This is a genomic window from Ruthenibacterium sp. (assembly GCF_017421385.1).
GTDB lineage: Bacteria > Bacillota > Clostridia > Oscillospirales > Ruminococcaceae > Ruthenibacterium > Ruthenibacterium lactatiformans.
Genome location: NZ_JAFOIN010000081.1, coordinates 55,589 through 113,259, shown reverse-complemented (window position 1 = coordinate 113,259; position 57,671 = coordinate 55,589). Strand labels below are relative to the sequence as shown.

Annotated in this window: 48 protein-coding genes, 2 pseudogenes and 1 other annotated feature (2 of these 51 running past the window's edge); of the genes and pseudogenes, 16 read left to right on the top strand and 34 right to left on the bottom strand. The window is 60.8% G+C overall.

Going from position 1 to position 57,671, the window contains the following annotated elements; all coding sequences use genetic code 11:
* Positions 1–207, top strand: partial view of a histidine--tRNA ligase gene (gene hisS / locus IIY41_RS09615; RefSeq protein ID WP_287400507.1) — the final stretch only. It extends 1,041 nt beyond the left edge of the window; the window shows 207 of its 1,248 coding nt (coding positions 1,042–1,248); its start codon lies beyond the left edge, outside the window; it ends in the stop codon at positions 205–207.
* Complete coding sequence (locus IIY41_RS09610; protein ID WP_173022138.1) at positions 204–1,592, top strand: MATE family efflux transporter; 1,389 nt, start codon at positions 204–206, stop codon at positions 1,590–1,592. The genes hisS and IIY41_RS09610 overlap by 4 nt, the downstream gene beginning before the upstream one ends.
* A gap of 191 nt (positions 1,593–1,783) precedes the next feature.
* On the opposite strand, the pseudogene IIY41_RS09605 reads toward IIY41_RS09610, so the two are convergent.
* The 3 genes and pseudogenes from IIY41_RS09605 to IIY41_RS09595 all read right to left on the bottom strand — a co-directional run.
* A pseudogene (locus tag IIY41_RS09605) lies at positions 1,784–2,116 on the bottom strand (helix-turn-helix domain-containing protein); the annotation flags it as partial.
* A gap of 205 nt (positions 2,117–2,321) precedes the next feature.
* Complete coding sequence (locus tag IIY41_RS09600; protein ID WP_242853468.1) at positions 2,322–3,263, bottom strand: C39 family peptidase; 942 nt, start codon at positions 3,261–3,263, stop codon at positions 2,322–2,324.
* A gap of 344 nt (positions 3,264–3,607) precedes the next feature.
* Positions 3,608–4,438 carry a DMT family transporter gene (locus tag IIY41_RS09595; protein ID WP_009324046.1) on the bottom strand — a complete coding sequence of 277 codons (831 nt, stop codon included), beginning with the start codon at positions 4,436–4,438 and terminating at the stop codon, positions 3,608–3,610.
* Positions 4,439–4,584: 146 nt separating this feature from the next.
* On the opposite strand from IIY41_RS09595, the gene IIY41_RS09590 reads away from it, so the two are divergent.
* A complete protein-coding gene (locus IIY41_RS09590; RefSeq protein WP_287400505.1) occupies positions 4,585–5,892 on the top strand; it encodes a DUF1015 domain-containing protein in 1,308 nt (435 codons plus the stop codon).
* A gap of 160 nt (positions 5,893–6,052) precedes the next feature.
* Positions 6,053–7,843 carry an aspartate--tRNA ligase gene (aspS, locus tag IIY41_RS09585; RefSeq protein ID WP_055080500.1) on the top strand — a complete coding sequence of 597 codons (1,791 nt, stop codon included), beginning with the start codon at positions 6,053–6,055 and terminating at the stop codon, positions 7,841–7,843.
* 67 nt (positions 7,844–7,910) lie between these two features.
* Here aspS and IIY41_RS09580 read toward each other — a convergent pair whose 3' ends face one another.
* From IIY41_RS09580 to rpe, 11 genes are all read right to left on the bottom strand, one after another.
* Positions 7,911–8,378, bottom strand: a complete 468-nt coding sequence (locus IIY41_RS09580; RefSeq protein ID WP_009323977.1) for a DUF5684 domain-containing protein — start codon at positions 8,376–8,378, stop codon at positions 7,911–7,913.
* Between the two features lie 797 nt (positions 8,379–9,175).
* Positions 9,176–10,765 carry a peptide chain release factor 3 gene (locus IIY41_RS09570; protein ID WP_050005177.1) on the bottom strand — a complete coding sequence of 530 codons (1,590 nt, stop codon included), beginning with the start codon at positions 10,763–10,765 and terminating at the stop codon, positions 9,176–9,178.
* A 120-nt stretch (positions 10,766–10,885) separates the two neighbouring features.
* Positions 10,886–11,902, bottom strand: a complete 1,017-nt coding sequence (locus tag IIY41_RS09565; RefSeq protein WP_055080234.1) for a nucleoid-associated protein — start codon at positions 11,900–11,902, stop codon at positions 10,886–10,888.
* Between the two features lie 360 nt (positions 11,903–12,262).
* Positions 12,263–13,474 carry an AfsR/SARP family transcriptional regulator gene (locus tag IIY41_RS09560; RefSeq protein WP_119980538.1) on the bottom strand — a complete coding sequence of 404 codons (1,212 nt, stop codon included), beginning with the start codon at positions 13,472–13,474 and terminating at the stop codon, positions 12,263–12,265.
* A gap of 193 nt (positions 13,475–13,667) precedes the next feature.
* The gene (locus IIY41_RS09555; protein WP_154522235.1) at positions 13,668–14,996 is read right to left on the bottom strand and encodes a S1C family serine protease; all 1,329 of its coding nucleotides are present in this window, start codon (positions 14,994–14,996) and stop codon (positions 13,668–13,670) included.
* Between the two features lie 145 nt (positions 14,997–15,141).
* Positions 15,142–16,119: a tRNA 5-(aminomethyl)-2-thiouridylate-methyltransferase MnmM gene (mnmM, locus tag IIY41_RS09550; protein WP_082052173.1), complete on the bottom strand. Its 978-nt coding sequence runs from the start codon at positions 16,117–16,119 to the stop codon at positions 15,142–15,144.
* A gap of 64 nt (positions 16,120–16,183) precedes the next feature.
* Positions 16,184–16,615 carry a GNAT family N-acetyltransferase gene (locus IIY41_RS09545; protein ID WP_009323963.1) on the bottom strand — a complete coding sequence of 144 codons (432 nt, stop codon included), beginning with the start codon at positions 16,613–16,615 and terminating at the stop codon, positions 16,184–16,186.
* Positions 16,616–16,788: 173 nt separating this feature from the next.
* The gene (locus tag IIY41_RS09540; RefSeq protein WP_009323962.1) at positions 16,789–17,400 is read right to left on the bottom strand and encodes an Rnf-Nqr domain containing protein; all 612 of its coding nucleotides are present in this window, start codon (positions 17,398–17,400) and stop codon (positions 16,789–16,791) included.
* Positions 17,397–18,056, bottom strand: coding sequence for an Rnf-Nqr domain containing protein (locus IIY41_RS09535; RefSeq protein WP_009323960.1), 660 nt, complete (start codon positions 18,054–18,056; stop codon positions 17,397–17,399). Before IIY41_RS09535 ends, IIY41_RS09540 begins: the two co-directional genes overlap by 4 nt.
* The gene (locus tag IIY41_RS09530; RefSeq protein WP_154522232.1) at positions 18,053–19,042 is read right to left on the bottom strand and encodes an RnfABCDGE type electron transport complex subunit D; all 990 of its coding nucleotides are present in this window, start codon (positions 19,040–19,042) and stop codon (positions 18,053–18,055) included. Before IIY41_RS09530 ends, IIY41_RS09535 begins: the two co-directional genes overlap by 4 nt.
* Before the next feature lie 110 nt (positions 19,043–19,152).
* Positions 19,153–19,806 carry a ribulose-phosphate 3-epimerase gene (gene rpe / locus IIY41_RS09525; RefSeq protein WP_050005174.1) on the bottom strand — a complete coding sequence of 218 codons (654 nt, stop codon included), beginning with the start codon at positions 19,804–19,806 and terminating at the stop codon, positions 19,153–19,155.
* Between the two features lie 253 nt (positions 19,807–20,059).
* Between rpe and IIY41_RS09520 the strand changes: the two genes are divergently transcribed.
* The 5 genes from IIY41_RS09520 (at position 20,060) to IIY41_RS09500 (ending at position 27,299) form a co-directional block, all read left to right on the top strand.
* Positions 20,060–21,289 carry a carboxylate--amine ligase gene (locus IIY41_RS09520; RefSeq protein ID WP_205457071.1) on the top strand — a complete coding sequence of 410 codons (1,230 nt, stop codon included), beginning with the start codon at positions 20,060–20,062 and terminating at the stop codon, positions 21,287–21,289.
* A gap of 42 nt (positions 21,290–21,331) precedes the next feature.
* A complete protein-coding gene (gene cuyB / locus IIY41_RS09515; protein ID WP_050005172.1) occupies positions 21,332–22,048 on the top strand; it encodes a cysteate racemase in 717 nt (238 codons plus the stop codon).
* A gap of 68 nt (positions 22,049–22,116) precedes the next feature.
* Positions 22,117–23,955 carry an asparagine synthase (glutamine-hydrolyzing) gene (gene asnB / locus IIY41_RS09510; RefSeq protein WP_256290982.1) on the top strand — a complete coding sequence of 613 codons (1,839 nt, stop codon included), beginning with the start codon at positions 22,117–22,119 and terminating at the stop codon, positions 23,953–23,955.
* Between the two features lie 482 nt (positions 23,956–24,437).
* Entirely contained in the window at positions 24,438–26,414 is a 1,977-nt protein-coding gene (gene metG, locus IIY41_RS09505) for a methionine--tRNA ligase (RefSeq protein WP_009323948.1), read from the top strand.
* A 99-nt stretch (positions 26,415–26,513) separates the two neighbouring features.
* On the top strand, positions 26,514–27,299 hold the full coding sequence (locus IIY41_RS09500; protein WP_287400499.1) for a TatD family hydrolase: 786 nt from the start codon (positions 26,514–26,516) through the stop codon (positions 27,297–27,299).
* Positions 27,300–27,405: 106 nt separating this feature from the next.
* Here IIY41_RS09500 and IIY41_RS09495 read toward each other — a convergent pair whose 3' ends face one another.
* The 8 genes and pseudogenes from IIY41_RS09495 to IIY41_RS09460 form a co-directional block, all read right to left on the bottom strand.
* Complete coding sequence (locus tag IIY41_RS09495) at positions 27,406–28,767, bottom strand: MATE family efflux transporter (RefSeq protein ID WP_050005214.1); 1,362 nt, start codon at positions 28,765–28,767, stop codon at positions 27,406–27,408.
* Positions 28,768–29,063: 296 nt separating this feature from the next.
* Positions 29,064–29,894, bottom strand: coding sequence for a MetQ/NlpA family ABC transporter substrate-binding protein (locus tag IIY41_RS09490; RefSeq protein WP_055080242.1), 831 nt, complete (start codon positions 29,892–29,894; stop codon positions 29,064–29,066).
* A gap of 85 nt (positions 29,895–29,979) precedes the next feature.
* Positions 29,980–30,648 carry a methionine ABC transporter permease gene (locus IIY41_RS09485; RefSeq protein ID WP_009323940.1) on the bottom strand — a complete coding sequence of 223 codons (669 nt, stop codon included), beginning with the start codon at positions 30,646–30,648 and terminating at the stop codon, positions 29,980–29,982.
* Between the two features lie 5 nt (positions 30,649–30,653).
* Positions 30,654–31,394, bottom strand: a complete 741-nt coding sequence (locus IIY41_RS09480; protein ID WP_009323938.1) for a methionine ABC transporter ATP-binding protein — start codon at positions 31,392–31,394, stop codon at positions 30,654–30,656.
* Between the two features lie 78 nt (positions 31,395–31,472).
* Positions 31,473–31,728, bottom strand: a binding site (T-box leader).
* Positions 31,729–31,787: 59 nt separating this feature from the next.
* The gene (locus IIY41_RS09475; RefSeq protein WP_058723490.1) at positions 31,788–33,134 is read right to left on the bottom strand and encodes an MATE family efflux transporter; all 1,347 of its coding nucleotides are present in this window, start codon (positions 33,132–33,134) and stop codon (positions 31,788–31,790) included.
* Between the two features lie 40 nt (positions 33,135–33,174).
* Entirely contained in the window at positions 33,175–33,795 is a 621-nt protein-coding gene (locus IIY41_RS09470; protein WP_349190060.1) for a sugar O-acetyltransferase, read from the bottom strand.
* 66 nt (positions 33,796–33,861) lie between these two features.
* A pseudogene (locus tag IIY41_RS09465) lies at positions 33,862–34,050 on the bottom strand (GIY-YIG nuclease family protein); the annotation flags it as partial.
* A gap of 14 nt (positions 34,051–34,064) precedes the next feature.
* Positions 34,065–34,889 carry an MYG1 family protein gene (locus IIY41_RS09460; RefSeq protein ID WP_009323926.1) on the bottom strand — a complete coding sequence of 275 codons (825 nt, stop codon included), beginning with the start codon at positions 34,887–34,889 and terminating at the stop codon, positions 34,065–34,067.
* Between the two features lie 224 nt (positions 34,890–35,113).
* Between IIY41_RS09460 and IIY41_RS09455 the strand changes: the two genes are divergently transcribed.
* Positions 35,114–37,279, top strand: a complete 2,166-nt coding sequence (locus tag IIY41_RS09455) for an N-acetylmuramoyl-L-alanine amidase (protein WP_287400495.1) — start codon at positions 35,114–35,116, stop codon at positions 37,277–37,279.
* Between the two features lie 350 nt (positions 37,280–37,629).
* Here IIY41_RS09455 and IIY41_RS09450 read toward each other — a convergent pair whose 3' ends face one another.
* From IIY41_RS09450 to IIY41_RS09435, 4 genes are all read right to left on the bottom strand, one after another.
* Entirely contained in the window at positions 37,630–38,910 is a 1,281-nt protein-coding gene (locus IIY41_RS09450) for a hemolysin family protein (RefSeq protein WP_055080247.1), read from the bottom strand.
* Between the two features lie 149 nt (positions 38,911–39,059).
* Positions 39,060–40,517 carry a TrkH family potassium uptake protein gene (locus tag IIY41_RS09445; RefSeq protein ID WP_009323919.1) on the bottom strand — a complete coding sequence of 486 codons (1,458 nt, stop codon included), beginning with the start codon at positions 40,515–40,517 and terminating at the stop codon, positions 39,060–39,062.
* A gap of 24 nt (positions 40,518–40,541) precedes the next feature.
* On the bottom strand, positions 40,542–41,903 hold the full coding sequence (gene trkA / locus IIY41_RS09440) for a Trk system potassium transporter TrkA (protein WP_050005165.1): 1,362 nt from the start codon (positions 41,901–41,903) through the stop codon (positions 40,542–40,544).
* Between the two features lie 218 nt (positions 41,904–42,121).
* On the bottom strand, positions 42,122–43,192 hold the full coding sequence (locus IIY41_RS09435; protein WP_287400493.1) for a branched-chain amino acid aminotransferase: 1,071 nt from the start codon (positions 43,190–43,192) through the stop codon (positions 42,122–42,124).
* A gap of 295 nt (positions 43,193–43,487) precedes the next feature.
* Between IIY41_RS09435 and IIY41_RS09430 the strand changes: the two genes are divergently transcribed.
* Complete coding sequence (locus IIY41_RS09430) at positions 43,488–44,159, top strand: HAD family hydrolase (RefSeq protein WP_050005164.1); 672 nt, start codon at positions 43,488–43,490, stop codon at positions 44,157–44,159.
* Positions 44,160–44,360: 201 nt separating this feature from the next.
* On the opposite strand, the gene IIY41_RS09425 is transcribed toward IIY41_RS09430, so the two are convergent.
* The 6 genes from IIY41_RS09425 to IIY41_RS09395 form a co-directional block, all read right to left on the bottom strand.
* Positions 44,361–44,705 (bottom strand): helix-turn-helix domain-containing protein, encoded by a 345-nt coding sequence (locus tag IIY41_RS09425; RefSeq protein WP_050005163.1) that lies wholly within the window; start codon positions 44,703–44,705, stop codon positions 44,361–44,363.
* A gap of 222 nt (positions 44,706–44,927) precedes the next feature.
* Positions 44,928–46,718: a peptide ABC transporter substrate-binding protein gene (locus tag IIY41_RS14095; RefSeq protein ID WP_050005162.1), complete on the bottom strand. Its 1,791-nt coding sequence runs from the start codon at positions 46,716–46,718 to the stop codon at positions 44,928–44,930.
* Positions 46,719–46,918: 200 nt separating this feature from the next.
* Positions 46,919–47,974, bottom strand: a complete 1,056-nt coding sequence (locus IIY41_RS09410) for an ABC transporter ATP-binding protein (protein WP_009323907.1) — start codon at positions 47,972–47,974, stop codon at positions 46,919–46,921.
* Positions 47,971–48,978: an ABC transporter ATP-binding protein gene (locus IIY41_RS09405; RefSeq protein ID WP_009323905.1), complete on the bottom strand. Its 1,008-nt coding sequence runs from the start codon at positions 48,976–48,978 to the stop codon at positions 47,971–47,973. The genes IIY41_RS09410 and IIY41_RS09405 overlap by 4 nt, the downstream gene beginning before the upstream one ends.
* A 21-nt stretch (positions 48,979–48,999) precedes the next feature.
* Positions 49,000–50,046 carry an ABC transporter permease gene (locus IIY41_RS09400; RefSeq protein ID WP_009323903.1) on the bottom strand — a complete coding sequence of 349 codons (1,047 nt, stop codon included), beginning with the start codon at positions 50,044–50,046 and terminating at the stop codon, positions 49,000–49,002.
* Between the two features lie 19 nt (positions 50,047–50,065).
* Positions 50,066–50,983 carry an ABC transporter permease gene (locus IIY41_RS09395; protein WP_009323902.1) on the bottom strand — a complete coding sequence of 306 codons (918 nt, stop codon included), beginning with the start codon at positions 50,981–50,983 and terminating at the stop codon, positions 50,066–50,068.
* Between the two features lie 380 nt (positions 50,984–51,363).
* Between IIY41_RS09395 and IIY41_RS09390 the strand changes: the two genes are divergently transcribed.
* The 4 genes from IIY41_RS09390 to IIY41_RS09375 all read left to right on the top strand — a co-directional run bounded on the left by IIY41_RS09390 (position 51,364) and on the right by IIY41_RS09375 (position 55,116).
* Positions 51,364–51,732 (top strand): hypothetical protein, encoded by a 369-nt coding sequence (locus IIY41_RS09390; protein WP_058723241.1) that lies wholly within the window; start codon positions 51,364–51,366, stop codon positions 51,730–51,732.
* 433 nt (positions 51,733–52,165) lie between these two features.
* Positions 52,166–52,795 carry a hypothetical protein gene (locus tag IIY41_RS09385; protein ID WP_009323898.1) on the top strand — a complete coding sequence of 210 codons (630 nt, stop codon included), beginning with the start codon at positions 52,166–52,168 and terminating at the stop codon, positions 52,793–52,795.
* Positions 52,796–53,202: 407 nt separating this feature from the next.
* Complete coding sequence (locus IIY41_RS09380) at positions 53,203–54,519, top strand: HD-GYP domain-containing protein (RefSeq protein WP_009323896.1); 1,317 nt, start codon at positions 53,203–53,205, stop codon at positions 54,517–54,519.
* Between the two features lie 36 nt (positions 54,520–54,555).
* Entirely contained in the window at positions 54,556–55,116 is a 561-nt protein-coding gene (locus tag IIY41_RS09375; protein ID WP_242853469.1) for a DUF5317 domain-containing protein, read from the top strand.
* A 282-nt stretch (positions 55,117–55,398) separates the two neighbouring features.
* Here IIY41_RS09375 and IIY41_RS09370 read toward each other — a convergent pair whose 3' ends face one another.
* Positions 55,399–55,566 (bottom strand): hypothetical protein, encoded by a 168-nt coding sequence (locus tag IIY41_RS09370; RefSeq protein WP_009323891.1) that lies wholly within the window; start codon positions 55,564–55,566, stop codon positions 55,399–55,401.
* 130 nt (positions 55,567–55,696) lie between these two features.
* Here IIY41_RS09370 and IIY41_RS09365 point away from each other — a divergent pair, with 130 nt between their 5' ends.
* Positions 55,697–56,998, top strand: coding sequence for a sensor domain-containing diguanylate cyclase (locus IIY41_RS09365; RefSeq protein ID WP_009323890.1), 1,302 nt, complete (start codon positions 55,697–55,699; stop codon positions 56,996–56,998).
* 101 nt (positions 56,999–57,099) lie between these two features.
* Here the strand turns inward: IIY41_RS09365 and IIY41_RS09360 are convergent, their stop codons facing one another.
* Positions 57,100–57,671, bottom strand: partial view of a glycosyltransferase-like membrane protein gene (locus tag IIY41_RS09360; RefSeq protein WP_058723240.1) — the final stretch only. The gene runs 955 nt beyond the window's last position; 572 of the gene's 1,527 nt are visible here — the last part of the coding sequence; the start codon falls outside the window, past its right edge — the gene reads right to left on this strand; the stop codon is at positions 57,100–57,102.

Below are 57,671 nucleotides of genomic sequence, written 5' to 3'. Positions count from 1 at the left end.
CGCCTTGCGCTGCTGTACGGTGCGGACGCGGATTTCGCGGACGTGCTGCAAAAGGCAGAGGCGCTGCGCGGAGAATACGCGGTGACGGTGCTGGCCGCGGCCAAAAAAGTGGGTAAACAGCTGGACCGTTTGCAGCAGAGCGGCTGCGCGGCTGCGTGCTTTTATGAAAAATATCCCGAGATAAAGCCGCTCGGGGAAAACGCGTGAGCGCTGCGGCCGGGGCGGGCGACGCCCAATACCGGAAAATGACGCAGACGCCCATCCCAAGGCTCGTTGCTACGCTGGCCGTGCCCACCATCATCAGCATGCTGGTAACGGCGGTGTACAATATGGCCGACACGTTTTTTGTGGCGCAGCTGGGCACCAGCGCGGCGGGCGCCGTGGGCATCGTGTTTTCGCTGATGGCCGTCATCCAGGCCATCGGCTTCATGCTGGGCATGGGCGCGGGCAATCTTGTTTCCCGCTATCTGGGTGCGAAAGAGCAGCGGCAGGCGGACTGTGCGGCGTCCACCGCATTTTTTACGGCGTTGGCCTTCGGCCTTGGCATCACGGTGCTGGGCACGCTGTTTCTGGACCCGCTCATGCGTGTGCTGGGTGCGACGCCCACCATTCTGCCCTATGCGCGGGATTACGCGCGCTACATCCTGTTCGGCGCGCCGGTCATGTGCGCGTCCTTCGTGCTCAACAACATCCTGCGGGGCGAGGGCAAGGCCATGCTGGCCATGGTGGGCATCGGCCTGGGCGGCGTGCTGAACATAGGGCTGGATCCGCTGTTCATCTATGCGTTCGGGCTTGGCATCGCGGGCGCGGCCATTGCCACGCTGCTCAGCCAGTGCGTCAGCTTCGCCATTCTTCTAGCGTGCTTTCTGCGCCGCAAAAGCGCGGTGCGCCTGCACATCGGGCAGGTGTCTCGCAAGGCGGAGGTGTACGCGCGCATCATCAAAACGGGCATGCCGTCCTTCTGCCGCCAGTCTCTGGCCAGTGTGGCCACGGTGCTGCTGAACGTGAACGCCGCCGTTTACGGCGACGCGGCCGTCGCGGCCATGAGCGTGGTGGGACGCATTTTCATGTTCGTGTTCTCGTTCATGCTGGGATTCGGGCAGGGCTTCCAGCCCGTTGCGGGCTACAATTTCGGTGCAAAGCGGTACGACCGGGTGCGCGGGGCCACTTATTTCACAATACTGGTGGGCACGGTGCTGATGAGCGTGCTGGCGGCGGCCGGTTTTCTGGCCGCGCCGGGCGCGTTGGCGCTGTTCCGCCGGGACGACGCGGAGGTCATCGCCATCGGCGCGCTGGCGCTGCGGGCGCAGTGCGTGGTTCTGCCGCTGTTCGGCGTTTCTACGGTGACGAACATGCTGCTGCAGGTGACGGGGCAGTCCGGGCAGGCGACGTTCCTGTCGCTGTGCCGCCAGGGCATTTTCTTTGTGCCGTTCATTCTGCTGCTGCCGCAGCTCATAGGGCTTTTGGGCGTGCAGCTCGCCCAGCCCGCGGCCGACCTGTGTACTTTCGCGGTGACGCTTCCGTTTTTGCTTTCATTCCTGCGGCGGCTGAAGCTGTGGGAACAGGCGGAACGTGCTGTGGCGGAAAAATAAGGATATGGAAAAGCCGCGGGGATAGCCCGCGGCTTTGTTCTTTCCTATTGCTTCAGTTTCCGCGATTCTTTCGCCAAACGCATTTTGACGGTTTCCATTTTTGAAATATACCGGCTGGCGTATAAAAACGTGCCGGCCACAAATCCCCGTGCAATGCCCACAATGGTTCCATACGGCTCCGTTTCCGCAAGTTACGCTACGTCCATCGCCGCAAAAAAAGCCATGCTGGCAAGTGCCATAACAAACATGGCACACATTCTTCTCGAAAAAACTTTCCGCTCGATATTGCTATAGTCTGCAATTTTCAACATCAATTCCTCTGCGCTGCCGTCTGTGCGCCCGCCTTTTCTTTCTCCATCCAATATCTCGCTGACTTCGACCTTATAGTATTTTGCAAGCTCGATCAACAGGTCGAAATCCGGCATGGTCGTGCCGTTTTCCCAACGGGAAATACTCCGGTTGGAGACGCCCCGCGTCTCAGCAAGCTCCGCCTGCGTGATAGCTTTTTCATTTCGCAGCGTTTTTAAAAAATGACCTGTTTTTGTTGATTCATAGTCCCTGTCTCCTTTCGCTCCCTAAGAATATCGTTTTCACCCGAAAAAGTACAGGTCACAGGCCGAGAGTTGTGGGACGGCAAATGCAAAACGGTGGATCTGTCCGCCTACAGATTCGCCGTTTTCACATCATTGTTTAAAAAACTCATGCGGTAAATTTTATGGCGGCCCTGCTTCATGCGGTATAAGCCCACAGATTTTTGATCTGCGGCTCCAAACGGCTGTACTCCCACAGGGATGCGCTGCGGGCGGGACTGTTGGGGTCTACGACGCACAGCAGCCCGTCCTGCGTGCCGGTCAGCACGATAAAATGTCCCGCCGTGGTAAAATCGCCGGGGCGCATGCTGCAAATGATGGGCTGCCCTGCTTCCAGCGCGCCGAACACGGCGGCTTCCGTGAGTGAAAGCTCCTGCGCGTACAGGCCAAAGTGCTCGCATCCGCTGCGCATCAGCTCCCAGCTGGTGCCGTCCGCGCCGGCATACCCCTGGCGCTGCGCCCATGCGGCGATGGCTGCGGGTGTGAGAGAAGCGTCCCCCGTCAGGCCGCAGGCCACCACCGAGAGCGCTGTCGGCCCGCAGCCCGTGATGGCGAGGATACTGCCTCCGTAAGGCGTGCAGCCCCAGCGCGCGTCCCATTGCAGCAGCGTGGGGAAGCTGCCGCGCACGGCCTCCTCCACCCTGGCGGGCGGCGCGGCGTCTATAAGGCTGGGATACGCCAGCACAAAGCCAAGCGCTTCCTCATTGCGGGCCAGCAGTGCGGCCACGTCGGCGGGCCAGCGGGAGGGCTCGTCCAGCATGGGCTGCACCTCGGGGTGCGCCGCGGCCAGCGTCTCGATGGCCAAGCGCGTCTGGGCGTCCCATTCGCCGCCCAGGCTCACAGATGCGGACGCGCCGCCCGTTCCCGCGCCGCTGTAAGGTGTGGCGGAAACCAGCGCGGGCCAGACCCGAGCCAGCAGCACCACCCCGGCGCACAGGCAGAGCACACCGCAGCAGCGCGCAAAAAAGCGCCGCGCGCAGTGCTTTCGCGCCCGTTTGCGGCGGCGTGCCCGGGCAGGGCGGCGGGGCGCGTCGTCATAGTGCAGATAACATGCAAGATCATTTTCAAAACGTTCGTTCACGGGAAACCATCCTCTCTGTGAGCCTATTATAGAGGACAAATCTTAAAATAGGCTCGAGCAGAGCTTACAAGTTTCTTAAGGCAACACCGCACAATTCACGGCTGAAGCCTTAAGCGTCGCCTCGCTTGCAGATTTTCCGGCAACTGTCACAAAAATGCTCGCGAATACACAAAGTATTCGCTGCGCTTTTTGTTTAACCTGCCAAAAAACCGGCCGGCGCGCTTCGACTCTTAGAATTGTGCGGTGTTGCCTTAATCCTGCCGCTGCCGGCTCGGAATGAGAAAAGCCCCGTGAACGCGGGTTTTCCGCTGTTCTTCCCGGCGTCTCGAAGGTCGGCCGCCGGGTCATAACGCTTTTCTGCCGCGCGTGTTGAACCATACCACGCTGCAAAGCACCAGCACCGCCCCGGCAAGCGAAAAGCCGGAAAGCCGTTCGCCATAGGCAAGCGCCACCCATACAGGCGTGAGGATGGGCTCGATGGCCGTCACCAGGCTGGCCGTCATGGGCGGCGTGGTGGCGATGCCCCTGGCGATGAGGACATAGGAAAGCCCAAGCTGGAACACACCCAGCGCAAAGATACATACCATGGGGACAAAGCTGAAATCCGTCTCGCCCGAAAGGAACGGAAGGCCGATCAGCGCGCCCGCCACCTGTCCCAGAAAATAAGACGACATCGCGTCGCCTTCCGGCTCGGTGTTTACCAGGAATACTCCGGCATAAGCCACGCCGCTGCCCAGTCCCAGCGCGTTTCCCAGCAGCGTGCCCGCCGCAAGGCCGTCCGCCACAAAGCAGCCGATGCCTGCAAATACCAGCACGCACGCGGCCACGGCGGCGCGCGGCGGCTTCTGCCCCTTGGCCAGCCACAGGTACAAAAGCACAAAAATAGGCGCGGTGTACATCAGCAAAATAGCGTTGGCCGCGCCCGCCAGCTTGGTGGCGAATACATACAGGTTCGTTGTCAGCGCAAGGCTCAGCGCGCCGCAGGCCACGGCTCCGTTCCAGCGCAGGCGCCGCCCGGCCCGCCACAAAAACGCGCCCGTGATGCACGCCGCAATGGCGTTGCGCGCGCCGTTGATGGCCAGCGGCGTCCACGGCACACCCTTGATGCACACGCCGCCAATGCTGCACAGCATCGCCGCCAGCGCCAGCAGCCACGCGCCGTTTTTCTGTTTCATGCCGCTTCCCCCTTTGCAAAAATGCGCCGCTTCACTCTTGCAAAGCGGGCGTTTGTGCCGTATCATAAAAAGATAACAGGCGCCGCGCGCGGCGGCCCATTCAAGGGTATGAAGCAGGGGTTGTCTGATATACGGAGGGGACGAAAATGAAACCATTTATCGCAGCGGATATTTTGCTGCCCGCACCGCAAACGGATATGGGCCTGTGGCCCGCGCTGGCGTGCGACCAGTTCACAAGCCAGCCCGAATACTGGCAGAAGGCCGAGGCGCTCACTCAAAACGCGCCCAGCACATTGCACATTACCTTGCCGGAGGCATATCTGGAAAGCCCGGATGTGGACGGTCGCATTGCGGCCATCCACACCGCCATGGCCGATTACCGCGCCCGGGTGCTCACACGCGGTGTCCACGGTTTTGTATATGTGGAACGCGCGACGCAAAGCGGTGTGCGGCAGGGCCTTGTGGGCGCTGTGGACCTGGAGGCTTACAGCTATGAAAAAGGCTCCGCACCGCTGGTGCGTCCCAGCGAAAATACCATTGTGGAGCGTATTCCGCCGCGCCTTGCCGTGCGCCGGGGCGCGCCGCTGGAAACGCCTCATATCATGATGCTGCTGGATGACGCTGCCTGCGGCGTGGTGGAGCCGTTCGCGAAAAAAAAGGCGGCGCTGGAAAAACTGTACGACACGGAGCTGATGCTGGGCGGCGGGCACATTGCAGGCTGGGCGGTAACGGACGCTGCGGACATTGCGGTTGTGGAAAACGCCGTAACGGCGCTGGGCACACAGGCGGCGTTCGACGCAAAATACCCGGACGCGGCCGGCCGGCCGCCACTGGCCGTCGCCGTGGGCGACGGGAACCATTCCCTTGCCACGGCCAAGGCGCACTGGGAGGAAATAAAGGCGGCCCTGCCGCCTGCCGCGCGGCAAAGCCATCCCGCCCGCTGGTGTCTGGTGGAGCTGGTGAATGTCCACAGCCCGGCGCTGGACATCGAGCCCATCCACCGCGCGGTATTCGGCGTTTCCATGACGGAGCTGGCAGGCGCGTTTTTGTCGTTCGCGGCGCGGCACGGCGCGCATGCCTGCGGCATGGCCGGGGCGCAGCAGACCTTTTGCTTTGTGGACGAAACGTGTGCAGGGCCGGGTACGGCGGAGCGTGTGGAGTGCCTGAAAAATGCGCCCTGGCCCCTGGCCGTGGGTACGCTGGACGCATTTTTGACAGAATTTCTGGCGCAGCGCCCGGGCGCGAAGGTGGATTACATCCACGGCGCGGACAATGTGCGCGCACTGGCGCGGGCAGGCGCGGTGGGCGTCATCCTTCCGGATTTCGCCAAGAGCGACCTGTTCCGGGGCGTCGTGCTGGGCGGCGTGCTGCCCAAGAAGACGTTTTCCATGGGCCATGCCGAGGAAAAGCGATACTACCTGGAATGCCGCCAAATCGCGCCGCAGACATTGTAAATTGCGGCCGGACGCGCTATACTGTTATAGATAAAGGCCGCCGCGCCGTTGTATCGCGTGGCCTTTGCCGAATGCCCCGCCAGTTTTGCTTCGCGTGGCGGGGCGCCGGGGTCTGCTCTTGAATTTGTGCCGACGCGAAGCGGCGGAATGGATGATTTTTATGGAAACAATGGGAAACCTGCGCCGTACCCACTATTGCGGGACGCTGCGCGCCAGGGACGCGGGCACACAGATGACGGTGGCCGGCTCCATCGCAAAATGCCGCGACAAGGGCGGCGTTATTTTTGCGGACCTGCGGGACACCACAGGCATCCTGCAGCTTATTTTTGACGATTCCACGGACCGGGCCGTGTTTGAAAAGGCCTCCGGCCTGAAAAGCGAGTATGTCGTTATTGCCGCGGGCACGCTGCGTGAGCGCGAGGCGAAAACGGACAAGATCCCTACGGGCGAGGTGGAACTGTTCGTCACCGAGCTGCGCGTGCTCAGCGGCGCGCAGACAACTCCCTTTGAGGTGCGCGACGGCATCAATGTCAACGACCAGCTGCGCCTGAAATACCGCTATCTGGATCTGCGCCGCCCCTCCATGCACGAGCCCATCGTGGTGCGCTCCAAAATTGCCAAGGTGGTGCGGGATTATTACGACGAGCAGCATTTTGTGGAGATCGAGACTCCTATGCTCATCAAATCCACGCCCGAGGGCGCGCGGGATTATCTGGTGCCCAGCCGTGTGCAGCCGGGGCATTTCTACGCGCTGCCCCAGTCGCCCCAGCTTTACAAGCAGATTTTGATGCTCTCCGGCTTTGACCGGTATTACCAGATCGTCCGCTGCTTCCGCGACGAAGACCTGCGCGCCGACCGCCAGCCCGAATTCACGCAGATCGACATGGAAATGTCGTTTGTTACAGAAGACGACGTGATGGCCATGAACGAAGGCCTTGTAAAGCGCGTGTTCCGGGAAGTGCTGGGCGTGGACGTGGAAACGCCTTTTCGGCGCATGCCGTACAGCGAGGCAATGGCCCGCTACGGCTCCGACAAGCCGGACACCCGCTTCGGGTTGGAGCTGCAGGATGTGACGGATGTGCTGCGGGAAAGCGGGTTTGCAGTGTTTAAATCCGCCGTTGAGGCGGGCGGCAGCGTGCGCCTCATCAACGCAAAGGGCCTTGCCGGCGCGCTCACCCGCAAGGAGATCGACAAGCTGGTGGACGTGGCCAAAACCTATGGTGCCAAAGGCCTTGCCTACACGCGCCTGACGGCGGACGGCGTGACCTCCAGCTTTGAAAAGTTCCTCTCCGAGGAGGAAAAGGCCGCGCTGCACAAGGCGGCGGGCGCAGAGACCGGCGACGTGCTGCTGGTGGTGGCCGATGCGAAAAACAGCACCGTGTTTGCAGCGCTGGGCGCGCTGCGCCTTGCCGTGGCAAATAAGTGCGGCCTCATCGACCCGGACAAATTCAACTTCCTGTGGGTGACGGATTTCCCGTTCTTTGAATATTCTGAAGAAGAGGGCCGCTGGATGGCCATGCACCATCCGTTCACAATGCCCCGGGCCGAGGACCTGGACAAAGTAGAGAGCGACCCGGGCAGCGTGCGCGCGCTGGCCTACGACATGGTGCTCAACGGCTGTGAGCTGGGCGGCGGTTCCATCCGCATCAATGATCCGGCCGTTCAGGACCGCATGCTCAAGGCGCTGGGCTTCAGCGAGGAGCGCGCGCGGGAGAGCTTCGGATTTTTGATGGACGCCTACCAGTACGGCGCGCCGCCCCATGGCGGTATGGCCTTCGGCTTCGACCGCATGGTGATGCTGATGCTGAAGCGGGATTCCATCCGCGACGTTATCGCCTTCCCAAAGGTGCAGAACGCGGGCGAGCCTATGAGCGGCTGCCCCGAGACCGTGGAGGAAAAGCAGCTGCGTGAGCTTTCCATCGCTTATGCGCCCATCGAAACGGAAGAATAAAACCAAAAGGCCGCTGCGGGAGTTCCCGCGGCGGCCTTTTGCCGTTTGTATGTAATTTGAAAAGGCATCAATCCTGCGGGCCGAGATAAGCCGAGCTGCCGAAGCCGAGGATGAGCGTAAAAATCGGCTCAAAGAAAAGCATGCCGATGGCAAAGCCCACGCCATGGCCAAATGCACGGCACTTGCGCACGACAAGCAGGATGTTGACAACGAACGCAAACAACAGCAGCAGCATCGCGATGAAAAACATGGCATAATTGATCGAGCCGTCCGCCTGAATGGAGAAGGGAGACAGCACGAAAGCCAGAACGGTAGCCGCCAGAGTGGCCCAGAAAAGATTCTTTTTCTTCCAGGAAATTTTATAGGTGATGTAGGTGCTGTAAATGGGGATGATGGATTTCCAGCCGGCTTCCCCGGCTTTGGTAAAGATCCGCCATGCGGCAACCACATGGAGCAGCCACCACACAAACCCCACGATCGAGTATGTGGCCAGCATGCTCAGGAAAAACACCATCATACTGTTATCCATAGACATACATGATTCCTCCACTTTTTATATTGGAAACGGTAACCGTCCGTTTCTAAGGGGATTATAATAAAAAAGACAAAAAATGCAATTCTCTGTATTTTTCACAGAGCCGAAACAACGCGGCAAAAACTTTTGATAAGGACACGGAAATGCATTACCTTGCAGAAAATACGAAAGCGGCAGTGCCGCTGGAGGAACAGCCGAATGCGCATGGGAGATAACCGCCCGCGCCGGGACAGACGCTGGTACTGTACGACGGCGGAACAGCGGTGGGCGGGACGTCCTTTTTTCACTGTCTGAAACAAAAAACGCACAGCGTACCGCCACCGGCACGCCGCACATTTTTTGTTGTACTGGTAAACAACGTCAGGGCACAGCGGCGTTCTGCGCGGGAAGGACAAAACAGTCTGCCCTCAAGCGGGCTTGCTTCAGCATCGTCAGCTGCTCTCCTGCTCTGTCTTCCTCCAGCTACACAATGTCCGCAGCATTTCTTCTATCTCCCGCCCTTTCTCTCCGAAAATGACTTTTCTGCGCTATTTTGGCGCAAACACATTGTGATATTTGCAATTCCAAATCGTATGCAATAAACCATTTACGTCATTCACCTGAATGGCCTTCCCTGTGTTTTTTAGTTCGTGCCGTCGGCGGGCCTCACTCCCTATCCTGTTACAGAGATTTTTCATTATCGGCATCAGCATTTTTGGACCGCTCGCCCAGCGAATGATTTTTTATAAAAAAACAGCCGCAGGAACGCCTGCAGCTGTGGACGGGAGCCTATTCTATTTGCAAAGCGGGCCCGGCGCTCAGCGTCCCACCTCGGAAAGACGAAGCTCCTTGTTGTGCTCCTCGGCCCAGGTGATGCTCCAGGCATTGGTAAACAGCAGCAGCTTGCGGCCCTTGAAATCCTCTACGCGGCGGGTATCACTGGTAAGATTCAGCGCCTTGGGGTCGCAGTCCTCGTTCTCGATCCACCGGATAAAGCTGTACGGCAGATTCTGCATGCGGATATCCACATTGTATTCGTTCTTAAGGCGGTACTCCAGCACCTCGAACTGCAGTACGCCCACCACGCCGACGATGACCTCTTCCATGCCGCCGCCCAGCTCCTTGAAGATCTGGATGGCGCCCTCCTGGGCAATTTGTTCCATACCCTTCACAAACTGCTTGCGCTTCATGGTGTCCACTTGGGAGACGCGGGAAAAATGCTCCGGCGCAAAGGTGGGAATACCTGCGAAAGCAAACGGCGTTTTGGCTGTGGTGAGCGTATCACCGATGGAAAAGATACCCGGGTCGAACACACCGATGATGTCGCCCGCATAAGCCTCCTCCACGATCTCGCGCTCGGAGGCCATAAGCTGCGTGCCCTGGGCCAGCTTTACCTTTTTGCCCCCCTGCACATGGAACACATCCATGCCGCGTTCAAACTTTCCGCTGCAGATGCGGATGAAGGCGATGCGGTCCCGGTGGGCCTTATTCATATTGGCCTGGATCTTGAACACGAATGCCGAAAAATCCTCCCGTCTGGGGTCGATGGGGCCGGCGGAGGAATCCCGCGGCAGGGGCGGGGGCGAAAGGCGCAGAAAATCCGCCAGGAACGGCTCCACCCCAAAGTTCGTGAGCGCCGAGCCAAAGAACACCGGCGTCAGCATGCCGTGGCGCACCTTGTCCAGATTGAATTCATAGGCCGCGCCGTCCAACAGCTCGATGTCCTCGCTGAGAGTGTCGTGCAGCGACTTCGTCAGCAGTTCGTCCAGGCCGGGGTCGCCCAGCTGCGCCTCGATCTTTTCGGCTTGCTGCTGGCCCACCTTGCCCGAATGCTGGAAAGCGAGGATCTCCTTTTTGTTGCGGTCATACACGCCCTTGAATTCCTTGCCTGAGCCGATGGGCCAGTTCATGGGATATGTTTCGATCCCCAGCACCTGTTCAATCTCCTCCAGAAGGTCGAAGGGATTCTGCGCGTCCCTGTCCATCTTGTTGATGAAAGTGAAAATGGGGATGCCGCGCATGGTACACACCTTGAACAGCTTTTTGGTCTGGTTCTCCACGCCCTTGGCCGCGTCGATGACCATGACCGCGCTGTCCGCCGCCATCAGCGTGCGGTAGGTATCCTCGGAAAAGTCCTGATGTCCCGGAGTGTCCAGGATGTTGACGCAATAACCGTTGTAGCGGAACTGCAGAACAGAGCTGGTCACCGAGATGCCGCGCTGCTTTTCGATCTCCATCCAATCCGACACAGCGGCGCGCGCGCCCTTTTTGCCTTTCACGATGCCCGCCTGCTGGATGGCGCCGCCGTACAAAAGCAGCTTTTCCGTCAGCGTCGTCTTGCCCGCGTCTGGGTGCGAAATGATCGCGAACGTGCGGCGCTTATCGATCTGTTCGATAAAGTTTTCCACAAAAATCCTCCAAACCCGATATCCATGTTGAAAATACAATTTATTGTATGATATTCCGCGCAAAAAAACAAGGCGGACGACCAAAAAAGCCGCATTTTTGCGGCGCTCGTGTCAAAGAGGTCACACGATGATGTTTTTGATGAGCAGCGACATGGAGCCGTCCGGGTTGCGGATGAACTCCAGGGCGCTCTCGTCCCGGTACACATTCACCGGTACCTTGATCTCAACGCCGCCCGCGCTGCGCAGGCTCTGCTTTTCCATACGGCGCACCGCCGGGGCCGAAAGGGGCAGCGGCTCGTCCAGCGTGATATCATGCTCGGCCAGAGCTTTGGTGAAAGCCTCCCGCGCGTGGGGCATATCGCCGTACAGCTTGTCGCAGATCGCCTGCACGGGAACGGGGTCCGGCTTGCCCGCCCTGGATTTTTCCTCCGCGCGGGCCGCATAAAATTCCTCGCACACAGCCATGGCGAGCTCCGGCTCGTCCACGCCGGTGTTCCCGTAGAACTGCTGGTTTACCTCACCCGCAACCGCCTGGATGGCCGAAAGCTTCTCCCGCGGGGACAACCCTGCCCGACAGCCTAGGATTCGGCTGCCCAGGTACGTTTGTTTGCGGCCGTCTATCTCGTACTTTTTTTCCAGCAGGCGCACGGCGTTAGTGCGCAGGTCCACAAAAAACGCCTCGTCCGCCTTACCGGACGTGCCCGGCAGCACCGTGCCCTGGCGCACTACCTCATTGACGGCGGGCCCGCCGTCCATACGGCAGTAATGCAGCCACCCGGGCTTGTAATTCAGCTTCAGCGCGGCCAGATATTCCGCACCGTCGATCTCCAGCAGAAGAAACGCCGCGTCTCCCGCGGGGATGGCCGGATTTTCCTGCATCACACGGAACCAGTCTCCGGCAATGACAGCCGTCTTTTTTTCAAAATCATCCTCGATGTTCCATAAGAGCGGCAGGAAGGGCGAATCGTCCGCCAGCGTGCAGGCCTTGGCCTCGTCGCTGGCAAAGCACTTGGCTGCGTGGCCGGCCAGATATTGCAGCGCGTCCTCGGAGGGCGGCAGGATGGCCTCGGATAAAATGGGCGCGTCCACGGCCGGGTCCAGCACGTGGAGGATGGCCTTGATGAGTTCGATGTTCATAGCTCTGTTCCTTTCCTTTTGGCAACCCTTTTATTATACTAAAAAATGCCGCGTATGAAAAGGTGCCTTCGTGCAGGAAAACATCTCTCAAGGTATCCGCCATGGGCTTTGGATAAGCCGTCCGGCCGCGAAGCGACGGCGGCAAATCTTCGCCGCCAGGGACATGCCCCGGCAATTTTGGATGCCCGGTGCGCGAAAAAACCCCGGCAATCCAAAGAGGATCGCCGGGGTTTTAAATACACCTGGCGCCAAGCCGTCGGGGGCAAAGCCGATACCTTCCTGCACCAGAGGTACATACAGTGACATTTGGGTCAAACCACAGGCGGACGCGTCACGCGGGACCTGTTCTTGAACCGACGTTCAGCCGTACAGTTCCTCCAAGACCGTTCCGCGGAATTCCAGAAATGCGGCGGCCTGGGTGCGCGCGCTTTCGTACGCGGCGGAAAGGCGGCGCTCCACGACAGCCATGTCGTCCGCGCTTTCCATGGGCAGCAGCAGCGCATACTGGCTGCGGCTGTATTTTGTAAAGGTGTCGCTTTTGCGCAGCGTGCCGGCGATCGCCAGTTTCAAATCGTCCATCGCCTCGGCCAGCGCTTCCCCCTCGGGTGCACGGCCGCCGTCCGGCCCCTGAACGGTGATGAGCATCAGCGCCACCACCTGCCGCGCGCGCTGCGCGGTACGGGCCACGATGGCGTACATGCGCTTGAACACCTCATAGTTGCAGTAAAACGCACCGCGGTCGCTGCGCTGGCTGCGCAGCGCGTCGGACAGCTCGTCCCGAATGGCCGCAAAATCCTGCTCGGTCTTATTCACAGCCTCGGCTGCCGCGGCGTAAATGGAGCCGATCTCCGCGCACAGCGGGCGTCCCATCTCCTCTTCAAAATAGCGCGCCGTCTTGTTGTAGGCGATCACAATGGCCCGCTGCATGTGCAGCGCGTCCAGCGCACGGAACGTCCACAGCGCGATATCCTCGTCCAGCGGGTCCGTCACAGATGCGCGGGAGGCAACGTCCAGCAGCTCGCCGTAGGCGTTCTCCCCGGCAAGGCAGGCGCACAGGGCGCGGGCGCTGACAAGATACCGGCGCGTAAAGCCCCGTGCCGCGCGCATCACCCACACCTCACCGGCCAGCTGGGGCAGCAGTTCTCCCCGGAACGCTCCCTCCGCTTTGCGCCAGGCTGCCATTTTTGCTTCGCTGCCGCCGGTGCAGCGCTCGGCCTTTTCGCACAGCTGTTCAAAGCGCTCGGTATCGACGCTCCACTTGATATGCCCGTTCAGGCAATAACCGCCCGCACGGAACAGGATGGGGCTTTCAGCGGGCTTGACCGGCCCGGCCAGCTCCCGCCGCAGCGCATAAACGGTATTTTTCAGCACGTTGGCCGGGTCCGCCAGCTCCTCGCCGCCCCACAGCTCCTGCAGCAGCACCGAGGACGGAGTGACATGCTCCCGGTTGAGCGCAAGGTAACAGAACAGCTGCCACGGCTTCGTCAGCTTGGCTGTGGCGTCCACCACGCAGCGCCCGTCGGCAACGACGGAAAAGTCTCCCAGCATTTTTATGGCGATCTTCTGGAGCATCGGGCCACCTCCGGCAAATTTCTATCCATTCTGATAGTACCGCATTTTCGTCAAAAGGTCAAACATTCTATGAAATTTTTACCGCTTTGACTTAAAATACGGCAAAACGCCCCGGCGGGGCTGCGCGGGGAAGCATGCTGCTCCTCCGCGCGCCCGTGCCGGGGCGCGTTTTCGGTTCGGTCTGCGCCGGGCATCAGCCCTCCGTACGCTGGGTGCTGCTTGCCTGCGGCGTGGATTCCTCCAGCGTGACGTTCGCTGTAACGATCTGCGTACCGCGCACCACCTGCACCTCGATGGTATCGCCCACCGCGTGTTCGCCGATGATGCCCGTGATATCGCTGGTGGAATTGACAGCCGTGCCGTCGATGCTCACAAAGCGGTCGCCGGGCTGCAGGCCGGCCTTGTCGGCCGCTCCGCCCTCATTGACGCTCTGCACATACACGCCCGCCTGGTTTACACCGTACTGGAACGCTGTCTGCGCGTCGTTGATGCTCAGCACCGTGACGCCCATGGCCGGGCGGCCGGTAACATATCCATTGTTGATAAGCTCCTCGGCCACCTGAATGGCCGTGTTGACAGGGATCGCGAAGCCCAGCCCTTCGGCATTCTGGCCGCTGGACTTGGCGTTGACGATGCCGATCAGCTCGCCGCGCTCGTTGAACAGGCCGCCGCCGGAATTGCCGGGGCTGACAGCCGCGTTCGTCTGCAGCAGGTTCATGGTCTGATTCTCCACGGTCACCTCACGGTCCAGCGCGGAGATGATGCCGTCCGTCACGGTTCCGCCCAACTCGCCCAACGGGTTGCCCACTGCCAGAGTGAATTCGCCTACCTGCAGACTGTCGGAATCGCCTACGACCGCCGGTGTAAGGCCCGTGGCTTCAATCTTCAGCACGGCAATATCCGTTTTGGAATCCGCGCCCACGACCGTAGCGGGATACTCGGTGCCGTCGCTCGTGCGCACCGTCACCTGGCTGGCGCCGCTCACCACATGGTTGTTCGTGATGATGTAGCCGTCCTCGGTGATGATGACGCCGCTGCCCGCACCGCTCTGGACGTACTGACCAAAGAACGCGTTGGTGGTAACGGCCTCGGTGGTCACCTCCACCACGCTGGGCCCTACCTTGCTGGCGATTTCTGTGACGGAAAGCGCGTCGGCTGTGTTGGCCGTGCCGCCCGCGGCGCTGCCTGTGCCGGACGAGACCGCGGGCGCCTGATAAATGACGGGGCCTGTGGAGCCGCCCTTGGCGAAGGTGTAGCCCAGATATCCGCCGCCGAAGCCCACGGCGCCGCAGAACACCACGGCGGCCGCTCCCGCGGCGACGCGCTTGCCCCAGCCGCGTTTTTTCTGTGCCGCATGGGGCGGCACCGGCGCGCCGCCCACACCCATTCCGGGCATTCCGGCGGGGCCGGGCGCGCCCTGCAAGGGCGATTCCGTCTCCGGTGCAGCCGTGTTCTGCGCATTTCTGCCGGGGTTGTTATTATTGTAAAGTTCGGAATAGTCGAATTCCCAATTGTTGTTCATAAGTCAACATCCTCCTTCTTTCCTGATGTTGCTTTCAGTATAGGCCATGGGTGTGAAAGAACTATCATACGGGTGTGAAAAAAAGGTGAAACCATGGGCGCGCGGCACAAAAAGGCCGCGGCGTCACACGGAACGCGCCGCCCGTTCACCAGGCCCGCTTTTCGATGCAAACGGGGATGGGCGGACAGCCCGGCCGGCCGGAAAAATCGCGCACAGACACGCGGTATCCTTCCGGCGGCAGACCCGTGAGAAACGCCAGCACCGCATCCTTTTCCGCCATGCCCTGCGGCCCGCCGTAATAGACGCATACCGTCATCACACCTCCCGGCCGCAGCAGTTCCAGCGCCGTGCGCATGGCCGGCACGCTCACGCCCGGCGTGGTGAACACTCCGTGGTCGCCGCCGGGCAGATAGCCCAGGTTGAATACCGCCGCGTCCACACTGCCCGGAGCCGCATAGGCAGCCAGGTTCGCGTGGCTGTCCAGCACCGCGCGGCCTACCTGTCCGCAGCCGTTCTCCCGCAGGCGGGCGTTGGTGTTCTCCACTGCCTGCGGCTGGACGTCAAAGGCCAGCACACGTCCGGCAGCGCCCACCAGACGGCACAGGAACAGTGTGTCATGGCCGTTGCCCGCCGTCGCGTCCAGCGCGAAAGCGCCGGGCCGCACATGCGTCCGCAGAAAGGCGTGGGCCACGGCCAGCGCGTTTTCGCCGTCGCCGTCCGGCGCGCCCCGCACCCATTTTTGGGGGAGGCTCAAAGGGCCGGCAGCAGCGCCGGCTTCCCGCGCGCGGGCGGGCTCTTCCCCTGCGGCGGGCAATGCCTGCTCCTGTGGGCGAAACCCGCACCGGCGCAGCAGCGCCTCCATCGCGGCATTGCCCGGCGGCGTTTGAGTATAAACCGGCCCCGGCCCGGCGGCGCGCAGCGCCCGGCGCAGCAGGAAGGTTCCATAGCCCCGTCCGCGCCATTCCGGCGCGACCGCGCAGCCGAAAATTTCCCCTGCCCGAAGTGTCAGCGCACCGATGACGGCCCCATTCTTTTCCAATACAAAAACACCCGCCTCCGGCGCGGCGCCCAGCGCATCCAGCGCGGGAGCGTCCCCGTGGCGGGCAGCGCGCACCTCCAGCATTCGGCACGCCTCCTTTTCTTTCGGGCTTGATACACATTTCTGTGTACGCAAAAAGCAGCGGCGCCTATCCCTGAAGCGGACGGGAAAAGGCGTGGCGTGTTTTTACAAAGCCCCGCTTTTCCAAAAATTCCTGGCTTTTCAGGTTGACGCGGGCGCAGGACGCCTGCACGGAAACACAGCCTGCGGCCTTGAACTGCGTGGTAAGCGAGACCAGCATGGCGCTGCCCACATTGCGGCCGCGCGCATCTTCCCGCACATAAAACTCATGGATGACGCCCACAGGCGCGCATTCCGAAAAAGGGAAACGCACTTCGGTGTCGGCAAAGCCCACCGCCTCCGGTCCCTCAAAGGCCAGCACGATGCGCCGCCCAGTCTGCTCCAGCGCTTGGGCCAGCGCCTGCGCGAACGCCTCTCTGGGCAGCTCGCGGCCCGCCGCCGTACACATCAGAGTATAAAATTTTTCCGCGTCGGGCGCGGAAAGGCTGCGCAGGATCATAAACGCAGACCCCCTTTTTCTGTTCGTTCCCGCGGCGCTGCCGCGCCGCCGTGCCCGCTGTGCCGGCGCGCGGGCCGCTCATGGAAAAAGCCCCGGCCTCCGCCGCAGGGACGCGCCCGGAGAAGCCGCACAGGCCCCCGGCAGCATTCCCCGGCAGGCAGCCGGAGCTGCGGTCAAAATGCCAGCATATGGCCGGTAAAGCCGTAAATGGCCAGAGCCAGGATGCCGATATACAGCAGCGTGATGGGCAGCCCGCGGAACGTGGCCGGCACCGCGTCGCTCTGCAGCTTGCGCTGCCCCTCCGTCACCACCTGCACCGCCAGCACATATCCCACGCCGCTGCCCAGTGCAAAGCCCATGGTCTGCACCAGGCTGAAGCTCTGGATGGTGCTGATGAACAGCGTGCCCAGAATACAGGTATTGAATGTGGCCATGGGCAGCACCGCCACAATCTCCCGCGCGCCGTGCAGGCGAAAAAACACCACCACGACCAGCAGTACGATAAAAAACGCGACCGTGCTGCACAGCACCATCACCAGCGGGCGGATATACATGCGGTATGGATACTGAGCCAGCCAGAGGTTGACAAAGTATCCAAGCGGTGCGCTGATGAGCTGGACAGCACACAGCAGCGCGCCGAACGTCAGGGAGTCCACAGTGGTGTCGTCCACCAGCTTGACAAGGCGGGATACGCCCAACGCGCGGGTAAACACCGCGTTCTGGGCAAACACCGCCATCACCGCGTAGGCAAAAAATACGCTCAGGGCCTTCAGCACTTCGATCATAGATGCTCCGCCCCCAGACTCATTTGTTGTTTTACGCTGGCAGCTGCGGCGCGCCACACGCACATGACCAGGGCCAGCAAGATAAAACCGCCGCTGGGCAGCTGCGCCATGGGGAAGAGCGCGTTTTTCATTACCTGCGTCCCCATCAGCGCGCCCGCGCCCAAAAATTCCCGCAGGCCGGAAATCAGCAGCAGCATCAGGATATAGCCCAGCGAGGTGATGATGCCCTTGCGCAGCGCCGTGCGCACACGCTCGCGCTGCGGCCTTTCATACCGTTTGAGTACGATGGGGTCCGCCACCAGCAAAGGCAGGTACAGGCCCAGCAGCGCCAGGTCCGACACCGGGTACAGCAGGCCCATCACATACCGCACGCCTACGAACACGGCCGCAGCTGTGAGCGCATAGGTGAGCCCGCGGAACCGGAAATACGCAAAGCGGCTGAGCAGCGCCGCCAGAACGCGCGTAGGTGTGAGCAGCAGCAGTACCGCCACCGAAAGCATCACACCGTTTTTCAGCGTGGTAGCCGCCACGATGAGCGGCGCGAGCCCAAGCCCCTGCATAATGACCGGGTTGTTGAGAAACACACGGTCGCGCCGGGCGCGCTTTTCCACATCCGCGCGGTGGGGACGCGGGGTCTCGCCGATAAATTCGCTCATGAGCGCACCTCCCTGCGGAAGATCTTCTGGGAGAACAGGCGGTCCAGGTAGCCGGCCAGTGCATTCACCGCCAGCACCGCAAAGCACACGCCCGTGTCATACGAGCCGAAATAACGGAACATCATTGTCATAAAGCCCAGGATCATGCCGTACACAAAATGCGCGCGGGTATTTTTCGGGCGCGTCACCGGCTCGTTCACCAGAAACACAGCCGCAAAAATAAGCGCGCCGGAGAGCATCTCGTATTTGAGCGAGAGCAGGCGGATGTCCAGATACTGCCAGGGCAGCTCCAGCCCCAGCGTGTTCACACGCGGGTAAAAAAACGCCACCAGCGCGCAGGAGAGCAGAAAACCGAAAGGGATGCCCAGCGTGATGTCCCGGCGCATCCACAGGTACATGGCGCACGCCACGAGGATGAGCACCGAAGTGGCGCCGATGGGCCCCGCATAATTGCCGAGGATGAGGTCGAACGTATCCACATTGGGCACGCCTCCGGCGCGCAGCGTGTGGGAAACGCTCTCCATCACGATGGCGCTGCCGGTGTCCAGCACGCTCATCGTGGTGAACGGCACGGGATACAAAAACACCTCGCCCGGCCAGCTGACGGCGGCGACGGCATAGCCGAAAGCCGCGGGGTTGAACGGGTAATGGCCGTACCCGCCGAAAGCGTGCTTGCCCAGCAGGATGGCCACCGCCACACTGACGACGACCACATAGTAATGCACGGTGGCGGGCAGCAGCAGGACCAGCACCAGCGCAGAGGGGATGCTGCTGTTTTCCGTTTTGTCGCAGGGACGGTGGCGCAGCCAGGCCACCAGATGGTCGCACAGCATGGCCGTGAAAGCCGCCGTCAGGCACAGCACCGCAGGGCGCGCGCCGTAAAAATAGGTCGACAGTGCCAGCAGCGGCAGCGTCATAAACACGATGTCCCGGTTCGCCTCATAGGCGCTGGGGGGCTGCAGGGGCAGCGCAGTCTCAGGGCTCATAAAAGTCGCCTCTTTTCGTTTTGGGTTAAACGGGGCCGCCGGCGGCCGCACGCAGGCTCCTTCCGGACGTCCGGCTTTCCGGGCCGGCCCGCACAAAGCCAGGCTTCCGCCTATACGCACGCGGCGCGGATGGCCGACATTGCGGCGGCGGGATCCTTTGCGCCGAACACGGCACTGCCCGCCACAAGCACGTTGGCCCCGGCAGCCGCACACAGCGGCGCGGTGGCTGCGTCAATGCCGCCGTCCACCTCGATGTCCGTCGAAAGTCCACGGCGCTGCGCCTCGGCGCGGATGGCCGCGATCTTTTCCACCGCCGCGGGCATGAACTTCTGCCCGCCGAAGCCCGGCTCCACGCTCATCACCAGCACCATCTCCAGCGCGTCCAGATAAGGGAAAACGGCCTCGGGCGGCGTGGCGGGTTTGATGCACAGCGCGGCCCTGCAGCCCTCGTCGTGGATGGCCTGGATGGTCTGTTCCACAGGGCTTTCGGCCTCTATGTGGAACGTCAGCAGGTTCGCCCCGGCGGCGCAGAACGGCTTTATATATTGCAGCGGGCGCCGGATCATCAGATGCACATCGTAAAAGGCCGGCACGCGCTTTGCCAAAGCAGCCAGAACCGGCACGCCCAGGCTGATGTTCGGCACGAACGCGCCGTCCATCACGTCTACATGCAGCATATCCGCACCCGCGGCCATCACGGCCTCACAGCTGCGGCCCAGCTCCGCAAAGTCCGCGGCCAGGATCGAAGGAGAAAGTTTGATCATACGGCACCTCGTCGGCCTGTCTTCCGCCCGGCCCTCGGACAGAGACAAAGCAATAAGTATTGATATTTTACCTCATTTCAGCCGAAAAAGCAAATGAGGCGGCGCAAACGGGCGATACTGCTTTATAAACGCCTGCCGGCACGGACGCCACAGGCGTCCGCGCCCTGCTCCTTCGCCTTGACAAGCCCCCGTTTGTGCATATAATAAAGTAGTATATATCTGCCCGGGTCACCGGGTTCAAAGGAGCCTTTTGATGCCTGTTTCCGAAACCATCCTGCCCGTGCTCATCGGCGCGGATATGAACTGCTACACGCTGGCGCGCGCTTTCCATGAGGCCTACGGCGTGCGTTCTTACGCCTTTGGCCGCTGGGCCATGGGCGATACCATGTATTCCCGCCTGGTCCGCTTCACCGCCGTGCCGGACATCGACAGCGCGGACACACTGCTGCGCACGGTAACGGATTTCGCCGCCGCACACGCGGACAAAACGCTCATCGTCATGGGTTGTACCGACGATTACGCCAGCCTGCTCATGGACGTCCGGGACAAGCTGCCCGCGAACTGCATCGCGCCTTACATCACGCCGGAGCTGCGGGACAAGCTGGTTTCCAAGGCGGATTTTTACGCTCTGTGCGACGAGTACGGCATCCCCTACCCCAAAACCTTCTGCGCCGAAGGCCCCATGGACGCCGCCGCCCTGTCGCCCGAAGCGCTGGGCTTCGCGTACCCTGTAATCGTAAAGCCCTCCAGCAGCATTTTGTACTGGAAGCACCCCTTCGACGGCATGAAGAAAGTGTATACCGCCGCCACGCCGGAGGAGGCCTCGGCCATTCTCGCGCAAATCTACGGCGCGGGCTACCCGGACATTGTCATTTTGCAGGACAGAATTCCCGGCGACGACAGCTTCATGCATGTGCTGACAGCCTACTGCGATAAAAACAACAGCGTGAAGATGATGTGCCTGGGCCATGTGGGCCTGGAGGAGCACACGCCCAAGGCGCTGGGCAATCACGCGGCCATCATCACCGAATACAATGAGCCGCTGATGACAAAACTGAAAGCGTTCCTGGAGGACGTCGGTTACACGGGTTTTGCCAATTTTGACATTAAATACGACAGCCGGGACGGCAGCTACCGCGTGTTTGAGATCAATCTCCGACAGGGCCGCAGCAATTATTACGTGACGGGTGCGGGGCTCAACATCGCCCGCTATGTGGTGGAAGACCGCGTGCTTGGCAGCGACCTCGGCCCCTGTGTGATGAATGAAAAAGAGACCTTCTGGCACAGCGTGCCCCGTGCCGTGGTGTACAAATACGTCAAAGACCCCGCCTTTGTGGAAAAGGCCCGCCGCCTTGTGCGCGAGGGCCGGGAGACCACCAGCTTTGGCTGCGGGTACGACCTGCGCTGGAATCCCAGACGCTTCGCCTATTATCTGGTGCACATGCAGCGCTATTTCAAGAAATTCAAGACCTATTACAAATAGAGCTGCGCTCCGGGCGCACCGCATGGGAAAGGAGGCTCCTGTATGGAACAGGCATTGCCCAAGGTGTTGGGCATCCTCGGCGGGCTTGGCCCTATGGCCACTGTTTATTTTTACGAGATGCTCACGCGCCATACCCAGGCCGCGCGCGACCAAGACCACATCGACGTCATCATCAACAGCCGCGCCACCACGCCGGACCGCACCAGCTATATTCTGGGCCAAAGCGCGGAGAACCCCTTCGACATCATGGCCGCGGACGCGGCGCGGCTTGTCACGTTCGGCGCGGATGTCATCGCCATCCCCTGCAACACCGCCCACTATTTTTACGACAGGCTCAACGAAACCATCCCCATCCCCATCCTGAACATGGTGGAGGAGACCGTGCTGGCCGCGAAGGCGGGCGGCAGCGCCCGTGTGGGCATCCTGGCCACCACAGGCACGGTGCGCACCCGCACCTACCAGCGCATGTGCGAAAAGCACGGCCTGCCCTGCGCCGTGCCGGACGATGCCGCGCAGGCTGCCGTGATGGATATTATTTACGGAGACATCAAGCAGGGCCGGCCCGCAAATATGGACGCGTTTGAGCGGGCCGCGGCCTCACTGCGCGCGCAAGGGTGCGACCGCGCCATCCTGGGCTGCACCGAGCTTTCGCTCATCAAACGCGACGAGGGGCTGGGCGCTTTTTATCTGGACTCCATGGAGGTGCTTGCCAGAAACGCGATCCTCGCGTTCGGCAAAACGCCCATCGGCTTCGACTGAAGCGCGGCCAACGCCGCCATTATTTGCACCGCGGCCCTGCTCCGCGGCAAACAGGAGGTAACACCTGAATGTGTGGATTTATCGGCTTTTCCGGCAATCTTGATAACAAAGAGGTAATCTTGCAGAAAATGATGGACCGTATCGTCCACCGCGGCCCGGACATGGGCGGCATGTACACAGACGATGGCATCGCGCTGGGGTTCCGGCGCCTGTCCATCCTGGACCTGTCCGACGCAGGCGCACAGCCCATGGCCAACGAGGACAAAAGCGTGGTCGTTGTATTCAACGGCGAGATCTACAATTTTATGGAGTTGAGGCGGGAGCTTGAGGCCAAAGGCCACACGTTCCACTGTGGCGCCGACACCGAGGTGCTTATCCACGGCTACGAGGAATACGGCACGGAGCTGATCTATCGCCTGCGCGGCATGTTTGCGTTCGTGCTGTGGGACGCCAAAAACAAGCGTATGTTCGGCGCGCGGGACATTTTCGGCATCAAGCCGTTTTACTATTACCCCGTCCCGGACGGCTCGGGGCTGGTGTTCGGCAGCGAAATCAAGGCCTTTCTCGAGCATCCCAAATTCGTCAAGGCCGTCAACGAGAATGCGCTGCGCCCCTATCTGACGCTGCAGTATTCCGCCACAGAGGAAACCTTCTTCAAGGGCGTGTACAAGCTGCCCGCGGCCCACTATTTTGTGTATGAGAACGGCAAGATGGACGTGCGCCGCTTCTGGGACTGCGAATTCGACCCGCAGCCGCAGAACTTTGAAGCCTGCGCGGACAAGCTGGACGAAGTGGTGCACGAATCCGTGGCCGCCCACCGCATTGCGGACGTAAAGGTCGGCTCTTTCCTCTCCGGCGGCGTGGATTCCAGCTACATTGCCGCTGTGCTGATGCCGGACACCACGTTCAGCGTGGGCTTTGATTACAACAAATTCAACGAGACGAACTACGCGGCCGAGCTTTCGGACAACCTTGGCATCCGCAACCGCCGCAAGCTCATCACGGCGGACGAATGCTTCGACGCTTTCCCGGACATCCAGTACCACATGGACGAGCCGCAGTCGAACCCGTCCAGCGTGCCGCTGTACTTCCTGGCGCAGCTGGCCCGGGAGGAAGTGACGGTGGTTCTCTCGGGCGAAGGCGCGGATGAGATCTTCGCCGGGTACGAGTGGTATGCCGACACGCCTGCCATGGAAAAATTTAAGCGTCTGCCGCTTGGCGTGCGCCGCGCGGCGGCGGCTGCCGCCAAAAAGCTGCCTTATTTCAAGGGCAAAAACTTCCTGCTCAAATGCTCCGAGCGCCCCGAGGACTACTTCTTCGGCCAGGCGCTTGTATTCCCGGAGGACGAGGCCAGCGCCGTGCTGCAGCCCGCTTACGACAACGGGCCGCTGGCTCATGAGCTGGCCGCGCCGTTCTACGCCCGTGTCAAAGGACAGGATGAAGTGACGAAGAAGCAGTATCTGGACATGAACATGTGGCTGCCCGGGGACATTCTGCTGAAAGCGGACAAAATGTGCATGGCCCACAGCCTGGAGCTGCGCGTGCCGTTCCTGGACAAAAAGGTGCTGGAATTCGCCGAAACGGTACCCGTGGATTACCGCATCCAGGGCACGGACACGAAGATCGTGATGCGCCACGCGGCCAATAAAACGCTGCCGGACGAGTGGGCAAACCGCCCGAAAAAGGGCTTCCCGGTGCCCATCCGCTACTGGCTGCGGGAGGAAAAATACTACAACATCGTGAAGGAATATTTCACCAGCGATTACGCAGCCGTATTCTTCAAGCCGGACGCGCTGATGAAGCTGCTGGACGACCATTTCCACGAGCGCGTCAACAACCAGCGCAAGATCTGGACGGTATTTACGTTTCTGGTTTGGTACAAGCGCTTCTTTGTGGATGAGAAATAACGCGGAAGCGAAAGCAAAAAGTTTCTGGCCCGAAGCGCCCGGCTTCTGGTGCGCGCGGCGGCGGGGCCAGCGTTCATTTTGCCGCTGTTTTCCGGCATGCCGCAGGCCGCCGGGCTCCACCGCCCTGCACGCTGGCTGTCGTGGGCGGCGCGGTCCGGATGCTGCTCGCAGGCTGGGCGCATATTTTGCCGCACGCGGCCGGGCATCTGCCCGGCGGGCTTTGCAGCGGCTGCCGCTTTGTGTCATGCCGGGCGGCGGAACCATCCGGATGCGCCGGGCAGGCAGACCGACGCGCGGCCGGTATGCGGCCTCGGGCACAGGCGGCCCGTGTCTCCCGCAAAAGGCGAAATACGGCGGACGCCTGCGCCGCCGAAACGCCGGGCGTTTAAGCGCCGCGGCATCTTCCGTTTTTCCGGCCGCCCGCGCGGCCCAAAATAAAAAGGGCGCGTTTCATTCGCGCGCCCCGAAAGGGACTGGTACCTATGGAAAATAAAAAGACCTTCTACATCACCACACCGATCTACTACCCCAGCGACAAGCTGCACATCGGCCACAGCTACACCACCGTCATCTGCGACGCCATCGCGCGGTATAAGCGCATGCAGGGCTATGATGTGATGTATCTGACGGGCACCGATGAGCACGGGCAGAAAATTGAGGACAAGGCCGCGGCCAAAGGTGTGACGCCGAAGGAATATGTGGATGAGATCGTCGCCGGCATCAAAGAGCTGTGGAAACTGATGGACATTTCCAACGACCGATTCATCCGCACCACCGACGATTACCATGTGGAGAGCTGCCAAAAAATTTTCACCCGGCTTTACGAGCAGGGCGATATCTACAAAGGCGTTTACAAAGGGCATTACTGTAAGCCTTGCGAAAGCTTCTGGACAGACAGCCAGCTTGTGGACGGCAAATGCCCGGACTGCGGCGGCCCCGTGTACGAGGCCGAGGAAGAAGCCTATTTCTTCAAAACCGGGAAATATGCGGACCGCCTGCTGAAGCTGTATGAAGAGCATCCGGATTTCATTCAGCCTGAAACGCGCAAAAACGAGATGATCGCTTTCATCAACCAGGGTCTGCAGGACACCTGCGTTTCCCGCACCAGCGTGAAGTGGGGCATTCCCGTCCCGTTCGACCCCAAGCACACCATGTACGTCTGGGTGGACGCGCTTTCCAACTACATCACGGCTCTGGGCTACGGCAATGAAACATATCACGATTACGACAAATTCTGGCCCGCGGACCTGCACATCGTGGGTAAGGAGATCCTGCGGTTCCACACCATCCTGTGGCCCGCCATGCTGATGGCGCTGGATCTTCCCCTGCCCAAGCGCGTGTTCGGCCACGGCTGGGTGCTGCTGGACGGCGGCAAGATGAGCAAATCCAAGGGCAATGTGGTGGACCCCGTGGTCCTGTGCGACCGCTACGGCGTGGACGCGCTGCGCTATTTCCTCCTGCGTGAGATCCCGTTCGGCAACGACGGTATCTTCTCCAATGAGGCGCTTATCAACCGTATCAACGCCGATCTCGCCAATGACCTGGGCAACCTGCTCTCCCGCAGTGTGGCGATGATCGAAAAATATTTCGGCGGCACTCTGCCCGCCCAGCGCAAAGCCGAGCCGCTGGATGACGAGCTGGCCGCCATGGTGGAGGCCCTGCCCGCGAAGGTAACGGCATGCATGGACGTTCTGCAGGTGCCGAACGCGCTGGCGGAGATTTTCAGGGTCATCCAGCGTGCCAACAAATACATTGACGAAACGGCGCCCTGGGTGCTGGCGAAGGACGAGGCCAACCTGCCCCGCCTTGCCGCAGTGCTGTACAATCTGTGCGAAGTACTGCGTGTGGCAGCCGTGCTGCTTACGCCGTTTTTGCCCAACACCACGCCCAAAATGGCGCAGCAGCTTGGGCTGACGGCCGAGAGCATGCGCTTTGAGACGCTGGGCCGGTTCGGCGGCCTGCCCGAGCCGTTTACCGTGCACAAGGGCGAGGCGCTGTTCCCCCGCATCGACGCCGCGAAGGAACTGGCGGAGCTGGCCGCCGCCCAGGAGGCCGCGAAGGCTGCCGCCGCGCCCGCTCCGGCTCCCGCAAAACCGGAGCCTGCGGCCGAGCCCATCCGGCACGAGCCGGAGGTGGATTTTGAAACATTCTGCCGTGTGGAAATGCTGGTGGGCCAGGTGACGGCCTGCGAAAACATGAAAGAAAGCAAAAAGCTACTCAAGCTGACGGTGTTCGACGGCGAACGTGAACGCACCATCCTTTCCGGCATCGCCAAATGGTACAAGCCGGAGGATCTGGCCGGAAAAAAAGTGGGCATCGTGGCCAACCTTGCGCCGCGCCCCATGATGGGCGGCAAATACGTTTCCGAGGGAATGGTGATGGCCGCAGACACTGCCGACGGCGGTGCGTCCGTGGTGTTCTTCCCCGACGACGTACCCACGGGCATGCGCATCCATTAACTTTCTTTGAAAAGAAAGTCCGCAAAGAAACTTTAAACGGGTTTCAGAATACACATGCGCCCCGGAGGCTTCCGGGGCGTTTTTGAACGGAGGGATACCATGATATTCGATACCCATGCACATTACACGAGCCACCGGTTCGACGGGCACCGGGACGAAGTGCTGGACAGTCTGCCCGCACAGGGCGTATGCGGCGTGGTGGAATGCGGAGTAGACCTTGCCACCAGCCGCGCCGCTCTGGCGCTGGCTGAAACGCGGCCCTGGGTCTGGGCCGCTGCCGGCGTCCATCCGGAGAGCCTCATCGAGGACGACGCCTCCACGGTATATGAATTCCATGGCGACTGGCGCGCCGAGCTGGCGGCCATTGAACCGTTGTACGGCGATCCCCGGGTCGTGGCGGTTGGAGAATGCGGGCTGGATCACCATTGGCCCGTGCCGGAGGACGCCCAGCTGGCGCTGTTTGAAGCAGAGCTCGCCGCAGCAAAGGAGCACAGCCTGCCCATTCTTGTGCATGACCGCGAAGCCCATGCCGAAACCTACGCGCTTTTGAAAAGGTACCGGCCCAGGGGCATTCTGCACGCATTTTCCGGCAGCGCCGACGACGCGCTGTGGATCGCCCGGCAGGGCATGCTGCTGGGCTTCGGAGGAGCGCTTACATTTAAAAATGCGCGCCGCGCCGTGGAGGCGGTGGCTGCGCTCAGCCTGGAAAATATCGTGCTGGAAACGGACTGCCCCTACATGGCGCCGGAACCGTTCCGGGGAAAAGAATGCCATTCGGGCATGATCCGCTTCACCGCCCAGAAAGTGGCGGACATCAAGCAGGTGCCTTTGGAGGAAGTGCTGCGTATAACAGAACAGAACGCCCGCGCGCTGCTGGGCGTATAAACGGCCCCGCACACCGGTCTGCCGCTCAAAAGCAGAAAGCTCCCGCCTTACCATCTTGAAAACGGTAAGGCGGGAGCTTATTTTCACAATGCCGGCCGCGGGGCACTCATCCTTCGAGGACCCGCGCCTTTTCCCATTTATGGCCCAGAAAACGCACGCCGAACACCAGTGAACGCACGGCCCAGTCGATCTGCATGGCCGTCCAGACGCCGAACAAGCCCATGCCCAGCCACGCGCCCAGCACATAGGACATGCCGATGCGGAACACCCACATGGACACCATGCTCGTCACCATCGTGAACCTGGCGTCGCCCGCCGCGCGCAGCGCGTTGGGTAGTGTGAACGAGGACGGCCAGATAAGCACCGTCACAACGCAGTTCACCTGCAGCACAGAAAGCGCAAGGTCCGTGGTCGTCTGCGGCATGGCGTAAAAGCCCACCAGGTACGGCGCCAGCAGGAACAGCGCGATATTCAGCAGGCCCATGCTCACATAGGCCGCCGCCAAAAGGGTTTTCGTATAATGCCGCGCCTGCTGATAGTCTTTTGCGCCCACGCACTGGCCCACCACAGTGATCATCGCCAGGCCGATGGCCGAGCCGGGAATGTTGGACATAGAACCGACATTGTTGCAGATGGCATTGGCCGCGATAGCCGACGTGCCGAAGGTGGTGATGAGCCCCGCCACCAGTAGCTTACCGATCTGGAACATGCCGTTTTCCAGCCCGTTTGGCACGCCCACGCGCAGGATGCTTTTGAGGATGCCGCCGTTCCATTCCGGGTGGAACAGGCGCTCCAGAAAGATGGGGTTGTCCCGGTTGCGCAGCAGCAGCATCATCATCAGGCCCGCCACTGTGCGGGATGCCAGCGTGGCTGTGGCCGCGCCCGCCACGCCCCAGTTCAGACCATAGATGAGCAGCGCGTTGCCGCCGATGTTGATAACGTTCATGATAAGAGATGCGAACAGCGAAATGCGGCTGTTGCCCATGCTGCGGAACAGCGCCGCCCCCGCGTTGTACAGCGCCAGCATCGGGTATGACAGCGCCGAAAGCCAGAAATATGTCTCGGCGGCCTGCATTACGTCCGGCTCCACATTGCCGAACACCAGTCGAAGGATGTGCCGGTTGAGCACCAGCACCAGCGCGCCGATGGCAACCGCCATGCCGAAGGTGGCGTATACCAGCTGCTTGGCGGAGCGGCAGGCATTTTCCCTGTCCCGCCGGCCCAGATACTGGCTTGCCACCACGGCGCCGCCCGTGGCCAGCGCGGCAAATATCTGAATGAGCAGGACGTTCACCTGGTCCACAAGAGAAATGCCCGAGACCGCCGCCTCGCCCACCGTGGAGACCATCACCGTATCGGCCATACCCACCGTCACAAGCAAAAGCTGCTCCAGCACCAAAGGCAGGATCAGCCTCCAAAGCGCCTGACGCGTAAACATCAGCGGGCGCGCGAATGTTTTTTGTGCCATAGTTTCCCCTTTTTGTGCGCCGCGGGCAGCGCCGCCGTCCCCGGAGAGACCGCCGGATGTCCGCTTCATTTAAAACAGCCGCAGGCCTTTTTCGGCCATGCTTTCTTTCCCTCGGGCCGCGGGCGGTGATTGTAAAGCCCGTGTAAACCCATGTCCTCTATTTTGCACCCGGCGCGCAAAAATTGCAAGCGCGCAAACAGCTGTCTGCAGTGTTTTTTGATTGCGAAGCTTGCGGAAAACACCGCGCACTTTCGCGCAAAAAATGCGCGCACCCAAAAGGTGCGCGCGAAAAGAACTTATTTGCCGAATACGTCCAGGCTTGCGGTCTTGCCCGGATAAATGCCCATCGGCTCGTAGTGCACGGTGGCCACGCTGACGATATGCGTGCTCTGCTCGGCATTGAAATCGTCCAGATACGGCTGGTGCTGGAAGTAGTTGGCGTCCAGCGAGCCGTCTTCCACACCGGTGTTGGGCATGACGTAATCGTCAAATTCCACAATGTCCAGCTCCACATTGTGCTCGGCCAGGAGGGGCTTCACATGCTCCAGGATTTCCGCGTGAGGGCTGGGCGACGCGCCCACCTTCAGCGTCACAGGCTCCGCAATCTCGGGAATATCCAGCTCCTGTGCGCCCATGGGCATCACAACGCCGTTGTAGCTCTCCTCAATCCATGCCTGCACGTCCCCGCTCATCAGCACGGCCACCAGAGCCTGCACGGCGGGGTCGTTTTCCCGGCCTTCCTTCACCGCAACGACATTGCCGTAGGTCTGCGCCGCCACGGATTCCGCGTCCTCTGTCGTGAGCACCTTATCCCCAATGCCCGCGCCGGAGGCGTAGTTGCCGTTGATGACGGCGAAATCCAAGTCCGGCAGGCTGGCGGGCAGGTTTGCCGCCTCCATCGCCTTGATGGTGACATTGTGCGGATTTTCAACGATGTCCTGTTCGGTTGCCTCCAGGCCCACGCCCTCCTTCAGCGTAAGGATGCCCAGGTCCTGCAGCAGGAGCAGGGCGCGGCCGCCATTGGTGGCGTCCGCCGGGATGCCGATCTGATAGCCGGCGCCGCCGGAGCAGGCCGCCAGGCTCAGCGCCAGTACCAGCGCCAATACCAATGCCAAAAATTTTTTCATAACAAACTTCCTTCCCTCAACTGTTTTTCCAATATATCTCAAACCGCCGCAAACGGCGTGTTTGCCGAAGCCGGAGGCGCCCTGTTCAGCGCGTGCGCTTGTCCGCTTTGCGGGCGGCAAGATCAAAAATGATCTGGATGACGCACACCAGCAGGATCAGCAGCAGCACGGTGGCGTACATGACGGGTTTCTGGTACCGCTGATAGCCGAAGCGGAACGCCAGGTTGCCCAGGCCCCCCGCGCCCACGCTGCCGGTGATGGCCGTATAGCCCAAAATGGTGATAAGGCTGATGGACAGCCCCCGCAGCAGGCTGGGCACGCTTTCCACCAGCAGCACCCGCGTGACGATCTGCCACCTGGTGGCGCCCATGCACTGGGCAGCTTCGATGACGCCTGTGTCGATTTCCTCCAGGCTCTGCTCCACCATGCGCGCAATGAACGGGGCGGCCGAAAGCGTGAGCGGCACCAGCGCTGCCGTGGCGCCGATGGACGTACCCACCAGCAGCCGTGTAAACGGAATGATGAAAAACATCAAAATGATGAACGGCAGGCTGCGCAGAAGGTTCACCAGCCATCCGAACACCGCGTTGAAACGCGGCGCAGGGGCCACCCCGCCCGCCTTCGTCACTGTGAGCAGCACGCCCATGGGCAGGCCCAGCACATATGCAAACAGCGTGGCAAACAGCGTCATATATAAGGTTTCCAGCGTGCCCTCCCACAGCAGCGCGCCGTATTCGTTGAAAAACTCCGCCATTGTATTTACTCCTCTCTGCCCAGCAGCAGCTTTGTCACAGCGCTGCGCGGGCTGCCGAACACATCCGCCACCGCGCCAGACTCTGCCAGACGCCCCTCACTGATGACGGCCACATGGGAACAGATGGCCTGTACCACCGAAAGCTCGTGGGTGATGATGATGATGGTGACGCCCAGCTTTTTGTTGATATCCGTCAGCAGGGCCAGCATGGACTTCGTCGTAAGCGGGTCCAACGCACTGGTGGGCTCATCACACAGCAGCATCTCGGGCTGTGTGGCCAGCGCGCGGGCGATGGCCACGCGCTGCTTTTGCCCGCCGGAAAGCTGGGCCGGGTACGCGCCCGCGCGGTCCTCCAGGCCGACAATGGCCAAAAGCTCCGCCACCCGGGCCTGCACCGCCGCCCTGTCGTATCCCTTCTCCAGCCGGAGGGGGAAGGCAACGTTTTCGGCCACGGTCTTCTGCATCAGCAGATTGTAACCCTGGAACACCACGCCCATGCCCCGGCGCGCCGCGCGCAGCTGCGCGCCGGAAAGGGAAGCGATGTCCTGCCCGGCGAGCATGATCTGCCCGGAGGTGGGGCGCTCCAGCAGCGTCAAACAGCGCAGCAGCGTGGATTTTCCCGCGCCCGACATGCCGATGATGCCGTAGATGTCTCCTTTGCCGATCTCCAGGTTCACATCCTCCAGCGCCGTCACGCGCGGGCCCTTCCCCTCAAAGATCTTCGTCAGATGCGATATCGTGATCAAAACCGATTCTCCTTTTCTTTTCCCCTGTGCACCGCTCTGCGGCGGAGCAAACAAAAAGCCCGTCCCCGGAACTTACGTTCCAAGGACGGGCAGAAATGCTCGCGGTACCACCTTGTTTCGCTCTTTCCTCACGGAAAAAGCCTCAGCCGCTGCGCCCGCGGATGAAACGGGTTACAGCGCGGCACTGTAACGGGTGCGCCCGTCATGCGCTTGCCAAGGGCTCGCGCACGCAACTCAGAGGCCATGTTCAGCTATGCCCGCTTTGCTCCCTTCCACCGACCGGGAACTCTCTGAAAAAGCCTGCGCAGCTTACTCTTCTCGTCATCGTTTTTTGCGTATATTCCATATTATACACAAGTTTTCGCGGCTGTCAAGCAAATTTTTCTGCCGCGGTCAGGCCAGCAGCCCTGCGCCGCGCTCCCGCCAGCGGCCCGTTCGGTAACGCAAAAACGAGATAAGGTAATTGGCCGCCCAGCCCACAGGCACCGCATACCATACCATCCGGATGCCCAGCCGGGGCGCCAGCACTGCCGCCAGAACCACGCGCAGCGTCAGGTTGACAAGATTTGCTGCGGTAAACGCGCCCATGTCTCCCGCGCCGCGCAGCACGCCGTCCGTGGCCATTTTCAGGCCGATGAGGATATAGAACCACCCCAGGAAACGAATGCAGGACGTTCCGGTCTCCAGCGCGAGGCGTGAGCTTTCCGCGTTGAGGAACAGCGCAATGAGCTGCTGCGAAAAGCACTGAAGCGCCGCGAAGATCACCAGCGCGAACGCGGCCAAAATGCCATAGCACGCCCGGTATCCCCTGCGCACACGGCTGTACTCCCCCGCGCCGATGTTCTGCGCGGTGTAGGAAGACATCGCGTTGCCCACCGCCGCCATGGGCACGGTGCAGATGCTCTCGATACGCATGGCCGCGGAATAACCCGCCAGCGTCTCGGCGCCGAAGCTGTTCACCACGGACTGTACCAGCATCATGCCGATGGACACCGTGGATTGCTGAAAAACGGACGGCAGCGCCACGCGGGCCATGTTTTTCAGTTCCCGCACATCGAAGCACACGGCCGACGGGGCATCGTAGGCCCGCAGCTCCCGCGCAAACAACAGGAAAGCAGCCACGGCGGATACTCCCTGGGCAATGAGCGTTGCCCATGCGACGCCCGCCACGCCCATCTTCAGCGTCAGCACCAGATACAGGTCCAGCCCCACATTCAGCACCGAAGAAAAAATCAACAGGTACAGCGGCACTTTGGAACGCCCCAGCGCGTTAAACATGGCTGAGAGCACATTGTACATAAACAAAAAGGGCAGGCCCAGAAAATAAATATTGAGATAGACCGCCGCATCGTCCAGAATGGACGCGGGCGTACGCAGCCATGCCATGATCTGCCCGCTGAAGGCAAGCCCGAACCCGCCCAGCAGCAGGCTCACGGCCAGAAATGTGAACAGCGCCGTGGAGATAAAGCGCTTCATCCTGTGATAGTCCCGCCGCCCGAAGGCTTGGCTGGTGAGAACGGACGCGCCCACCCCGCCGCCGATGGCGATGGAGATGAACACATTCGTCAGAGCATAGGAAGCCCCCACGGCCGCCAACGCGCTTTCACCCACAGCCTGGCCCACAATAACAGAATCCGTCATCGTGTAAAGCTGCTGGAACAGATTGCCGATGATCATAGGCGTTGAAAACGCGAGCAGCGCCTTTGCCGGGGCCTGCCGGATCAGATATTCCTTTTCCACTTTGACATGCTTTCCCTTCTGTGCCGGATGCCGCGCACCGCTATTCCAGCGGCACGTCGATCTTCCGGCCCCGGAAGTAGGCCTCCCTGTCCTGCGGGCCGATGGGGCGCAGCACACGGCAGGGGCAGCCCACGGCTACCACGCCCGCCGGGATGTCCTTCGTCACCACGCTGCCCGCGCCGATGACCGTGTCATCCCCGATGGTCACGCCCGGCAGGATGACCGCGCCCGCGCCCACCCACACGTTGCTGCCGATGCGGACGTCGGCGTTGTACTGTATGGCCTGACGGCGCAGGCCCGGCTCAATGGGATGCCCCGCCGTGGCCACCGTGACATTGGGGCCGAACATCACACAGTCGCCCACATAAATATGGGCGTCGTCCACCAGCGTCAGGTTGAAGTTTGCGTACACCCCGCTGCCGAAATGCACATGGCGGCCGCCCCAGTTGGCGTGCAGCGGCGGCTCGATATAACAGTTTTCACCGATCTGGGCGAACATTTCCCGCAGCAGGGCGGCGCGCCTTTCCTGCTCGTGAGGGCGCGTGGCGTTGTAATCATACTGCTTCTCCAGACAGTCCATCTGTTCGGCCATGATAGCCTCGTCCCCCGGCAGATAAAGCCGGCCTTCCTCCATACGCCTGCGCGCTTCCTGTGAATCCATCGCAACAGCCATTGCTTTTTCCTCCGTTTCCCATTGCCGCGCTAGCTCCAGCTTGCGCGCCCGCGGCAGTGCCTTGACAGCGGCTTCCCGCCGCAGAGCGGCGCTTTTGTCCGTACACTGCTCCGCATATACCAGACGCACGGGCGCGCGTCCCCTGGTATACTTCGCGCCGCGCCCGCTTTGGTGGGCGGCAAGGCGCCTGGCCAGATCGTTCGTCCAGCCTGTGTACAGGCTGCCGTCGCCGCACTCCAGCATGTACACCCAATCCATTATCCGTTCAGCTCCATCGCGGCCTCACACGCGGCCACAGCGTCCTCCTCCGTGCCCGCAGTGACAAGGAACCGCCCCGCGTGGCAGAACCGCAGGGTCTCGATGCCCGAAAGACCGGGCAGCTCCTGCTCCGACGCACCCGCCCAGTGCGCGGGGAACGGCACCTTCAGCGCGGGCGAGCCAAAGGACGCGGGCACAGCCTGCGCCGCCCAGCCGCCCCGCTGGGACGGATATACCACAAAACGCGCCTTGCTGGGAATGAGCTGCTGCTTCCACGGCGCGAAGCGGGAGAGCCGCACGATGCGCCGCTTCATGCGGCCCAGCGCCTCGTTCACCTCGGCGGCGGCGCGCTGCACGCTGCGGATGGCCTCCAGCTTGTGAGCCAGCATATCCTGCGCCAGCGCCACGGCCTGTGCAAAGCAGTCGTCCGGACGGTCCTCGCCATCCCACCGGGGATTGTACGCGGCGATGATATTGGCCAGCTGGTTGCCGCAGCCCGTATTATCGTCCAGATCCAGCGGCTGTACAAAGCTCTCGTCAAAGCGGCCCGCGTCCACGGGGCCGACAAGCTGCGGCCCCAGCTCCCGCCACAGCAGGCCGAAAGCCGCATAGGGCACACCGTTCTCCCGCACAGGGCTGTTTTTGGCATGATGATCGAACGGGCCGTCCCCAATGTCGAATACCAGCCCTGCAAAGCCTTGAGGCACCGCAAAGCCGCGCTGTATGGCAATGTTGGGGTTGCATATCTTCAAAAGCGCCGCGCTGAACACATCGTCGGCGTGAAATTTTCCGCCGTGGGTAAATGCGGTATCGGGTATCTGCAAAATATCGTCTCCTTTAAAGTGCCATAAAATCAAATCTACTCCCATAGCATAACATATGGGGGGCGTGTTTGGTAGCCGTTTTTTCACAGGAGGGCGAAAAACGCGGCTCCGGCTGTCTGCACGGGATACGATTTGGATACACAAAATGGGTATGCTATGGTATAGTAAAGGCAGTATTTTGTTTTATTTTGCCGTAAACTGCGGAAAAAAGGGGGTTTTCAAAGATGCATTTCAAACGCAGGCGGCGCCGTGCGGGCCGCGTGGTGCTTTTTGTTCTGGCTGCGGTGCTGCTGGCCGCGCTGGGAACCGGCATGTGGCTGCTGTGGCCCCGTGCCATGCGCCGGGATATGCCCAGTGCGGCGGCGCCCCAGGGCACGCTGCGGGGGCTGCGGCTCTCGTGGAGCTATCCAACATCTGCGGGCGGGCTCTCCTCCGGCGGGCCGGAGGTTCTGAATACGCTGTTCGCAGACGCGGCGGCCTATGCCCAGGCCCATGGGCTGAACGCGCTGTTTCTGGACGTTGCGGACGCCGAATTGTCCAGCATCGCTTTCCGCGACCGCGCTTATGAGACCTGGCCCGGCGCGGCGGCGGACGACAGCCTGTTTCACAAATACGACCCGCTGCGCGCACTGTGTGAGCAGGCGTCCCAGGCGGGGCTGGCCGTGTACGCTGTGACGCCCGAGCTCTCCGGAAATGCGGATTGGGAGGCAGCGCTGGCGCGTATGCAGAAAAAATATGCCGTTGCAGGCCTGTATGTCGAAGGCAGCGCCCTGTTCGACAGTATTTCCCGGCAGGCGGTATTCTACGCGGACGAGGCCGCCTTCAACGATCCGTCGTCCCTGTTCCTTGCTTCGCTGGACACAGACGGCTTCCACGGCGCCGTATTCGATTATGCGCGGTGCCGGGCGCAGCCGGAGGCCTTCAGCGTGCTGGCCAGCGCGCTGGACGGCAGTGCGGCGCGGCCTGCGCTGCTGGAGTATACGCCCGGCGGGACACTGGCGGTATCCTATCCGGCGGACGGTGCGGCCGTCTACACCTCAGCCTGCTTTGTGATGGGCACGTCAGACCCGGCGCAGGAGCTGCTGCTGAACGGCACACCCGTGGAGAACCGCGGCCCGGGCGGAACCTTCGGCGTGCTGGTGGACGTGGCAGAGGGCAGCAATGTGTATACCCTCACACAGGGCGGAACCAGCGTCTCTGTGACCGTGAACCGGCCCGCGCCCGCAGGCGGCGGGAGCGGCGGCACAACGGAGGTCCCCCACGACGACACTGCGGAAGTGGAGCCGGGCACGCCTGTGCGCATCCGAAACTGGATCGCCAGCCTGCTGTATGACCCCGCGTCCGACGGAAACATCAGCGAGACCGTACGCCAGGGCGCAGTTGCCACGGTGGCCGCCTGCACCGAAACACTGCGCGGCGGCAAGCGCACCTGGGCCTATCAGCTTGCCAGCGGGGATTTTGTGCTGGCTTACAATGCAGAGCCGCTGCCGCCGGAAACGCCCCGCGCCTCATTTACAGGCGCGGCCGCCGCGGCGACGGATACGGGCGAGGTGCTCACCTTTGCGGGCAGCGGCACACCGCTGGCCTATACCAACATGGTGGACGGCGCGCTGGTGATGGATTTTTACGATGCGGACTTCGCGGCGGATTTCGCCGTTTCCGGTTCCGCTTTGGTGCAGAGCGCCGCGGTGGATCCGGGCGATGGCTGCACACGCGTCACGCTTACCTTTACCCAGCCCGTCTGGGGGCATACCGTGGAATATGCGGACGGCACCACGCAGGTCATCCTGAAAAAGCAGCCGGTGCGCAGCGATGTATTCGGCAAGCCTCTGACGGGAGTGGCCGTGCTGCTGGACGCAGGCCACGGTGACCATGACCCCGGCGCAATGGGCGCGGCGGGCGCCGGGGCGCCCGCGGAAAAAGACGTCAATCTGGCTCTGACGCTGGCCGCAAAATACCGTTTGGAGCAGCTTGGCGCCACGGTGCAGACCATCCGGACAGACGATTCCTTCCTCTCTCTGGAGGAGCGCAACAGAGCCATTGTTGCCGGCCAGCCTGATTTTTTCATCGCCGTCCACCACAATTCCATCGACCTTTCCGTAGATGCGAACCTGCAGACGGGCACCGAGTGCTATTACTTCTACCCCGCGGGCAAAGCGCTGGCCCAGGCGCTGGTGCGCAATGTAACGCAGGCCACCTCCCGGCCGGACCGGGGCGCTCAGTGGGGCTACTATTATGTCACACGCAGCACCGTGTGTCCCGCAGTTCTGCTGGAGGCGGGCTTTATGGTGAACCCCTCCGAATACGAAAACGTCACCAGCGAGCCGCAGCTCTGGGCCGCAGGGGACGCCATTGCACGCAGCGTGCTGGAATGCGTGCCGCCGGGCTGAACCGTGCGCAAAAACAAACACCGCCGCCCCGGCAGCTTCGGCTGCGGGGCGGCGGTGTTCCAGCTTGTCGAAAAAGCTGCGCTTTTGCGCCAAGCTGCCTGCGAACAGGGCCTGCGGCCCCGTTCGCCGCGCACGGCGGCCTTCGGCTGCCGCTTCGCTCTACACGCCTCGGCATTAGCCCTGCGGGGCGCCGCGGGGTTATTTTAAATAAAAAGGGGGTCCTCCGCCTCTTTTGGGTGGCATTCGCCGCGTGGCTTGCACTTTGCTGCGCAAAGATGCATGGCTTTGCCACCGCCAGCTTTTTCCCCGGACGCTTCTTTTACTTCTCTCCCTTTTTCATCTCCCGGGAGCTATTCCGGCGGAGCGTCCCCGCCGCCGTGCTCGCCGCGCGTCACCAGCAGGCTCTCGATGCGCTGGTCCTTCACCGCGCGGATGGTCACATGAAGCTGCTTGTAGCCAAAGCTTTCCCCGGCGCTGGGAATATGCTCCAGCTCGGCCAGCGCCCAACCGCCCACAGAGTTGTAGTCGCAGTCGAACGTTTTATCCACGAAGCCGATGGCGTCGAAAAAGTCCTCCACGTTCACGTCGCCCTCCACCTGCCAGCTGTTCTCGCTCAGCTGCCGGATGGGCGTTTCGTCCTTGTCCGTCTCGTCCCAGATCTCGCCCACAAGCTCCTCCAGGATATCCTCCATGGTCACGAGCCCCAGCGTGCCGCCGTGTTCATCCGTCACAACGGCCATGTGCTGTTTTGCCCGGCGGAACTCCGCCAGCAGCTCGCTGATGCGCTTGCTGCGGTAAACAAAAAGCACGTCCCGTTTGAGCGCCGCGGGCTCGATGGGCTTTCCCGCGGCCAGTCGGGCCAGCAGGTCCTTCGCATACAGTACGCCCACCACGTTGTCAATGGTCCCTTCATACACCGGGATGCGCGAATAACCGCCCTCCACACACAGCCGGATGATCTCCTCCGGCGGCGCGTCCAGCGCCGCCGCGGCCATATCCACCCGGGGCACCAGAATGTCCTGCACCGTCGTATTGTCGAACTCTATGGCCGACTGGATGATGTCTGTTTCCTGGCGGTCCAGCACGCCTTCTTCACCGACGGTGTCGATGATGGTTTTGAGTTCCTCCTCAGTCACGCTAGGCTGCACGTTCAGCTCACTGGAGCGCCGGCCTGTAAACAGGCGCTTGATCTGCACAAAGACCCACACCAGCGGAGCCAGCAGCGTTTTGACGATGTAAAGCGGGCCGCCCATGGCCATGCTCACGCGCTCCGCATGGTCCTTGGCGAAGCTCTTGGGCAATATCTCGCCAAAGACGAGCACCAGCACCGTGATAACGGCCGTGGCCACTGCCGCGCCCTGCTGTCCCAGCAGCGACGTGGCAATGACGGTGGAGATCGACGATGCAGTAAGGTTTACCACATTGTTGCCGATGAGAATGGCGGACAGCGTCCTGTCGTAATCATCGGAAAGGCCCAGCACGCGCTGCGCCTTTTTGTCTCCGTCATCCGCCTTATTCTTCATGCGGATGCGGTTGACCGACGAAAGCGCCGTCTCACTTGCCGAGAAGAACGCCGAGAACGCCAGCAAAAGCAGCAGTGCCAGGTACATACCAGGGCCGGGGGTATCCAAAAAACCACTCTCCTGAAATCAATAGGGTCCCTTCCCGCCGTGCGGCCGGAAGCAAACAAAAATACTATAACAAAAAATGTGCAAAAATGCAAACAGACGCGCCGCGGCAGCCTGTGCCGGGCGCGCCCAGAGGCGTCCGTATCCGGTTTTCAGCGCGTGCGGTTCCAGGTATGGCGGCTGAACAGCACAATAATGGGGAATATTTCCAGTCTGCCCAGAAGCATATCCAACGAAAGCACAACCTTGGAAAAAGTTGAAAACAGGGAATAGTTGCTGGCCGGCCCCACGAGGTCCAGCCCCGGGCCGATGTTGTTGAAGCATGCCAGCACGGCCGTCAGGTTCGTTTCCAGAGAAAAATCATCCACGGAGACGGCCAGAAAGCTGGCCACCGCGATGGCGCAGTAGGCTGCCATATAGACGTTCACACCGCGCAGCACCTCGTCCTTCACAACGCGGCCGTTCACGCGCACCACATTCACACTGCGCGGGCGCAGCATGCGGCGCACCTCAGCTGCAAGGCTCTTGAACAGCAGAAGCAGGCGCGCTACCTTGATGCCGCCGCCCGTGCTGCCCGCGGACGCACCCACCACCATCAGAATGCACAGGATGGCCCGGGAGAGCTGCGGCCACAGGTTGAAATCTTCGGTGGCGAAGCCCGTGGTCGTCATCACGCTGCTGACGGTGAAGGACGCATGATGGAACGCCTCGCCGAAGCCGGAGAAAAGCGGCGTGATGTCCGCTGCAATGACAAACATGGCCGTAAGCATGATGCCGCCGTACAAAAGCAGCTCTTCGTCCAGCAGCGCCCCGCGCCACTCCCGCAGCAAAAGCAGAAAATAGACGCTGAAGTTTACGCCGAACAGCGCCATGAACACCGTACACACATTCTGCAGGTACGGGCTGTAATCCGCCATGCTGTTGTTTTTGATGCCGAAGCCGCCCGTGCCCGCCGTACCGAAGGCCGTGCACAGGCTGTCGAACAGGGGCATGCCGCCCGCCAGCAGAAACAATACGCACAGGACGGTGAGCACGATGTATATCTTATACAGCAGGCTGGCCGTCTGGCGCATGCGGGGCACCATTTTACCCACGCTGGGGCCGGGGCTTTCAGCCCGCAGCAGATGGATGCTGTAACCCGCTCCCTTTCCCGTGGGCACCACGGCCAGCAGGAATACCAGCATGCCCATACCGCCCAGCCAGTGTGTAAAGCTGCGCCAGTACAGCAGCCCGTGGCTCATGGCCTCCACGTCTGTCAGAACAGACGCGCCTGTGGTGGTAAAACCGGACACCGTCTCAAAAAACGCGTCTACATAATGCGGTATCTCGCCCGAGATGTAAAACGGCAGCGCGCCCATGGCCGAGAGCAGGATCCAGCCCAGGGCCACGATGATGAAGCCCTCTTTGGCGTAAAACTCCCGCGTGGCCTTCGCACACACGCCGTACAGCGCGCCGGACAGCGCCAGCAGCAGCGCCACCGTCCACAAAAAGCCCCGCAGGGGTGCGCCCGTCTCGCCGTAAACAAAGCACACGGCAATGGCTGGCAGCATGAAAAGCGCCTCCAGGAAAAAGAGCACGCCAACCAGCTTGCCGATCATTTTCTTGTTCATTCGTTCCTCCGGGAATGCCGGCCCTCAGTCGGCAAAAATGTCATTCAGGTCGTTGATGGGCTGGCCGCTCGTCGTGACGACGATGACGGTGTCCCCGGCCTGGAACACGTCGCTGCCCCGCGGGATGATGGTGCGTCCCTTGTGGGTGATGCAGGCGATCAATATCTCGGGCTTAAGCTGAATGTCCAAAAGTGTCTCGCCCAGGTGGCGCGTGGTCTCGGATGCGCGGAATTCCAGCGCCTCTGCCTTGCCCTCCACCATGCGGTGCAGCGTAATAACGCTGCCGCCCGTGGTGTTCTGCATGGCGCGCACATAGCGCACGATGTCCGTGCTGCACAGCGCCTTGGGGCTGATGAACGTGTCGATGCCCATGCTCTTGAAGGCTTCCACATATTCGGTGCGGTTCACCTTTGTGATGACTTTTGGCACCCCGATGTGGCTGGCATACATGGAAATGATGAGATTCTCCTCATCCATATTCGTCAATGTGATGACCGCGTCCGTGGAGCTGATGCCCTCTGCAGCCAGAATGTCCTGCCGGGAGCCGTCGGCTTCGATGATGACGGCGCTGGGAAGCAGCTCGGCCAGCTCCACACAGCGCTCATGGTTCTGCTCGATGATCTTGACGCCCAGCCCCGCGTGCAGGCAGCGCATGGCCAGATAATAGGCGATGCGGCTGCCGCCCACGATGATGGCGTTGCGCACCTTCTGCTTGACAATGCCAAGATGCTTGATGAGCTGGGCAAGGTCCTGAGAATCGGCAGTGACATAGATATTGTCCCCCGCCTGCAGCGTGAAGCTGCCGTCCGGGATATGCACGGTGCCGCCGCGCTCCACCACGCACACAAGCACGCGCACCCGCGCGATCTCATACAGGCGGTTGAGCGGGATGCCCGCCAGCTTGGAATCCTCGCCCACATGGATCTCTACGATCTCCACACGGCCCTTGGCAAAGGAATCCCGCTTGAGAAATGAGGGGAACTGCAGCAGGTGATGGATCTCCCGCGCGGCCGCAAGCTCCGGATTGATGGTCATGGAAAGGCCCAGCTCGTCCCGCATCAGCACCAGCTGCTCGGCATATTCGGGGTTGCGCACCCGGGCAATGGTGTGCTTTGCGCCCAGCTTTTTTGCCACGATGCAGGTGAGCAGGTTCGTCTCGTCCCGGCTGGTGGCGGCAATAAGCAGATGCGCGTCTTCCACACCCGCCTCTTTCAGCACGCCGATGGACGCGCCGTTGCCGTGCACCACCATCACATCATAGGATTCCAAGCTCTGCTCCAGCACCTTGGGGTTTGAGTCGATAACCGTGATATCGTGGCCCTCGCTGGAGAGCTGTTCCGTAAGGGCGACGCCTACCTTGCCGTCGCCCACAATAATGATCTGCATATTTCCGTCCCTTTTCCCTCCGGCCGCGCAGATAAACGCGGTGTTAAAGTTTTTCCAAAGGTATTAAGATTTTATGAATGCGCCTGTCGCATGAGTATTATAGCACAAAAAAAACGTATTGCAAGGAAAGGGGCTCTTCGTGCGCGGTTTCCCCTGTAAAGCAGCCGCGCGGCGGGCCAAAAAGGCCCGCCGCGCGTTCGTTTTGTTCCGTTCCCGCGTTATTCCACTTCCTGCGTCCAGCCCATATCGTCGGGCAGCGTGCCCCACTGGATGCCGGTGAGCGTGTCGTACAGGCGCTGGGTGACAGGGCCTGTCTGGAAGCCGTTGATGGTGAGCGCCTCGTCCTCGTAGCGCAATTCCCCCACGGGGCTGATGACCGCCGCTGTGCCCGTGCCGAACACCTCTTCCAGCTTGCCCTCCTTGCCTGCGCGGATGACGTCCGCGATGGGCAGGCGGCTTTCACAGTCCACCTTATAGCCCCATTTTTCCAGCAGCTCGATGCAGCTCATGCGCGTGATGCCCGGCAGCACCGTGCCCACGCAGGGCGCGGTGCGGATGACGCCGTCGATTTTGAAGAAGCAGTTCATGCTGCCCACTTCCTCCACATACTTGCGCTCCACACCGTCCAGCCACAGCACCTGGCTGTAGCCCAGGTCATGGGCTTTCATCTGGCCGATCAGGCTGGCCGCATAGTTGCCGCCGCATTTGATGTAGCCCGTACCGCCCGGCGTAGCGCGGACATACTCGTCCTCCACATAGATCTTCACCGGATTCATGCCCTCCGCGTAATACGCACCGGAGGGCGAAGCGATGATGATGAACTGATAGCTTGCACTGGGCTTCACGCCCAAATGCGCCTCGGTGGCGATGGTGAACGGGCGCAGATAGAGGCTGGTGTCCGGTTCTCCGGGCACCCAGTCTTTGTCCACGCTGACGAGCGCCTTGACAGCCTGTACGAAATCCTCCACGGGGATTTCCGGAATGCACAGGCGCCTATGGGTGCTCTGCATACGGGCGGCGTTCTTTTCCGGCCGGAACAGCAGCACGCGGCCATTCGCAGCACGGTAGGCTTTCATGCCCTCAAAGCACTCCTGCGCATAATGAAACACCAACGCGGCCGGGTCCAGCTCCAGGGAATGGTACGGCTCGATGCGCGGCGAGTGCCAGCCACGGCCCTCGGTGTAGTCCATGATGAACATATGGTCCGTGTAATGGTTGCCGAAGCCCAGATGCTTCTCGTCCGGCTTTGCCTTCGGCGCGGTGGTCTTTGTCACTTTGATGTCCAGCATACTTTTCCCTCTTCCATTGATGGCTGCGCGCAAAACCGCACAGCGGCAAAGTTCCACACCCGGCGCGCAAAAGAACCGCGGGGGCTGGTTTTACTCTATTTTAGCCGCCCTGCGGCCATTTTACAAGGGGCAGACCGCTGAAAATGTGTAAATCCGCCATTTTTTCCGCGCTAAGGCATATTTCCGCTCCACCGTCCCGCGGCGGGCGGTTTGCTTTTCGCACCGCTTCGTGTATAATGAAAAGCGGTTCGGCAACGGCCGGGCCGCACAGGAATGAAGAGAGGTTGGGAAAGCAATGGAACAGCAGATCCGCGCCGTCCTGTTCGACATGGACGGCCTGATGTTCGACACCGAGCGTCTGGGAGACGAGGTGTGGCGCGCCGTGGCGGGCAAATACGGCGTGACGATGACGCCGGAGGATGTCTCTCTGCTGCGGGGGCGCAACTACGAAAGCGGCCGCCGTGCATTTTTGGAACGCTTCGGCGCCGGGTTCCCCTACGACGACATGTCCGCAGAGGTATGGCGCGAGGTGGAAGCAAGGCTGGAGCACAGCGTGCCGCTGCGGCCGGGGCTGTTCGAGCTGCTGGACGCGCTGCGCGCCCGGAACTGCAAAATGGCCGTTGCTTCCTCCACAGACAGCGCCCGCGTGCTGCACAATCTGGAGACCGCCGGCGTGCGCGGTTACTTTTCCGCCGTCATCGGCGGCGACCAGGTGACGCATTCCAAGCCGGAGCCGGAGATTTTTCTGAAAGCCGCGGCGGCACTGGACACACCGCCCGGGCTGTGCATGGTGCTGGAGGATTCCTACAACGGCGTGCGGGCGGGCGCTGCCGCCGGGTGCTTCACTGTGATGGTGCCGGACATGGACCCGCCCACACCCGAAATGGAGCGGCTGGCCTGGGCCATCGTGCCCGGGCTGACGGATGTTGCGCGCCTGCTGGAGCAGACGGACCTGCAAAAGCGGTGACAAAACGCCGCCCGCTTTCCTCGAAAATAATATTGTATAAAGAAAACAGCCCTGCGGAACAGCATTTTGTTCCCCGGGCTGTTTTTTCGTATGTCCGCCGGGCCGCGCACAGGGCCGTTTCCCTGCCGGAGATCCGTTCCACGCAGCGTTTTACCCGCTCCCCTGGCCGCGCTCTCCCGCCTTTTTCGAAAAACGCATGCGTCAGCATTCCGGCGGCTCTGCATCCAAACGGTCCATCTCTGCAAACAGGCTTCGCACCAGGCTGACCGCCAGCATACGCTGGCGGGGCGAGCGCCCCTGCACCAACGCAGCAAGACACGCTTCCGCGTCTCCGCCGGGCGCGCCGCCCAACACCAGCAGGTCCAGGCTTACGTGCAGCGTCTGCGAGAGCTTTACCAGCGTCTCCAGCCCGGGCGCGCGGCTGCCGGATTCCAATTGGCTTACAAACACCGTGGATACACCGATCTTCTCCGCCAGCTTTTCCTGCGTGAGCCCCGCGTCCCGGCGTGCAAGCCGGATGCGCGTGCCGATCTCCCGATTGTCCATCTCGCACCGTCCCGTTGTCGTGTTTTGATATTAGCTTACAGCTAATGTTAATCTTTTGTAATAAACTTACAGCTAATTTATTATTGCTATAAGTTAATATATGTGATACAATGAGTTTAACGCTTCGCGGGATACTCTTGCCCCCGCCCTTCCGGCGCTCCAGGCATGCCGGTACAAAAAAACGCCGCATCCGAAGATGCGGCGTTGTAAGAAAGCAGCTGCTTACGCGGCAGCGGAAGTGCTGGCGCTCTCAGAGGTGCTGGCGGAAACAGACTCCGCAGCAGACTCGGAGGTGCTGGCAGAGGAAGCGTCGGCGGCCGGAGCAACATACTCCTCACCGTTGATCGCCTCGGTGTAGCCGGCGATGCACTCGAACATATACGCGTAGTCGGCGCCCGTGGCCGGGTCAACAGCGCGCTGCCAACTGTAAACGAAGTCATGAGCCGTCAACGGGGTGCCGTCGGACCATTTCAGGCCCTCGCGCAGATGGAACGTATAGGTCAGGCCGTCCTCGCTGATCTCAACGCTCTCCGCCTGGCCCGGGGTCGGGGTGGTGCCGTAGGCAACCGTGTACAGGCCTTCAAAAGCGTGGTCAATCATTGTGCCGCCGTCCACAGCACTGTTCAGCGCCGGGTCGATGGTGTCGGGGTCCGGGCCGGTGCAAACCTTCAGCGTATCCGTGCCGTTGCTCGCGTTCATGAAGAACTTGAAGCCCAGCGGGGAGGTGCTCAGGTTTTCCAGGTTCTGCTGGGCCATATAAATATCCACATAGTAGTAAATCGGGCACAGCATCCACTCGTCGAAGATGATGTCCTCAGCCTGATGCATCATCTCCATGCGCGCCTCAGCGTCGCCGGAGGACTTGATCTGCTTGATCAGGCTGTCGAACTCGGCGTTGGACCACTGGGCGTCGTTGTTGCCGCCGCCGGTGATCCACATATCCAGGAAGCTGATGGGGTCGTTGTAGTCGCCCAGCCAGCCGTTGCGGGCAACCTGATAGTCGCCGTTCTTACGGGTGTTCAGGAAGGTGGCCCACTCCTGGCTCTCCAGCGTCACTGTGGCGCCCAGCTGGCCCCACATCTGCTGCAGCGCCTCGCCGATCTGCTGATGGCCGGTGCCTTCGTTGTACAGATAGGTGATGGTGGGCAGGCCCTCGCCGTTGGGATAGCCGGCCTCAGCCAGCAGCTCCTTGGCCTTGGCCAGATTGGCCTCGTTGGCCCCGGCGGTCGGGTCATAATAGTCGCCGCCCACTTCGCGGAAGGAAGATCCTTCCGCAGCATCGCTCAGGCCCTCGGACACGAACGCGCCGGCCGGGATCTGGCCGGATTTGCCGATCTGCTTGCAGATATAGTCGCGGTCGACCGCCAGCGTGAACGCCTGGCGGACCAGAGGATCGTCAAACGGAGCGGCCTGCGTGTTGTAGCTCACATAGTAGGTGCCGATCTGCCCCTCTTTGTGGAACTCCGGCGTGGAAGACAGCGCGTCGATCTCATCGTTGGGGACAGCGTCGATGAAATCCAGTTCGCCGGACTGGAATGCCGTCAGCTGGGCTGCGTCATCCTCCATCAGCGTGAACTGCAGGGTGTCCGGGCCAGCCAGGCTGTCCACGTTCCAGTAGTTCTCGTTCTTGACCATCGTGATGTGGGAGCTGGGCACCCACTCAGCAATCTTGTAGGGGCCGTTGCCGATGTAGGTGGCAGCGTCCACAGCCCAGGCTTCGCCGTTTGCCTCAACAGTCGCCTGCTGAACGGGAGCATACGCGGGGAACGCGGTCAGCTCCAGGAAATACGGCGTGCGGGCCGTCAGCGTGACCTGCAGCGTGTTGTCGTCCAGAGCTTTGACCTGCAGCGCATCCGGATTGTAAGCCGGAGCGGCGTCGGAAGCAGAACCGGACGAGGAAGAGCCCGCGGGAGCGGAGCTCGCAGTACCGGTCGAGGACGTGCTGCCGCCGCAGGCCGTCAGGCCCAGGCTCAGCACCATGACGACGGCCAGCACAAGTGCCAGTTTCTTCATAGTGAACTTTCCTCCTCAAAAATTGTTTATTCAACATTTCACACATGGCGCACCCATAGCATGCCCCAAGGTGAATTGTTTACAATTATACACGCGCGGACGCGCCGCGCAACGCTTTTTTGCAAATTGTCACTTTTTTGCAACTTTATTATAATAAAGCAGCGGGGCGGAAAAACGGCGCTTTCAGCGCCTTTTTCCATTTATTTCACTTTGTCCAGATGGTGGCAGGCGGCATAGTGTCCGCCGGACACCTCGCGCCATTTGGGTTCCTCTGCGGCACACTGCTCGTCTGCGTAGGGGCAGCGGGTGCGGAAGCGGCAGCCGGAAGGCGGGTTCAGCGGGCTGGGCACATCGCCTTCCAGCACGATGCGCCGGGATTCCCGGGCCGTCTTGGGGTCCGCCACCGGAATTGCGGAAATCAGGCTCCGGGTGTAGGGGTGAACGCTGTGGAAGGTCAGCTCATAGCTGTCGGCCAGCTCCACCAGCTTGCCCAGGTACATCACGCCGATGCGGTCCGAAATATGCTTCACGACCGAAAGGTCGTGGGCGATGAACAGGTACGTCAGGCCGTACTGGTCCTGCAGATCTTCAAACATATTGACGACCTGTGCCTGAATGGAAACATCCAGCGCCGAGATGGGCTCGTCGCAGACGATAAACTGCGGGTCCACAGCCAAAGCGCGGGCGATGCCGACGCGCTGGCGCTGGCCGCCGGAGAATTCGTGCGGATAGCGGTTGGCATGCTCGGAGTTCAGGCCCACACGCTCCAGCATTTTAATAATGCGCTCCCGGCGGTCCGCCTTGGAGGACGCAAGCTTGTGGATGTCGATGGCCTCGCCCACGATGTCGCCCACCGTCATGCGGGGGTCCAGGCTGGCATAGGGGTCCTGGAACACGATCTGCATCTTGCGGCGGTACGGCAGCATGTTCACGGCCGTCTTTTTGCCGAATTTCGGCTTGCCGCTTTCGTCCAGCACCGGGGTTCCGTCCTCGTTGTACAGCGGCACATTTCCGCTGTCAAACAGCGTTTCGCCGTCATAGAGGATACGGCCTTTCGTCGGCTCGTACAGGCGCAGCAGCGTGCGGCCCGTGGTGGTCTTTCCGCAGCCGGATTCGCCCACCAGCCCCAATGTCTCGCCCTTGTTGATGGCGAATGAAACGTCGTCCACGGCCTGAACGTACTTTTTGTTTTTGCCCATGCCGCCGGCGGGGAAATATTGCTGGAGGTGCTGTACCTCTACCAGTTTTTCACTCATTGTACATTCCCTCCCTGTGCGGCTTCAAACTCCGCCTTTTGGCAGAGCCAGCACTGCGTGTAGTGCGTGTCGCTGAAATCGGTGCGCGGCGGCATCTCGCGCAGGCACACCTTCATGCACGCGCCGCAGCGCGGCGCGAACGGACAGCCCTTGGGCGGGTTGAGCATGTCCACGGGTGTGCCCTCAATGGGCACCAAGCGCTCATGATCCTTGGAATCCAGACGCGGGATACTGCGCAGCAGGCCCTTTGTATACTCATGCTTGGGTTCGTAGAAAATTTCGTCCGTGGTGCCGTATTCGACAATCTTACCCGCATACATGACGGCGATCTTTTCGCACATGCGCGCCACGATGCCCAGGTCATGGGTGATCATGATGATGGCCATGCCCAGCTTTTCCTTCAGGTCCATCATCAGCTCCAGGATTTGAGCCTGTATGGTCACGTCCAGGGCGGTGGTCGGCTCGTCTGCGATGAGCAGCTTGGGCTCGCATGCCAGCGCAATGGCGATCATCACGCGCTGGCGCATGCCGCCGGACAGCTCGTGGGGGTACTGCTTCAGGCGCTTTTCCGGCTCGTTGATGCCCACCAGCGTCAGCAGCTCCTTGGCCCGCTCGTTGGCTTCTTTCTTGGACTTGCCCGTGTGCAGCAAAATCACCTCACGGATCTGGTTGCCGATGGTGTACACCGGGTTCAGGCTGGTCATGGGGTCCTGAAAAATGATGGAGACCTCGTTGCCGCGGATCCGGCGCATCTCCTTTTCACTCATATCGTTGATGTGATGGCCGTTGAAGTCCAGTGTACCGCCGATCAGGCGGCCGGGATAGGCCGTCAGGCCCATCAGGCTGTACGCCGTGACGGATTTGCCCGAACCGGACTCGCCCACGATGCCCAGCACTTCTCCCTCTTTCAGATGGATGGACACGCCGCCCAAAGCCTTCACTTCGCCCGCGGGGGTGAAGAAGGAAAGGCGCTCGTCCTTGATGTCTACCAAATATTCACTCATGTGTGCGTCCCTTCCTTTCGTTTAGTTTTTCAGCTTCGGGTCGAATGCATCGCGCAGGCCGTCGCCGAACAGGTTGAAGCTGAGGATGACGACGGAGATGGCGATGGCCGGCGCGAACAGGCGGTACGGATAGCTCTGCAGACCGTCGATGGCCGTGCTGGCCAGGCTGCCCAGCGATGGCATGGGCGCGGAAACGCCGATGCCCAGGAACGAAAGAAAGCTCTCGGTAAAGATGGCCGAAGGGATCTGCAGTGTGGTGGTGACGATGAGCGTGCCGATGCAGTTCGTCAGAATGTGCTTTTTGATGATGCGGCCCGTGCCGGCGCCAAGAGCGCGGGCGGCGGTGACGTACTCACTCTCCTTCAGCGTGAGCACCTGGCTGCGCACGATGCGCGCCATACCCACCCAGTACAAAAGAGCGAATACGATCAGGATACTGATGAGCGGCACGCCAATGATGTTGATCCAGCCGAAGCCCGGCTTTTCCGCCAGAGACTGCAGCGGGTATTTCAGCGTAGAGGCCAGCAGGATGATGATGAGCAGGTCCGGCACGGTGTAGATGATGTCCACGATACGCATCATGAACAGGTCTACCTTGCCGCCCAAAAAGCCGGCAACAGAGCCGTAGACCGAGCCGATGAGCAGCACCAGCACGCTGGCCAGCAGGCCAACAGACAGGGAAACACGGGTGCCCATCATAACGCGGACGGCATAGTCGCGCCCCAGGGAGTCCGTGCCCAGAATGTGGGGAAACACCTTTTCGCCCGCGGCCATGGCGGCCTGCTCCGCCTCGGAATACTGCATGGGGCCCAGGTTCTCGCTGCCGCGGATCTGAGTGGCGTAATCGTAAGGGTAAAACGCCGGCACGATAAACGCCAGGATCAGCACGATGATCAGCACCGCAAGGCTCACCATGGCGATGGGGTTTTTCCGCAGACGGCGCAGACCGTCCTTCCAGAAGCTGACGCTTTCGCGCATGACGGACAGGCTTTCCTTTTCGGAATCGCTGGCGGGCGCAAAGTCGTCGACGTTGAGCTGCATGCTCAAGATCTGTTTTTTGTTTTCCATTCCTTCGCTCTCCTCCCGCTTATTTCAGCTTGATCCGCGGATCGATGATCTTGTACACGATGTCCACGATCACGTTCATCGTGATGATGAGCGTGGCCAGGAAGATCGTGGTTCCCATGATGACCATATAATCGCGGCCGGTGATAGAGCTGACGAAGCTGTCGCCCAGGCCCGGGATCGTAAAGATCTTTTCAACGATCAGGCTGCCCGTGAGCGTATAGGCCAAAGCCGGCCCCAGATAAGTGACGACAGGCAGAATGGCATTGCGCAGCGCATGCTTAAACAGGCTCTTGCCCTGGGAAAGCCCCTTGGCGCGGGCGGTGCGCATGTAATCCTGCCCCAGCACATCCAGCATGGAAGAGCGCATCAGGCGGCAGATGTACGCCGTGGGGTAGAAGCCCAGAGCGATGACCGGCATAATATAGTTTTTCCAGCCCGTAAGGCCGTAGGACGGCAGCCACCCCAGCTTCAGGCTGAATATATACAATAATATGGTACATACAACAAAGCTCGGCACCGCGATGCCGCAGGTGGCAATAACAATAATGACGTTGTCGATCCACTTGCCGCGGTTGAGCGCCGCCACACTGCCCAGCACCACGCCCACGACGACGGCAATGGCCAGCGCGATGCCGCCGATGCGCGCCGAAACCGGGAACCGGGAACCGATGATCTGGGCGACCGTGCGGCCGCGCTGCTTGATGGACGGGCCCAGCTCGCCCTGCAGCAGGTTGAGCATATAGTTCTTGTACTGCACGATCACCGGTTTATCCAAGCCGTACTTTTCCTCCATGGCCGCAAGCACCGCCGGGGACGGCGATTTTTCGGACAGGAACGGCCCGCCCGGAACCAGGAACATGAGGAAGAAGGTGAGCATCGACACGATGACCAGCGTCACCAATGCCAACGCAACGCGCTTTGCGATATATTTCGCCATTTTGCCAACTCCTTTAAAGAAATAACGTTCCGCCCGGCCCGCGCGAGAGCCGCCGGAGCAAACTGTATTTTGCGCGCGCACACCGCAAAAAACAGCTTTTTGCCGCGCCCGCAGGAGAAAAAAGAATATAAACAAAAAATGGTGTCTAAAAACAACGTTTAAACACCATCGTTTAACATTCTCTGAATCATCATTTTAACAAGTTTTCTATGGTTTGTCAATTTTACTGCATGGATTTTTGTTGCCATGCGGCGACAAATGTTGCCAACGGATACATTTTTTTGAAAAAAAGCGTTTCTCTGTCCTCAATGTGCGTACACTCATAACACAAAAAAGCCCGCGGGCGGTTTCCCCAAAGGGAACGCCCGCGGGCTCACCGCGTGCAAAAAAGCAATTACGCAGCCGTGGAAGCGCTGGCGCTTTCGCTGGTGCTGGCGCTCTCGGCAACCTCAGAGGTGCTGGCGCTCTCAGAAGCGCTGGCAGACTCGGAAGTGCTGGCAGACGCAGAGGTGCTGGCCGGCTCGGAAGCGCTGGTGCTGGCCGGCTCAGACACAGACGTGCTGGACGGAGCTGTGGAAGCCGGAGCGCTGGAAGAGGAAGAGTCGGTGCCGCAGGCAACCAGAGACAGCGCCATCAGCGCCGCAACAGCAAGAACAAGAACTTTTTTCATAGTGAAAACCTCCATTTTTTCGATTCTTTATACAGCCTCTCTGCCCGCGCCGCAGAGTGCTGCGCAAGGGCATTTGTAAAGGCTGTGTCTGATTATAGCATTTTTTACGTAAAGGACAAGATGTTTTTTGTGCATTTCAACGAATTGTAACTCTTCAAACACACTTTTTTCACAACATTCAGAAAATCGCTCAAAACATCTTCCGGCCGCGAAAGCACTTTTAGGCAGATTGGATATACATTGCGGATCCGGCGCTAAGCCCTGGGCATGCCGCAAAACACAAACTGCCCCCACGCGGCCGCTGAAAGCCGGGCTAAAACAGCAAAGGAAAAAATTTCCTGACTATATCAAGCTTAAATCCTGTTAAACACACCATTCAAAAAGTATTTTTTTTGAAATGCCCTTTTTGACCATGCATTCGTTGACAAGGGTGCCGTTCATGCGCTATGATGGTATTAAATTCGGCGTATTGATCCAGCCGCCCCGCGGCTGTGGATGGAGGGAAGCTGTGGATGTCCGGTACTGAAACGCTCTGGCAGGAGCTGATCTGCCGCCTGGAAGGCGTGCAGGCGGCCCAGGTGGTATTTGCCGAAAACGGCATGCCGTGCGAGATCCACGTGCTCGCCGGGCCCGAAAAAAGTTCGAAATCGCTGGTACGCGATATCCAGTCTGCTTTGACGGCGCAGTTCGGCGTACAGGTGGACCACCGCATCATCAGCGTTGCACAGCTCTCCGAGGGGCTTGCCCCCCGGGGGGATTTCCGTCTTGCCCATACGGGGCTGGAGATCAAAAGCGCGGGCGGGCGTGTGTCTGCTTCGGTAACGCTGGCGCGCGGCTGCGACACGTATACCGGCCACGGCGAAAGCGCGAATACGCCTTTTGCCCGGCGACGGTGCGTTTCCGAGGCCGCGCTTGCGGCAGTGAACCGCGCGGCGGGTGAAACCTGCTTCGAATTGGCCAGCGTGGATGCGGTGACGCTGGCGGGACAGGGTATCGTGGTGGCGCAGGTGTACAGCCTGCGGGATGGCCAACGCCTGCTTGGCAGCGCATTTTTAAATGAAGACCCCGACAATGCTGCGGTACACAGCGTATTGAGCGCGGTAAACCGCAGGCTTTCCGTTCTGCCCCGCACGGCGGGGTAAAACGGGGCCGCTTTCCTTTGGTAAACAGGGGCGGGCCGGCACAGCGGAGCGGATATAGCATGCCCGGATAGCGGAGGGCAGAGTACCGTAAGGAGGCTATATCTGTTATGAAAAAGATCCTGTTTGCTCTGGCTTCTCTGTGCTCTTTGGTTCTCGCCAGCGGCGCTTTCTTCTGCGTAAGATAAGTACTTGAACGGGCCGGACACGGCCTGTTTCCCGGAGCCCTGCCGGCCGCCCTGTTTTTTGAAGTTTACGGCGCTTGTGTGCGCCATCTGGGATATATTTATATTGGGATATATTTATATAAGGTATATAGAAATCTGCGGCGCCGCCCTGCGGCGTCAAAAAACGGCGCATTTTGCGCCGGGCTGTGTGTGGCGCAGACCTGCGCCGGGAGGAAAACGGCTATGGACGAAAAAAAGCTGCGGGTATATACGACCGCCGTCTCCATTGCGGGGCTGTCGGTTTTTTTGCTTTCCCTTTGGGAGGTATATCCTTATTATCTGCCGGGCAGCAGCCGCGGGGATATCTGGAGCTACAGCCTGATGATGGTGCTGCTGATGGTGGTGTGCCGGATGCTGCCCATTTATTTCGCGGAAGACAAAACGCTGGAGATCAGCTTCGTGCCCGTACTGGCCTGCGCCATAACGGGCGGAGCGCCGCTGGCGGTGGTTCTGTTCGGGGTATCGACGCTTTTCACCGTGATGCAAAACCCCGCCACCAAGCATTATTACTGGCCATTGGCCCGTGAGCCCCGCAAGGAGCTGTTCAACACCGGGAACATCCTTGTTTCCATCAGCGCGGGCGGGCTGCCGCTTCTGTTGGCGGGCATGCCGGATAACCTGGCCTCTCTGCCCGCCCTTGGGCTTTCCCTGCTGTTCGCCGCACTGTGCATCCTTGTCAACCTGACGCTGTTCATCCTGTATTACCAGGTAGGCGGCATGGGCCAGTTCGGCACGCTGATGCGCCAGAATATCGGCGGCCTGCTGCCCAACATCATCGCCACCGTTCCGCTGGGACTGCTGCTGGGCATCGTCATCAACATGCCCAACAGCTACTTTTACATCGTGCTGTTCATGGCGCCGCTCATGCTGGCACGCTATTCCTTCAAGCTGTATCTGGACAGCAAATCCATGCATATGCGCACCATCGCCGCCCTGAGCATGGCCGTGGACGCCAAAGATCATTACACCCAGGGCCATTCCCGACGCGTAGCGTATTACAGCGAGGCCATTGCCCGCGCCATGCACAAATCTCCCAGCTTCGTGGCCGACGTCAAGACGGCCGCTCTGCTGCACGACGTGGGCAAAATCGGCATCGACGACGCCGTGCTCAACAAGCCCGCCGCTCTTACAGCCGAGGAATTCGAACTAATCCAGCAGCATCCTGTGATGGGGCGTAAGATCATCGACAGCATCCGTTTTTCCGACACGGTAAACGACGCGGTGCTGTATCACCATCACCGTTACGACGCCAAGGGCTATCCCGCCGAAGGTCCCGCTCCCGGCGAGCTGCCTCTCTCTGCGGCTATCCTTGCCGTTGCAGATACTTTTGACGCCATGACGTCGGACAGGCCCTACCGCAACGGCATGTCCCGCGAACAGGCGCTGGCTGTGATGCAGGAGGTGGCCGGTTCACAGCTCGACCCCAAGGTCGTGGAGGTATTCATTTCTCTGGCTCCAGAGCTGGACGCCGCACGCGAGCCCGAAGAAAGCCTGCTGTAGCCCGCGGGCTGTTCACGAAAGGAGGCGTACGGCTTGGTGCTGCTGGCATTCATTCTGTGCGGGCTGGCCGCCGGCCTTGCCTGCGGCGGCAGCCTGCGCGCGATGGCACAGCACAATATCGCGCTGCTGTGGCTTCCGGTGGCCGCCTATCTGTGCAAGGCTGCGGGGCCGTATGCAGCGCGTCTGTTCCCCGCGTTTGCGTCTTATGCGCCCCTGGCCGTATGTCTGCTGCATTATGGCCTGCTGTTTATTTTTGTGGCGGCCAATCTGCGCCGCGGTGTTTGGAGTTTTGTGTTCGGCGCCGGGGCCGGGATGAATTTTGCCGTTATTGCGCTGAACGGCGGCGCAATGCCCGTCTCCGCGCACGTGCTGGAGTCGGCCGCTGGCACCCGCCTGGCCGCGCAGCTCGCTTCTGGTGAGATCTTTGCCTACGCGCCTGTCACAGACAGCACGCGTCTTGTTTTTCTGGGCGATGTTCTGGCGCTGGAGCCGTTCGGGCGCCTGCTGGGCTTTGCCAGCATCGGGGACCTGGTGCTGGGAGTGGGCGCGGCGATGCTTTGCTTTACGATGCTGCGTCCCGCAAAACATTCGGTGTGACCGCTGTCTGTACGCACGCCGTCCCTGCCGGCAAACAAAGCGGTGCAGAAAACGCGGGCGGTGCTCCGGCTATAAGCGGCCCGTTCCGTTCGCCGCGGTATCTCCCAGTTGGGACCGCCGTTCCTTGCGGCCTAACACACGTTTTGTGGGATGTACCGGAACAAAGCGCCGATTGTTTTCAACGCGCGGTTTTATTTATGAACAGCTCTATAATGCTGCAAAATAAACGGCCCCGATGCACGGACAGCGAAACAGTCCGTGCACCGGGGCCTTGGCGTATCCTTACACAGGAACTTCCCCATGCGCCTTTTCATACTCATTCACATATTTTTCCAACGCATACTCCATCTCTTTATTGGTAGAGCGCTTGTTCTCTATCGCAATGATTTTCAGCTTTGTGATCAAAGTCTCAGAAATGCGCAGGGAAAACGGTGCATAATAGTTTCCCACGGCACAGCCTCCATTCAAAGTGATATCAAAAGTATATCGTAATCACTTCAAATTATCCGAATGCATATTGATATCAAAACGAATTCATGCTATGCTTAAGAAGAAAGTTCTGGAAAGGAGTGCTGCGGCAATGGGCCCACAGGACCTGCTGGATGCGTTGGATGAGATCGTTTATGTGAGCGACCCGAATACATATGAATTGCTTTACGCCAACCGCCGCTGCCGTTCTCTGCTCCCCACCCGGGATTACAAGGGCAAGCCATGCTATGCACTGCTGCAGGGCCAGCCCGCCCCTTGTCCTTACTGCACCAATGCCCGGCTCACACCGGACAAATTTTACGTTTGGGAATTCAACAACCCTTCCATGGGGCGGCATTTTCTTTTGAAAGACAAACTGATTGATTGGGACGGACGTCCGGCGCGGCTGGAGATCGCGGTGGATATCACCGAACAGGAGCTGCTGAGCCGGGACACCGCCCGCAAGCTGGAGACCGAGCGAACATTGGTGGAATGCATCCGCCGCCTGATGGACGCGGCATCCTCCCGCGAGGCCGCGCAGGCCGTGCTGTCCTGTGTCGGCGGTTTCTATCAGGCATCTCACGCGTTCCTGCTGGAGCTGCATGCTTCCGGCAGAAGCGTGCACTGCACCCAGCTGTGGACGGCCGCCGACGCGGAACCTCTGGAGTTTCCTTCGATCTCCCTGTCCAACGGATCGCTGCTCAACCGATTGCTTGAATCGCCTCAGGCACAATGTATCCTTGCGGAGCGGCTGGGCCCTGAATACCGTCAGGTCGCGGCACAGATGCAGGATGCCGGGGTCAGCGCCCTGCTATTTGCGCCGCTGCCGCACACGTTCGGCCGCGGCCTGTTGGGCGTTGCAAATGCCGCCTCCGGCATTGACGATACACGCGTGCTGGAATCGCTGGCCTACTTTGTCGGTTCCGAACTGTCGCGCCGGCGCCTGCAGTCCCGTCTGGAATACCAAAACCGTCACGACGCGCTCACCGGGCTGGAAAACCGTCTGCAATACCAGCGTTTTCTGGCCGGTCCCATTCCCGCCGGCCCCATCGGCGCGGTATTCTGCGACATCAACAGCCTCAAGCAGATCAACGACCGCTGCGGCCACAGCCGGGGCGACGCCGTTATCATGCAGACAGCAGACGTACTGCGCGCCTGCTTCCCCGGCGCGCACATCTACCGCATGAGCGGTGATGAATTCGTCGTGCTGTGCCCGGGTGTGACGCAGGCCCGGTTCGAGACAATGCTCGCGAAAGCCCGCGACCGCCTTGCCAGTGAAACAGACTACGGCGTTTCGTTGGGCGGAGCCTGGCACGCCTGCGCCCGGGAAGATCTTGACGAGCTGGTGCGCGCTGCCGACGAGAGCATGTATGCGGACAAGCAGGAGCATTACGGCGTGCCGGAGCATGGCTGACACGGCCGCGCATATGCGCGAGGAACTTTTTGAAAAAACGCCCCGCCCCGGGATACCCCGGCGCGGGGCGTTTGCCTTTGCTCCAGCCAAACACGGATGCTTCATCCGGGTATACTTTCACCGCCTGTACCGCGCTGTTTGCAGCCCCACCCAGGCAGGCGACCGGCCATTCCCCACGCGGCCGCAGCAAACAGCAGGAGCAGCACCGGCACATAATTGACCAGATAACGGCTGCGCGCCTCCCATATCAACAGAAAGAAAAACAGCCCGCAGACTGAGAGCCGCGCGGCAAACAGCACGTCTCGGCTCTGCTTTTGCAGCGCGCCGGCCAAAAGATACAGCAGCATGCAGAGCATCAATCCGTTGGCATAGCGCAGGAACAGCGAAAAGTGCGCCCTGCCTTCAAAAAAAATTTCCGCCCAGAAGCTATGCGGCTGGGTCGGTCCCATGGCCAATTTATGCGGCAGATAATAGGTGCCCTCGCCCCACGTATAACCGATCTTATCCAGTGCGTGCCGCACCAGACCCGCGGGCCCCATCTCCTTCAGGCGCGCGGCGATCTCGTCCCGGATAAGCGCCTTGCGCGTCTCACCGTCCGGCGCAGAAAATGTCAACACATAATCCTCGTTGTTGTACCCGCCGTTTCCCGCGAGGCCCATCATTATCCAATGCG

Bases quoted from the DNA above. Each gene is read 5' to 3' on its own strand.
- IIY41_RS09595 (WP_009324046.1), bottom strand. From the start codon at position 4,438: ATGAAACAGAAAAACGGCGCGTGGCTGCTGGCGCTGGCGGCGATGCTG.
- IIY41_RS09590 (WP_287400505.1), top strand. From the start codon at position 4,585: ATGAAACCATTTATCGCAGCGGATATTTTGCTGCCCGCACCGCAAACG.
- aspS (WP_055080500.1), top strand. From the start codon at position 6,053: ATGGAAACAATGGGAAACCTGCGCCGTACCCACTATTGCGGGACGCTG.
- IIY41_RS09580 (WP_009323977.1), bottom strand. From the start codon at position 8,378: ATGTCTATGGATAACAGTATGATGGTGTTTTTCCTGAGCATGCTGGCC.
- IIY41_RS09565 (WP_055080234.1), bottom strand. From the start codon at position 11,902: ATGAACATCGAACTCATCAAGGCCATCCTCCACGTGCTGGACCCGGCC.
- IIY41_RS09560 (WP_119980538.1), bottom strand. From the start codon at position 13,474: ATGCTCCAGAAGATCGCCATAAAAATGCTGGGAGACTTTTCCGTCGTT.
- IIY41_RS09555 (WP_154522235.1), bottom strand. From the start codon at position 14,996: ATGAACAACAATTGGGAATTCGACTATTCCGAACTTTACAATAATAAC.
- mnmM (WP_082052173.1), bottom strand. From the start codon at position 16,119: ATGCTGGAGGTGCGCGCTGCCCGCCACGGGGACGCTCCCGCGCTGGAT.
- IIY41_RS09545 (WP_009323963.1), bottom strand. From the start codon at position 16,615: ATGATCCTGCGCAGCCTTTCCGCGCCCGACGCGGAAAAATTTTATACT.
- IIY41_RS09540 (WP_009323962.1), bottom strand. From the start codon at position 17,400: ATGATCGAAGTGCTGAAGGCCCTGAGCGTATTTTTTGCCTACGCGGTG.
- IIY41_RS09535 (WP_009323960.1), bottom strand. From the start codon at position 18,056: ATGAGCGAATTTATCGGCGAGACCCCGCGTCCCCACCGCGCGGATGTG.
- IIY41_RS09530 (WP_154522232.1), bottom strand. From the start codon at position 19,042: ATGAGCCCTGAGACTGCGCTGCCCCTGCAGCCCCCCAGCGCCTATGAG.
- rpe (WP_050005174.1), bottom strand. From the start codon at position 19,806: ATGATCAAACTTTCTCCTTCGATCCTGGCCGCGGACTTTGCGGAGCTG.
- IIY41_RS09520 (WP_205457071.1), top strand. From the start codon at position 20,060: ATGCCTGTTTCCGAAACCATCCTGCCCGTGCTCATCGGCGCGGATATG.
- cuyB (WP_050005172.1), top strand. From the start codon at position 21,332: ATGGAACAGGCATTGCCCAAGGTGTTGGGCATCCTCGGCGGGCTTGGC.
- asnB (WP_256290982.1), top strand. From the start codon at position 22,117: ATGTGTGGATTTATCGGCTTTTCCGGCAATCTTGATAACAAAGAGGTA.
- metG (WP_009323948.1), top strand. From the start codon at position 24,438: ATGGAAAATAAAAAGACCTTCTACATCACCACACCGATCTACTACCCC.
- IIY41_RS09500 (WP_287400499.1), top strand. From the start codon at position 26,514: ATGATATTCGATACCCATGCACATTACACGAGCCACCGGTTCGACGGG.
- IIY41_RS09495 (WP_050005214.1), bottom strand. From the start codon at position 28,767: ATGGCACAAAAAACATTCGCGCGCCCGCTGATGTTTACGCGTCAGGCG.
- IIY41_RS09490 (WP_055080242.1), bottom strand. From the start codon at position 29,894: ATGAAAAAATTTTTGGCATTGGTATTGGCGCTGGTACTGGCGCTGAGC.
- IIY41_RS09485 (WP_009323940.1), bottom strand. From the start codon at position 30,648: ATGGCGGAGTTTTTCAACGAATACGGCGCGCTGCTGTGGGAGGGCACG.
- IIY41_RS09470 (WP_349190060.1), bottom strand. From the start codon at position 33,795: ATGGATTCACAGGAAGCGCGCAGGCGTATGGAGGAAGGCCGGCTTTAT.
- IIY41_RS09455 (WP_287400495.1), top strand. From the start codon at position 35,114: ATGCATTTCAAACGCAGGCGGCGCCGTGCGGGCCGCGTGGTGCTTTTT.
- IIY41_RS09445 (WP_009323919.1), bottom strand. From the start codon at position 40,517: ATGAACAAGAAAATGATCGGCAAGCTGGTTGGCGTGCTCTTTTTCCTG.
- trkA (WP_050005165.1), bottom strand. From the start codon at position 41,903: ATGCAGATCATTATTGTGGGCGACGGCAAGGTAGGCGTCGCCCTTACG.
- IIY41_RS09435 (WP_287400493.1), bottom strand. From the start codon at position 43,192: ATGCTGGACATCAAAGTGACAAAGACCACCGCGCCGAAGGCAAAGCCG.
- IIY41_RS09430 (WP_050005164.1), top strand. From the start codon at position 43,488: ATGGAACAGCAGATCCGCGCCGTCCTGTTCGACATGGACGGCCTGATG.
- IIY41_RS09425 (WP_050005163.1), bottom strand. From the start codon at position 44,705: ATGGACAATCGGGAGATCGGCACGCGCATCCGGCTTGCACGCCGGGAC.
- IIY41_RS14095 (WP_050005162.1), bottom strand. From the start codon at position 46,718: ATGAAGAAACTGGCACTTGTGCTGGCCGTCGTCATGGTGCTGAGCCTG.
- IIY41_RS09410 (WP_009323907.1), bottom strand. From the start codon at position 47,974: ATGAGTGAAAAACTGGTAGAGGTACAGCACCTCCAGCAATATTTCCCC.
- IIY41_RS09405 (WP_009323905.1), bottom strand. From the start codon at position 48,978: ATGAGTGAATATTTGGTAGACATCAAGGACGAGCGCCTTTCCTTCTTC.
- IIY41_RS09400 (WP_009323903.1), bottom strand. From the start codon at position 50,046: ATGGAAAACAAAAAACAGATCTTGAGCATGCAGCTCAACGTCGACGAC.
- IIY41_RS09395 (WP_009323902.1), bottom strand. From the start codon at position 50,983: ATGGCGAAATATATCGCAAAGCGCGTTGCGTTGGCATTGGTGACGCTG.
- IIY41_RS09385 (WP_009323898.1), top strand. From the start codon at position 52,166: ATGTCCGGTACTGAAACGCTCTGGCAGGAGCTGATCTGCCGCCTGGAA.
- IIY41_RS09380 (WP_009323896.1), top strand. From the start codon at position 53,203: ATGGACGAAAAAAAGCTGCGGGTATATACGACCGCCGTCTCCATTGCG.
- IIY41_RS09365 (WP_009323890.1), top strand. From the start codon at position 55,697: ATGGGCCCACAGGACCTGCTGGATGCGTTGGATGAGATCGTTTATGTG.